The 57,671-nt window shown below is 69.4% G+C and carries 49 protein-coding genes (1 of these 49 running past the window's edge); 35 read left to right on the forward strand and 14 right to left on the reverse strand.

Annotated features, from left to right (window positions below):
* The 5 genes from AB4Z01_RS18720 to AB4Z01_RS18740 all read left to right on the forward strand — a co-directional run.
* Nucleotides 1-841 (forward strand): bacteriophage T4 gp5 trimerisation domain-containing protein (locus tag AB4Z01_RS18720; RefSeq protein WP_441696057.1); only part of this gene is annotated, 841 nt, incomplete at its 5' end.
* Nucleotides 842-851: 10 nt separating this feature from the next.
* Nucleotides 852-1,931 carry a DUF2169 family type VI secretion system accessory protein gene (locus AB4Z01_RS18725; protein ID WP_441696058.1) on the forward strand — a complete coding sequence of 360 codons (1,080 nt, stop codon included), beginning with the start codon at nt 852-854 and terminating at the stop codon, nt 1,929-1,931.
* Nucleotides 1,924-3,528: a PAAR-like domain-containing protein gene (locus AB4Z01_RS18730; protein WP_441696059.1), complete on the forward strand. Its 1,605-nt coding sequence runs from the start codon at nt 1,924-1,926 to the stop codon at nt 3,526-3,528. Before AB4Z01_RS18725 ends, AB4Z01_RS18730 begins: the two co-directional genes overlap by 8 nt.
* A 15-nt stretch (nt 3,529-3,543) precedes the next feature.
* The gene (locus AB4Z01_RS18735) at nt 3,544-4,017 is read left to right on the forward strand and encodes an SMI1/KNR4 family protein (RefSeq protein ID WP_441696060.1); all 474 of its coding nucleotides are present in this window, start codon (nt 3,544-3,546) and stop codon (nt 4,015-4,017) included.
* Nucleotides 4,018-4,148: 131 nt separating this feature from the next.
* On the forward strand, nt 4,149-4,832 hold the full coding sequence (locus tag AB4Z01_RS18740) for a GAD-like domain-containing protein (RefSeq protein ID WP_441696061.1): 684 nt from the start codon (nt 4,149-4,151) through the stop codon (nt 4,830-4,832).
* Nucleotides 4,833-5,003: 171 nt separating this feature from the next.
* On the opposite strand, the gene AB4Z01_RS18745 is transcribed toward AB4Z01_RS18740, so the two are convergent.
* The 3 genes from AB4Z01_RS18745 to AB4Z01_RS18755 all read right to left on the reverse strand — a co-directional run bounded on the left by AB4Z01_RS18745 (nt 5,004) and on the right by AB4Z01_RS18755 (nt 6,898).
* Nucleotides 5,004-5,519, reverse strand: a complete 516-nt coding sequence (locus AB4Z01_RS18745) for a hypothetical protein (RefSeq protein WP_441696062.1) — start codon at nt 5,517-5,519, stop codon at nt 5,004-5,006.
* A gap of 11 nt (nt 5,520-5,530) precedes the next feature.
* Nucleotides 5,531-6,346 carry a hypothetical protein gene (locus tag AB4Z01_RS18750; RefSeq protein ID WP_441696063.1) on the reverse strand — a complete coding sequence of 272 codons (816 nt, stop codon included), beginning with the start codon at nt 6,344-6,346 and terminating at the stop codon, nt 5,531-5,533.
* Nucleotides 6,347-6,421: 75 nt separating this feature from the next.
* Nucleotides 6,422-6,898, reverse strand: coding sequence for an Hcp family type VI secretion system effector (locus AB4Z01_RS18755; protein ID WP_342238667.1), 477 nt, complete (start codon nt 6,896-6,898; stop codon nt 6,422-6,424).
* Nucleotides 6,899-7,274: 376 nt separating this feature from the next.
* Here AB4Z01_RS18755 and AB4Z01_RS18760 point away from each other — a divergent pair, with 376 nt between their 5' ends.
* The 25 genes from AB4Z01_RS18760 to AB4Z01_RS18880 all read left to right on the forward strand — a co-directional run bounded on the left by AB4Z01_RS18760 (nt 7,275) and on the right by AB4Z01_RS18880 (nt 39,931).
* Complete coding sequence (locus AB4Z01_RS18760) at nt 7,275-7,757, forward strand: hypothetical protein (protein ID WP_441696064.1); 483 nt, start codon at nt 7,275-7,277, stop codon at nt 7,755-7,757.
* Nucleotides 7,758-7,900: 143 nt separating this feature from the next.
* Nucleotides 7,901-9,031 (forward strand): type VI secretion system protein TssA, encoded by a 1,131-nt coding sequence (gene tssA / locus AB4Z01_RS18765; RefSeq protein WP_441696065.1) that lies wholly within the window; start codon nt 7,901-7,903, stop codon nt 9,029-9,031.
* Between the two features lie 54 nt (nt 9,032-9,085).
* Nucleotides 9,086-9,619: a type VI secretion system contractile sheath small subunit gene (gene tssB, locus AB4Z01_RS18770; protein WP_441696066.1), complete on the forward strand. Its 534-nt coding sequence runs from the start codon at nt 9,086-9,088 to the stop codon at nt 9,617-9,619.
* A gap of 5 nt (nt 9,620-9,624) precedes the next feature.
* Entirely contained in the window at nt 9,625-11,124 is a 1,500-nt protein-coding gene (tssC, locus tag AB4Z01_RS18775; RefSeq protein ID WP_441696067.1) for a type VI secretion system contractile sheath large subunit, read from the forward strand.
* A 9-nt stretch (nt 11,125-11,133) separates the two neighbouring features.
* A complete protein-coding gene (gene tssC / locus AB4Z01_RS18780) occupies nt 11,134-12,687 on the forward strand; it encodes a type VI secretion system contractile sheath large subunit (RefSeq protein WP_441696068.1) in 1,554 nt (517 codons plus the stop codon).
* A 40-nt stretch (nt 12,688-12,727) separates the two neighbouring features.
* On the forward strand, nt 12,728-13,552 hold the full coding sequence (locus tag AB4Z01_RS18785; protein WP_441696069.1) for a type VI secretion system accessory protein TagJ: 825 nt from the start codon (nt 12,728-12,730) through the stop codon (nt 13,550-13,552).
* Entirely contained in the window at nt 13,539-14,033 is a 495-nt protein-coding gene (gene tssE / locus AB4Z01_RS18790) for a type VI secretion system baseplate subunit TssE (protein WP_441696070.1), read from the forward strand. The genes AB4Z01_RS18785 and tssE overlap by 14 nt, the downstream gene beginning before the upstream one ends.
* Entirely contained in the window at nt 14,026-15,837 is a 1,812-nt protein-coding gene (tssF, locus tag AB4Z01_RS18795) for a type VI secretion system baseplate subunit TssF (protein ID WP_441696071.1), read from the forward strand. Before tssE ends, tssF begins: the two co-directional genes overlap by 8 nt.
* Nucleotides 15,834-16,868: a type VI secretion system baseplate subunit TssG gene (gene tssG, locus AB4Z01_RS18800; protein WP_441696072.1), complete on the forward strand. Its 1,035-nt coding sequence runs from the start codon at nt 15,834-15,836 to the stop codon at nt 16,866-16,868. Before tssF ends, tssG begins: the two co-directional genes overlap by 4 nt.
* 28 nt (nt 16,869-16,896) lie before the next feature.
* Nucleotides 16,897-19,557, forward strand: a complete 2,661-nt coding sequence (tssH, locus tag AB4Z01_RS18805) for a type VI secretion system ATPase TssH (protein ID WP_441696073.1) — start codon at nt 16,897-16,899, stop codon at nt 19,555-19,557.
* A 48-nt stretch (nt 19,558-19,605) separates the two neighbouring features.
* On the forward strand, nt 19,606-20,949 hold the full coding sequence (gene tagH / locus AB4Z01_RS18810; protein WP_441696074.1) for a type VI secretion system-associated FHA domain protein TagH: 1,344 nt from the start codon (nt 19,606-19,608) through the stop codon (nt 20,947-20,949).
* Between the two features lie 176 nt (nt 20,950-21,125).
* Nucleotides 21,126-21,614, forward strand: a complete 489-nt coding sequence (gene tssJ, locus AB4Z01_RS18815; RefSeq protein WP_441696075.1) for a type VI secretion system lipoprotein TssJ — start codon at nt 21,126-21,128, stop codon at nt 21,612-21,614.
* A complete protein-coding gene (gene tssK / locus AB4Z01_RS18820) occupies nt 21,615-22,955 on the forward strand; it encodes a type VI secretion system baseplate subunit TssK (RefSeq protein WP_441696076.1) in 1,341 nt (446 codons plus the stop codon).
* Between the two features lie 3 nt (nt 22,956-22,958).
* Nucleotides 22,959-24,368: a type IVB secretion system protein IcmH/DotU gene (gene icmH / locus AB4Z01_RS18825; protein WP_441696077.1), complete on the forward strand. Its 1,410-nt coding sequence runs from the start codon at nt 22,959-22,961 to the stop codon at nt 24,366-24,368.
* Nucleotides 24,369-24,375: 7 nt separating this feature from the next.
* On the forward strand, nt 24,376-28,020 hold the full coding sequence (tssM, locus tag AB4Z01_RS18830) for a type VI secretion system membrane subunit TssM (protein ID WP_441696108.1): 3,645 nt from the start codon (nt 24,376-24,378) through the stop codon (nt 28,018-28,020).
* Nucleotides 28,002-28,688, forward strand: coding sequence for a type VI secretion system-associated protein TagF (gene tagF / locus AB4Z01_RS18835; RefSeq protein ID WP_441696078.1), 687 nt, complete (start codon nt 28,002-28,004; stop codon nt 28,686-28,688). The genes tssM and tagF overlap by 19 nt, the downstream gene beginning before the upstream one ends.
* Nucleotides 28,685-29,452, forward strand: coding sequence for a PP2C family protein-serine/threonine phosphatase (locus AB4Z01_RS18840; RefSeq protein WP_441696079.1), 768 nt, complete (start codon nt 28,685-28,687; stop codon nt 29,450-29,452). Before tagF ends, AB4Z01_RS18840 begins: the two co-directional genes overlap by 4 nt.
* Entirely contained in the window at nt 29,449-30,963 is a 1,515-nt protein-coding gene (locus AB4Z01_RS18845; RefSeq protein ID WP_441696080.1) for a protein kinase domain-containing protein, read from the forward strand. The genes AB4Z01_RS18840 and AB4Z01_RS18845 overlap by 4 nt, the downstream gene beginning before the upstream one ends.
* Nucleotides 30,960-32,987, forward strand: a complete 2,028-nt coding sequence (locus AB4Z01_RS18850; protein ID WP_441696081.1) for a vWA domain-containing protein — start codon at nt 30,960-30,962, stop codon at nt 32,985-32,987. Before AB4Z01_RS18845 ends, AB4Z01_RS18850 begins: the two co-directional genes overlap by 4 nt.
* Complete coding sequence (locus AB4Z01_RS18855) at nt 32,984-33,718, forward strand: ABC transporter ATP-binding protein (protein WP_441696082.1); 735 nt, start codon at nt 32,984-32,986, stop codon at nt 33,716-33,718. The genes AB4Z01_RS18850 and AB4Z01_RS18855 overlap by 4 nt, the downstream gene beginning before the upstream one ends.
* Nucleotides 33,719-33,725: 7 nt before the next feature.
* Nucleotides 33,726-34,940, forward strand: coding sequence for an ABC transporter permease (locus AB4Z01_RS18860; RefSeq protein WP_441696083.1), 1,215 nt, complete (start codon nt 33,726-33,728; stop codon nt 34,938-34,940).
* Entirely contained in the window at nt 34,933-36,564 is a 1,632-nt protein-coding gene (locus tag AB4Z01_RS18865) for a formylglycine-generating enzyme family protein (RefSeq protein ID WP_441696084.1), read from the forward strand. The genes AB4Z01_RS18860 and AB4Z01_RS18865 overlap by 8 nt, the downstream gene beginning before the upstream one ends.
* Nucleotides 36,565-36,581: 17 nt before the next feature.
* Nucleotides 36,582-37,859 (forward strand): ImcF-related family protein, encoded by a 1,278-nt coding sequence (locus AB4Z01_RS18870; protein ID WP_441696085.1) that lies wholly within the window; start codon nt 36,582-36,584, stop codon nt 37,857-37,859.
* A complete protein-coding gene (locus AB4Z01_RS18875) occupies nt 37,859-39,352 on the forward strand; it encodes a M23 family metallopeptidase (protein WP_441696086.1) in 1,494 nt (497 codons plus the stop codon). The genes AB4Z01_RS18870 and AB4Z01_RS18875 overlap by 1 nt, the downstream gene beginning before the upstream one ends.
* A gap of 189 nt (nt 39,353-39,541) precedes the next feature.
* Entirely contained in the window at nt 39,542-39,931 is a 390-nt protein-coding gene (locus tag AB4Z01_RS18880) for a DUF3060 domain-containing protein (protein ID WP_441696087.1), read from the forward strand.
* A gap of 200 nt (nt 39,932-40,131) precedes the next feature.
* Here AB4Z01_RS18880 and AB4Z01_RS18885 read toward each other — a convergent pair whose 3' ends face one another.
* Complete coding sequence (locus AB4Z01_RS18885; protein ID WP_441696088.1) at nt 40,132-40,836, reverse strand: SDR family oxidoreductase; 705 nt, start codon at nt 40,834-40,836, stop codon at nt 40,132-40,134.
* 122 nt (nt 40,837-40,958) lie between these two features.
* Here AB4Z01_RS18885 and AB4Z01_RS18890 point away from each other — a divergent pair, with 122 nt between their 5' ends.
* Both AB4Z01_RS18890 and AB4Z01_RS18895 read left to right on the forward strand, forming a co-directional pair.
* Nucleotides 40,959-41,870 carry a LysR substrate-binding domain-containing protein gene (locus AB4Z01_RS18890; RefSeq protein WP_441696089.1) on the forward strand — a complete coding sequence of 304 codons (912 nt, stop codon included), beginning with the start codon at nt 40,959-40,961 and terminating at the stop codon, nt 41,868-41,870.
* Between the two features lie 144 nt (nt 41,871-42,014).
* Nucleotides 42,015-42,911, forward strand: a complete 897-nt coding sequence (locus AB4Z01_RS18895) for a LysR substrate-binding domain-containing protein (protein ID WP_441696090.1) — start codon at nt 42,015-42,017, stop codon at nt 42,909-42,911.
* On the opposite strand, the gene AB4Z01_RS18900 is transcribed toward AB4Z01_RS18895, so the two are convergent.
* The 9 genes from AB4Z01_RS18900 to AB4Z01_RS18940 all read right to left on the reverse strand — a co-directional run bounded on the left by AB4Z01_RS18900 (nt 42,912) and on the right by AB4Z01_RS18940 (nt 53,375).
* Nucleotides 42,912-44,378 carry an amidase gene (locus tag AB4Z01_RS18900; RefSeq protein WP_441696091.1) on the reverse strand — a complete coding sequence of 489 codons (1,467 nt, stop codon included), beginning with the start codon at nt 44,376-44,378 and terminating at the stop codon, nt 42,912-42,914.
* Nucleotides 44,378-45,181: an FAD binding domain-containing protein gene (locus AB4Z01_RS18905; RefSeq protein WP_441696092.1), complete on the reverse strand. Its 804-nt coding sequence runs from the start codon at nt 45,179-45,181 to the stop codon at nt 44,378-44,380. Before AB4Z01_RS18905 ends, AB4Z01_RS18900 begins: the two co-directional genes overlap by 1 nt.
* Before the next feature lie 12 nt (nt 45,182-45,193).
* Complete coding sequence (locus tag AB4Z01_RS18910; RefSeq protein ID WP_441696093.1) at nt 45,194-47,581, reverse strand: xanthine dehydrogenase family protein molybdopterin-binding subunit; 2,388 nt, start codon at nt 47,579-47,581, stop codon at nt 45,194-45,196.
* 2 nt (nt 47,582-47,583) lie between these two features.
* Entirely contained in the window at nt 47,584-47,997 is a 414-nt protein-coding gene (locus tag AB4Z01_RS18915) for a (2Fe-2S)-binding protein (protein ID WP_441696094.1), read from the reverse strand.
* Between the two features lie 85 nt (nt 47,998-48,082).
* Nucleotides 48,083-49,186, reverse strand: coding sequence for an ABC transporter ATP-binding protein (locus AB4Z01_RS18920; RefSeq protein ID WP_441696095.1), 1,104 nt, complete (start codon nt 49,184-49,186; stop codon nt 48,083-48,085).
* On the reverse strand, nt 49,183-50,052 hold the full coding sequence (locus tag AB4Z01_RS18925) for an ABC transporter permease (RefSeq protein WP_441696096.1): 870 nt from the start codon (nt 50,050-50,052) through the stop codon (nt 49,183-49,185). The genes AB4Z01_RS18920 and AB4Z01_RS18925 overlap by 4 nt, the downstream gene beginning before the upstream one ends.
* Nucleotides 50,049-50,921 (reverse strand): ABC transporter permease, encoded by an 873-nt coding sequence (locus tag AB4Z01_RS18930; protein ID WP_441696097.1) that lies wholly within the window; start codon nt 50,919-50,921, stop codon nt 50,049-50,051. The genes AB4Z01_RS18925 and AB4Z01_RS18930 overlap by 4 nt, the downstream gene beginning before the upstream one ends.
* A 47-nt stretch (nt 50,922-50,968) precedes the next feature.
* Nucleotides 50,969-52,300, reverse strand: coding sequence for an ABC transporter substrate-binding protein (locus AB4Z01_RS18935; RefSeq protein WP_441696098.1), 1,332 nt, complete (start codon nt 52,298-52,300; stop codon nt 50,969-50,971).
* Between the two features lie 250 nt (nt 52,301-52,550).
* Entirely contained in the window at nt 52,551-53,375 is an 825-nt protein-coding gene (locus AB4Z01_RS18940) for an alpha/beta fold hydrolase (RefSeq protein WP_441696099.1), read from the reverse strand.
* Between the two features lie 211 nt (nt 53,376-53,586).
* On the opposite strand from AB4Z01_RS18940, the gene AB4Z01_RS18945 reads away from it, so the two are divergent.
* Entirely contained in the window at nt 53,587-54,528 is a 942-nt protein-coding gene (locus tag AB4Z01_RS18945; protein WP_441696100.1) for a GlxA family transcriptional regulator, read from the forward strand.
* A 10-nt stretch (nt 54,529-54,538) separates the two neighbouring features.
* Here AB4Z01_RS18945 and AB4Z01_RS18950 read toward each other — a convergent pair whose 3' ends face one another.
* The gene (locus AB4Z01_RS18950; RefSeq protein ID WP_441696101.1) at nt 54,539-55,258 is read right to left on the reverse strand and encodes a hypothetical protein; all 720 of its coding nucleotides are present in this window, start codon (nt 55,256-55,258) and stop codon (nt 54,539-54,541) included.
* Between the two features lie 395 nt (nt 55,259-55,653).
* Between AB4Z01_RS18950 and AB4Z01_RS18955 the strand changes: the two genes are divergently transcribed.
* A complete protein-coding gene (locus tag AB4Z01_RS18955; RefSeq protein WP_441696102.1) occupies nt 55,654-57,234 on the forward strand; it encodes an aldehyde dehydrogenase (NADP(+)) in 1,581 nt (526 codons plus the stop codon).
* 411 nt (nt 57,235-57,645) lie between these two features.
* Nucleotides 57,646-57,671, forward strand: the beginning of a protein-coding gene (locus AB4Z01_RS18960) for an SDR family oxidoreductase (RefSeq protein WP_441696103.1). Its footprint extends 736 nt past the window's final position; 26 of the gene's 762 nt are visible here — the first part of the coding sequence; it begins with the start codon at nt 57,646-57,648; the stop codon falls past the right edge of the window.

Raw genomic sequence — 57,671 nt, forward strand, 5'->3', positions numbered from 1 at the left:
GGCCGGGAGAACCTGTTCCTCCACGGGCCGGGAGAACCTGTTCCTCCACGCCCAGAAGGACCACACGGTCAAGGTCCGCAACAACCATGTGAAGCGGGTCGACAACGACAAGGTCGAGAGCATCGGCGCCAGCAAGGCGATCAATGTCGCCGCCAACCACAAGGAGGAGATCGGCGGCAGCATGAACCTGACAGTGGGCGGCGCCGGCGGGGGTGCCCCTGGCCTCCTGGCCAATGTCGCCGGGCTCTCCGGCTCCTCGGCCGGGCTGATCGCCCAGGCCACCAGCATCGCCCAGCGCGGCGGCGCCTTCTCGGGCGGTGGCGGCGCGGCGCCCACCGGCGCCTCGGATGGAGGGGGCATCGCCGGCAGTCTCGCCGCCGGCGCGCTGGCTGCGACCCCGGCGCTGATGCAGAGCTTCGCCGGGCAGATCGGCGGCTCGGYGCTCGGCTTCCTCGCCGGSCCGGCYCTCAACGCGCTCTCGGGGCTCGTGGCCGGCCCCAGCACSCGCCAGGACGCCGGCGCCGCGCTGCAGGCCTCSGGCACCGGCCTGGGGTCTTCGGTCAACCAGCTGTTCTCCCTGCCCGGAATGATGAACACCGTGGTCGGCAGCTTCAAATCCGACACCGTCGGCGTCGCCCGCCACGAACAGGTCGGCGTCGCCAAGACCGTCAATGTCGGACAGGCCTATGTCGTCCAGGTGGGCGAGGAATTCGTCCTCGAGGTCGGCAAGTCGAAGATGACCCTCCGAGCCGACGGATCGATCCGCATCCTCGGCGACAACCTGAACATCACCATGAGCGGACCGGTTCAGATCAACGGCAAGACGATCGACCTGAACTGAGCGCCGGCACATGGAACTCCGCAACCATACGCCGTTCCCCGGCCTGGCGTTCAAGCAGTACAATGCGCGTTCGGAGCTGAATGGCGTCCTGGCGCTCCGAGGCACCTTCGACATCCGCCCAGGCGAGGCGCTGGCGCCGTCCACCCGCCAGACGCCGTTCCTGCTCAAGGACGAGTACGCGGGTGAAGGCCAGCGCGCCCATCTGCTGCGCCAGGCGGACTTCATCCCGTTCAAGCCCGGCACCGACGTGACGGTGCTGGCCCGCGCCCATGCTCCGTTCGGCCAGCCGCAGCCCTCATGGCTGGCCGGGATCAAAGTCGGAGACCGGCAGAAGCTGCTCCGGGTCCACGGCGCTCGCCACTGGCAGCCCGACGGCGACGGCTGGCGCATGGGTGACGCAGCCCCGGCGTCGGAGGTGCCGCTCAGCTACTATCTCGCCCATGGCGGTCCCATCCCCAAGGCGGCCGAGGAGGACGAGCCGCAGGACTGCGACCGCTTCAATCCGCTTGGTCCCGGGCGGCTGGACCCGAAGCTGAGCCTGAGGGACCGCCCCCTGCCTGCACCGCAGATCGAGGCAGCGCACGAGCCGATCACGGAATGGCAGAGAGCCTATCAGCCCGAGGGCCTGGCCCCGATCGCACCGTGGTGGCGCTTCCGGGAGCAGTACACCGGCACCTATGACGAGACCTGGCTGGCGACGCGGCACCCGTTCCTGCCGCCGGATTTCGACTATCGCTTCTACAACTGCGCCCATCCCGACCTGATCTTCACGCCGTGGCTGCGCGGCGATGAGAGGATTCGCCTGGCCAATCTCCGCCCCGAATCGCCGCTCCTGGCCTTTTCCCTGCCGGGGCTGCGGCTGGTTTGCGCGGTACACCGCAAAACCGGCGACACCGACATCCTCGCCATGCCGCTCGATGGCGTTCATATCGACGTGATCCGCCCCCCGTTGCAGGCCGTGCTGACATGGCGGATAGGCTTCGCGTGGCGGGAAGGTGTACGGGCCGTCGAGGCGCATCTGCTGGTGCCGGCGGAACCGGTATCCGCAACCAGCCGGCGGCCGCTTCCGGCGGAGGCGGGCCATGATTGATGGCCGCGGGTCGTATCCGGTCGACACCGGGAGCATGCCGCCGGATGTCGCGGCCCGGTACGGTTCGTTGATCGATCGGTTCCAGGCACTGTCTCAGGCCAAGGACTGGACCCCCGCCATCAGCGCCCTATCGGAGGCGGACGAGCTCGGCAAACCGTATCGGGTGGGGGCGGCGAAGACGGAGGAGTCTCCGCCGCAGGCCCAGTGGACGACGACACCGAAGGAGGCGATCCGCGATTCGTCGAAGCCGATCGTCCTGTCGCTGACACCGGATGTCTGCAAGACCCCGGTCGGCTCCTCGATCCCGCCGATCCCCTATTCGGTCTACGCCATTCCGGGCGAGGACGAGAAGACGACACCGACCGTGTTCTTCACCGGCGAGCGCGCCTTCGTGCTGCGCTCGAACACCACCTGCACCCATGGTGACGAGCCGGGATCGGCCAAGGGCATCAAGTCGGGCACGGTCGGGGACATCGCCGAGCCGTTGGACCATTCGAGGACGGTGCGGGCGGAGGGGATTCCGGTCATCCGGCACGAGGACCGGTTCTACATGAACCGCGGGAACACCTTCGGCGAAGTCCGGATGGCGGGAGACACGACGACCCAAGGCGGCGGCGACGGGACCGACACGCGCGGCGCCGGCGAGCGGTTCGCCGACGGCTTCAGCGAGAATGCGAGCGAGACCTGGGAGGGGGCGAAGAAGGTCGGGTCGGATGCCTTGGAGGGGGCAAAGAGCATCGCGTCCGATCTGTGGAACGATCCGCTGGGGACGCTGGGTTCGGCCGGGGAGAGCGTGGCGGGCGGTGTCACCGGGGCGGCCCAGTGGACCGGCGAGGTCGGCCAGAATCTGTGGAACGACCCGGGCGGCACTCTGGGCCGCGGCTGGGAGAACACGCAGAACACCGCCGGCACGGTCTGGCACGGCGTCTCCGACCCCTATGTCCAGGCCTATCGGGAAGGCGGGGTGGCACAGGCGCTGGGCCATGGCACCTTCGACGTGGTCAGGCTCGGGGTCGAGGCCCTGGCGACCAAGGGCGCGATCACCGTGGCCGGCAAGGCCGCCACCGTGGCGGGCGTCGCCCGCAAGATCGGCGCGGCCGAGGGCGCGGCCGCCGGCGTGGCCGAGGACGTGGTGCCGGCCGCCCGAAAGGCGGAGCAGACGGCGGAGGAGATCGAGCGGGCGACGCCGGATGAGAATGTCAGGGTGACGCGAACAAAAAGATGGGTTGCAAAGGACGTCAATGGAAGAAAAGTATATCAGAGGGACGATCTGATTGATCCGGATAGGCGAGATGCCGAAGGGCGGACAAATCGCGAGCGGATGGCAGATGGTGATGCTCCGATAGGCCCGGACGGAGAAGAGGTAAATCTTCATCATCTAACCCAGGATGAGCCAGGCTCGATGGCCGAGATCTCACAGAGCATGCATCAAGAATACAATCGAGAGCTACATATGTACAATAATCAATATGACAAATCCTACGTCGACCCGGATGGAATTCGTCATCGTTATAGCAGCGCGCCACCCTCCATGAACCGAGGACCATTTAATACGTGGAAACGAGGATACTGGAAGACCAGAGCCAACGACTTCTGACCGAAAGAGGGCAAGATGTCTACGAGAGATGTCGACACTGCTATTAAAATGATTCTCGATTCCAGAGAACCGTATCGTCAAGGAAACGGTGCTGCGGATGACATACTCTCCGCATTTGAGAGCAGATTGGGCGTGAAATTCTCACCCTCCTACAGATATTTCCTTGCAAAGATGGGAACGCTCAGCTTCATGGGCCACCAGTTCTACGGGGTCACAAGGAGTGGTCTTAACGCAGAGTCGATTCCCTGCGTCCTATGGGCTACCGAGCGCTCTCGTGAGAAGGGTCACATCACGGACTCAATGTTGCGCATCGAGATGTCCGGTTACGGCCCGTTCTATGTGATCGATCTATCACAGACAAATGCTGAAGGAGAAGGCGCCGTCTTGGAATTGCCAGTTCAAGGAATATCCGGTGGATCGGAAAAGATTGCTGACGATTTCGGAAGCTTCCTTCTCGCCGAGATCACCTCTGCCTTGTCAGGCGGCTAGGCTGGAATGCCCATTCACGTCGGGTGCCGCCCGCATCATTGCGACGGGAGAGCCGCTTCGCCTCGTCTGCGCGAGGATTGCGTCGCTGAAAGGATGAGTGCCGAGTTAAACGGCTGCAGATTGGGACCGAAATGAGTCTCTTACACAAAGACATCATTTACTCCATCAAAGAGCTTGGTCCGGCACGTCAAATTCGGGCCGCCACAAGCAACGAACTCCAGAGGGCACGCAAGATTTTACCTTCGCCTCTGGTGGATATGTTTGAAGAGATCGGATTCTGCAGCTTTGCGGACGGACTGTTCTACACATGCCATCCCGACGAAATGAGATCGATTATATCTCTGGTTTTTGGCATCGATCCGAATTTTTCTTACAATGACTGCCACGTAATTGGTTATTCAGCCTTTGGAGATTTTTACATTTGGTCAGATAAATACTACAACTTCAATATAGATTTGGCAGAGGGATTTGTATTTTGCCGGGCCCTCACTGTTAGGGATTGGAAACCCATTGCAACACCGGAACATATGGCGGCGGGCTTTTTTCCAGACATAGAGATGATCGACTTCGTTGATCAATATGGCGTTCCGCTTTACCGGCGCTGCCAGGAGAAATACGGCCGGCTCGAGCCTGGTGAGTGCTACGGCTTTTTCCCGGCGCTGGCGATCTCCGGCATTTTCGGGCCGCACCGGACGATCGAGTACATCCGCCGCGTGAAGGCGATGGAGCACTTCGCCATCCTCGCCCAACTGGACGCGTTCCAACTCGCGCGAATCGGGGTCGATGGAGCCGAGCCAGTGCGCCCCATCGGCTGAGGCCAACCTGCGGCAGAGCTTCGTATGGCACGACGGTGTCTCGGCCGCAGTGCGGACACAAGCCGGTCCCGCCCGCCCTAGACGACGCGACCGCACAAGAGGGCCGCATCTCCAGGGCGTGTCGTCGATCAAGGCCGGACCGGCGACTCGGCCGGCCTGTCCGTGGTCCGGTCAGGCGGCCGCCGCGCGGTCTTCCTCGCGCAGCGTCACGGCGATCACGGCGAGGGCCGCCAGCAGGCGGGCACCGGCCGGCCGCGACTCGGCCGAATCGGCCGGGCTGCGCCCCGGACGGCCGCCGCCGAGGGTGACGGACCGGATCTCCGCCCCGTCGATGCCGGGAATCAGCCGCGCCAGGGCGGCGTCGAACAGGCGCGACGGCCGCAGCGCCCCGCCGCCCTCCTCCGCCCCGGCCAGCCGGTCGCGGGCGATGCGGCAGGCCTGGGCCGCCAGCGCCTCGTCCTGCGCCGGCGCGGCCGCCCCCGAGGGGAGCCGCCAGGCGAGCCGGCTGCGGAAGCCGGGCAGCGACGGCCCGAGCTCGGAGACGGCCGATTCCAGCACCATGGCCTGGCGCTGGCGCCGCAGCGTCGCCGCCGCCGTGCCGGCGGCCTCGGCCGCGGAGCGGGAGTCCGGACCGTCGAGCTCGCGCAGGGTCGCCCGGACCAAGTCCAACATCTGATCAGCGCGCATGATCGTCTCCCTCAGCTCACAGGGATGGAAGGCGCCGGGGCGGGGTTCGGCACCGCCGGCGCCGGCATCGGGTTCGGCGCGGCGCCCGGGGTCTCCTGGGCCAGCGGCCGCGACGCCCGGATCCGGCTCGCATCGATATCCGGCGACAGCCCGATGACGGGCGCCGGGGCGGGGCTCGACGCCGCCGGCGCCGGAATCGGGCTCGGCGCCGCCGGTGCCGGAACCTGATTCGGCGCGGCGCCCGCGGGGGTCTCCGTCAGCGGCCGCGACGCCCGGATCCGGCTGAGGTCGACATCCGGCGACAGCCCGGCGCGCGCCTGCAGCGTCGGCGCCGCCACCGGCTCGCCCTCACCGATGGTGTGGACCAGGCCGGAGACCGAGACGATCAGGCCGCTCAGATCATTGATGGTCGAGGCCTGCTCGGGCACCGTGGCGGCGTTCCGGCTGGTCGACACGCGGGTCCGGCCGAGGGCCAGGCTGACCTGGCGTTCGGCCTTCTGCAGCTCGGCATACTGGTCCGGATTCACCCGGCGGCCGCCCTGGTCGTCCAGGTTGGACCTCGTCTCGACGATCTGCTGCTTCAACTGCGTCAGCCGCTGCCGCATGGTCTCGACCGTGCGGTCGAGCGTGAGGCGCGAGGTTTCCGTCTTGCGGGCCAGGGCCTCGGCCGACAGCGGCGTCTCGGCAACCAGCGTCGCTGCCGGCGCCGCGGGTTCCGGCCCCTTGGCGTAGCCCGGAAACGCCTTCTGATCGGGGATCTCCTGGCCGCAGGCCGCCGCCAGCAGGGACAGGGCCAAGGCGGCGACCGGAGGCTTGATCGACATCATCGGCATCACCTTTCGCGAATGGGGAACGGGCCGGGACCCGCGGGTCCCGGCCGGCCAATCACCCTCGCAATCCGCTCACCCGCGCAGCGTGGTGCCGACGTCGTAGCTCGCCACCTGGTTGCTCACGGGCTTATGGTTCTCGTCATAGGTGGTGTACTTCAGATCCACCTTGGTGAAGTTCAGCGTGACCTCCTCGACCGGGCGGTCGCCCGTGGTGTTGATCTGATAGCCGCTGACCAGCGCGTTGGTCAGCTTGTACTCCATATAGGTGCTGCCCGGGCTGCCGGTGGTGACCAGATGGATGGTCACGGCCTTGCCCTGGTTGCCGGTCGCGGCGGCCTCGAACAGCTTCAGCGACGCCCCGTCCATCGCCTTGGTCAGGCGGATCTCGCCGATCACCGGCTCGGAGGCCTCGCGGTTCTGGGAGGAGCCGGACGGCGTCGAGACGGCGCGGTGCACGCCCCAGTTCAACGACGCCACATCCATCCACTTCTTGTGGTTCTCCTGGGTGGCATCGCCCTGGATGCCGTCGATCTGAACATAGATCGCCATGGTCCCTCAGTCTCCTTCTTAGGAAATAAAATGATAACAGCTCATCCGATGCAGGGGTCCGGCTTCAACACGAGGGCTCCAGCAATCCAGAACACCTCGGACCATGAACTTCCCTGGAATCACTTCCCAAATTGCAGATGATCTCTGTTGCGCCCGGCCGCTGCCCACCCAAACCGCCTATAATCTTCGCAGCGGCCCTGACACATCAGCGTCACATTTCAGTCCAGATCCCCTTGGGGTGACTCAAGCTCGCTCGAGACAGAAGCATCTATACACAGGATTAAGGATTCTGGAAGGCGAAAGGCATTTAGCGCATAATCGATACTCGCATGCTCGAAGGAGGTCCCTGGTGCGGTTTTGTCGGACAATTCTCGCCGTGGTGGCGAGCGCAGCCCTGCCGTTCGGCCTCGTTTTGGCCCAGCAGCCCGAGTCGCCGCTGCCGCCGCCCAATCCGGAGGCGCCGCCCTACTATAAAACCCTCGCTCTTGAGGGCGATTTCAAAACAGATCCTTTTCCCATCGGCGTCGTCGCCGGCGGGCAATACTCCGTCTCCCGCATGGGCCGGGACTGCATCGGCAACATCACCGCCGAGCGCCCCGACGTGACGGTCGAGTTCAAGGACGGGAAGCGCCCCCTCACCCTCTATGCCGCCGCCGGATCGGACACCGCGCTTCTCGTCCACACCCCGGGCGGACAGTGGCTGTGCGCGGACGACACCACCGATGGCGGCATGAACCCGGCGCTGACCTTCGACCGGCCGGAGAACGGCAGCTACGCCGTCTGGGTGGCGTCGGTCGATACCTCCAGCCGTCCGGTCCCGGCCGTTCTGGCGATCAGCGAGTTTCCCCCTTCCTGGTGATGGCATGGCGGACGGATCATTTACCTATGTGAGCTGGGCGTCGCTTCGCCGTTCCCGACCACTAGGATATGTCGCTATGCTCAAGGGAATCCGACCTATTATAGACAGGTCTGTGGTGCGATCGGCATTAAGCGAGCAGCCCGGTGCAAACTCCTGAGGTCCTGAACATCCAGGCGCTGCTGGCGCCGGTTCCGGGGGCGAGCCCGGCCGGCGTGGATCCGCGCTCGGACGCCTCGTCGGCCGCGCCGTTCCAGCGCCTGCGGGATCTGCGGGCGCAGGCGCGCACACAGGAGCGCGCGGCCGATGCCGAGGACGACGCGGCCCAGCCGACGGCGGAGTGGCGCCAGATCGTCGCCGCCGCGGCTGAGATCCTGGCAGGGCAGTCGAAGGATCTCGAGGTCGCCGCCATGATGGTCGAAGGCCTGACGCGGCTGCACGGCTATGCCGGGCTGCGCGACGGCTTCCGGCTGCTGCATGCCCTGCTCGAGCGGCACTGGGACGGCCTGCACCCGGCGCCCGACGAGGACGGCCTGGCGACGCGCCTGCGCCCGATCACCGGGCTGAACGGCGAGGGCGCCGAGGGCACGCTGATCCGGCCGATCCGGAAGATCCCCCTGATTCGCGGGCAGCAGGGCGACTATGCGCTGTGGCAGATCATCCAGGCGGGCGAGGTCGCCGCGCTGGACGACGACCGGCGGCAGCAGCGCCTGGCGGCCGGAGCCCAGGATCTCGACGCGGTCACCGCCGCGGCCCAGGCGATGGATGCGACGGAGGTGTCGACGATGCTGGCCGACATCGTCGGTGCCCAGGACGCCTTCCTGCAGCTGTGCCACGCCCTGGACCAGCGGTGCGGCGCGGCATCGCCGCCGAGCTCGAACATCCGCAACGTGCTGGAGGCGGCCCGCGACGCCCTGTTCCTGGCCCTCGGCGATCGCGGCCAGTCGCTGCGCCAGGCGATCGGCGCGCCGCCCAGTGCCGCCGCGGCCGTGCCACCCGCGCCACGTCCACAGTCCGATGCGACCGGAGCCGACGCGCCCACCGCGGCAGCGCCGGCCGGCGGGATCCGCGACCGCGAGGATGCCTTTCGCCTGATCGAGCAGGCCGCCGCCTGGTTCCGCCGGATGGAGCCGCAGGCGCCGATCTCATACACGCTGCAGGAGGCGGTGCGGCGGGCCCGCCTGCCGCTGCCCGATCTGATCGACGAGTTGATCCGGGACGATGCCGCCCGGGGGGATTTTCTGGTGGTCGCCGGCATCAGGTCCCGCGGCGGGTGATGCCGCGGGCGAACGTCTCGGGAGCAACGCATTGAACAAGACGAGGTCGAGGTGATGATGTCCAGCATTCACGACAAGCTCGAGCGTGTCCGCAAGCCGCGCGTCCACATCACCTACCAGGTCGAGACCGAAGGCGCGGTCATCGAGAAGGAGCTGCCCTTCGTGGTCGGTGTGCTCGGCGATTTTTCCGGGGACCCGACCCAGCCGCTGGCGCCACTGCGCGAGCGCAAATTCGTGCAGATCGACCGCGACAACTTCAACGACGTCATGGCGCGGATCGCGCCGGGCCTCAATCTCCGGGTCGAGAACACGCTGAAGGATGACGGCACCGAGTTCTCCGTCAACCTGGCCTTCAAGYCGCTCGACGACTTCGAGCCGGCCGCGGTCGTCCACCAGGTCGAGCCGCTGCGCAAGCTGCTGGAGACCCGGAACCGGCTGCGCGATCTGATGACCAAGATCGACCGCTCCGAGGATCTCGAGGCCCTGCTCGAGCAGGTGCTGCAGAACAAGGAGCAGCTGTCCCGGCTCTCGCATGAGCTCGGCACCCAGGATGCGCCCCAAGCGGGCGGCGGCGGAACGAAGGAGTAAGGGCCATGGCCGTGGAGAAGTCCCAGTCCCAGACCGCCGCCCCGGTCGTCGAGACGACGACCACGCTGCTCGACCAGGCGATCTCGGCGACGCGGCAGACCGAGCCCGAGCGCGCGCAGGAGCTGCTGCGCACCCTGACGGAAGAGGCGCTCAAGGGCACCGTCACCTACGACCGCAATCTGACCGCGACGCTGAACCAGGCGATCAAGGTCATCGACGAGCAGTTGTCCCGCCAGCTGGCGGCGATCATGCATCACGAGAAGTTCCGGCAGCTCGAAGGCTCCTGGCGCGGACTGCACCACCTGATCAGCAACACGGAGACGAGCGCCATGCTCAAGATCCGTGTCATGAACGTCTCGAAGCGCGAGCTGCATCGCGATCTGAACAAGGCGGTGGAGTTCGACCAGAGCCAGATCTTCAAGAAGATCTACGAGAGCGAGTTCGGCACCCCCGGCGGCGAGCCCTATGGCGCGCTGATCGGCGACTACGAGTTCTCCAACCACCCGGAGGATGCCGAGCTGCTGCAGCACATCAGCCAGGTCTCGGCGGCGGCCTTCGCCCCCTTCGTCTCGGCAGCGGGCCCGGCCCTGTTCGGCTTCAATGACTACACCGAGCTGTCGCGGCCGCGCGACCTGGAGAAGATCTTCGAGGCCCAGGAATACGCGAAGTGGCGCAGCTTCCGCGACAGCGAGGACAGCCGCTTCGTGACCCTGACCATGCCCCGGGTCCTGGCCCGGCTGCCCTATGGCGACAGCACCCGCCGGATCGACGAGTTCGATTACGAGGAAGCGCCGATCGACGCCCAAGGCGTCCGCCGGGCGATGCAGCACGACCATTACTGCTGGATGAATGCGGCCTATGTGATGGGGACGCGGCTGACCGACGCCTTTGCCCAGTACGGCTGGTGCACCGCCATCCGCGGCGCCGAGGGCGGCGGCAAGGTCGAGGACCTGCCATTCCACACCTTCGTCAGCGACGACGGCGATCCGGACCACAAATGCCCGACCGAGATCGGCATCACCGACCGGCGCGAGGCCGAGCTGTCGCGCCTCGGCTTCCTGCCGCTCTGCCACTACAAGAACACCGACTATGCGGTGTTCTTCGGGGCCCAGAGCACGCAGAAGCCGAAGAAGTACGACCGGCCCGAGGCGACGTCGAACGCCGCCATCTCGGCCCGCCTGCCCTACATGATGGCCACGTCGCGCTTCGCCCACTACCTCAAGGTCATGGCCCGGGACAAGGTCGGCTCCTTCCTCGAGGCGGAGGATTGCGAGGCTTGGCTGAACCGCTGGATCATGAATTACGTCAACAACAACAAAGATGCGAGCCAGGACATGAAGGCTCGCTATCCCCTGGCGGAGGCCAAGATCTCGGTCAAGGAGATCCCGGGCTCGCCCGGCGCCTACAACGCGGTCGCCTGGCTGCGGCCCTGGCTGCAGATGGAGGAGCTGACCACCTCGCTGCGCATGGTGGCGCGGATTCCGAACGCCGGCGGCAACGGCTGATCCCGGCCGATGCCGGAAGAGGCAGCGGCGCGCACCCAGCCGTCCGGTGATAGCCGGACGGGCCTGGGGCCGGACCTGATCGACCGCATCTTCGCCGGCGGGGGCCGGGACGCCGCCGACGGGGCCGGTCCCGTCGTCGCGTTCCTGGCCGAGCCACGCCGGGCGCAGGCGCTCGTCCTCTGGTTCGGGCGGGCGGAGGCTGCGCGCCTGCTGCGCGACCGCCGGGCGCTGCTGGCGGCGATCGACCGGGAGATCGCCCGGATCGACGCCATGATCTCGGCGCAGCTCGACGCCATCCTGCACGCGCCCAGGCTGCAGCAGCTCGAAGCGAACTGGCGCGGCGTCGCCTATCTGGTCGACGGCGCCGCCGGCACCGCCGCCAAGATCCGCCTGCTGGATATCGGCTGGGCGGAGGTCTGCCGCGATCTCGAACGGGCGATCGAATTCGACCAGAGCCAGCTGTTCCAGAAGGTCTATGAGCAGGAATTCGGCACGCCCGGCGGCGAGCCGTTCGGTGTCCTGGTCGGCGCCTACGAGATGCGGCACAAGCCGGCGCCCGGCCACCCGACCGACGATGTCGCGGGGCTGCGGGGCATGGCGCAGATCGCCGCGGCCGCCTTCGCCCCGTTCATCGCCGGGGCGCATCCAACCCTGCTGGGCGTCACCAGCTTCGCCGAGCTGGGCCAGCCGATCGACCTCGCGCCCGGCTTCCGCTCCCCCGATTACGTCCGCTGGCACGGGCTGCGGGAGATCGAGGAGGCCCGGTTCCTCGGCCTCACCGCCCCGCGGGTCCTGATGCGGCTGCCCTGGGCCGATGACGGCCGCCGGGCCGACGGCTTTCGCTATCGCGAGGACGCCTCCGCCCCCGATCTCTCCGGCTATTGCTGGGCTCCCGCCGTCTTCGCCTTCGCCGGCACGCTGATCCGCGCCTTCGACCAGTTCGGCTGGTTCGCCGAGATCCGCGGCGCCGCCGCGCAGGGCGGCAGCGGCGGGCTGGTCACCGACCTGCCCAGCATGTCGTTCGGCACCGACCGGCCGGGCATCGGCTATAAGATCGCCCTCGATGTCGAGCTGACCGACGCGATCGAGAAGGACCTGACGGATCTCGGCATCATCGCGCTGTCCCGGGCGCGGGATACGCCGCATGCGGTGTTCCACGGCAACCCGTCGCTGCAGCGGCCGAAGGGCGACAGCCGACAGCCGGCGGCGGCGGCCAACGCCCGGCTGTCCGCCATGCTGCAGTACATCTTCTGCATCAGCCGCTTCGCCCATTACGTGAAGGTGATCGGCCGCGACCGCATCGGCGCCTTCCACACCGTCGAGGACTGCCAGGAATTCCTGCGCCGCTGGCTGCTCGGCTACTCGATCGCCAGCGACACCGCCACTAGCGAGCAGCGCGCCCGCTATCCGCTGCGTGAGGTCGACGTCTCGGTGCGCGAGTTGCCCGGGCGGCCGGGCCTGTATGGCTGCGTCATCCATCTGCGGCCGCATTTCCAGCTGGACCAGGTGGCGTCGAGCTTCCGCCTGGTCACCGAAATCGCCCATGCCGGCCAGGCCGCATGATGCTGCCGACCGAGTCGAGGAAACGAGTCGAGGATCCGACATGACCTCTGCGACCGAGCATTTCCAGGCCGGCCGCCTGGCCGAGGCCCTCGCCGCCGCCCTGGCCGAGGTGAAGGCCGCGCCCGGCGTCACGGCGAAGCGGGTCTTCCTGGCCGAGCTGCTGTGCTTCGCCGGCGACTTCGAACGGGCCGACCGCCAGCTCGACATCGTCGCCGACCAGGATCCCGGGGCGGCGCTGGGCCTGGCCCTGTTCCGCCAGCTGATCCGCGCCGCCCAGGCCAGGGCCGAGCATTTCTCCGCCGGGCGGCTGCCGGAGTTCCTGGACCCGCCGGCGCCGCATCTGCAGCGCCTGCTCGAGGCTGGGCTTGCCCTGCGCGATGGACAGGGGGCGGAGGCCGGCCGCCTCTCCGCCGAGGCGGAAGCCCTGCGGCCGCCCTGCCCCGGCCGCCTGGACGATGCCGAGATCGACGACCTGCGGGACATCGACGACCTCGTGGCGCCGGTCTTCGAGGTGCTGACCAGCACCGGGAAATATTACTGGGTGCCGATGGAGCGCGTCGCCGCGATCGAGTTCCACGCTCCGGAGCGGCGGCGGGACCTGCTGTGGCGGCGCGCCTCGATCACCGTCACGGACGGCCCAGAAGGCGATGTCTACCTGCCGGTGCTGTATGCCGGGGCCGCGGAGGGCGCCGATGACGGCGCCAGGCTGGGCCGGATCACGGAATGGCAGGGCGGGACCGGCACCCCGGCCCTCGGAATCGGGCAGCGCTGCTGGCTGGCGGGCGAGGCGGCGGTGCCGATCCTGCAGGCCGGCCGGTTCGAAGCCCGCGCGCCAGACGCCGGAGCGGCCCATGGCGAAGGATGACGGTGCCCTCCTGCTCTCGGTGCTCGACCGCCTGCTGGCGGACGAGGCGGAGCCGGCCATGCGCGGCGGCGTGCAACGCGGGGTCCGGTCCCTGGCGGAGATCCGCAACGGGGTCAGGCGCGACCTGGAGAGCCTGCTGAACACCCGGGCGCGGCCGATCGCCTGGCCCGACGCGTGGGACGAGCTCCGCTCCGCCCTGACCGGCTACGGCCTGCCGGACTTCACCGCTTTGTCCATGACCTCCGCCGAGGACCGCGAGCGCTTCCGCGCCGTGATCGAGGCCACCATCCGCCGGTTTGAGCCGCGGTTCCGCTCCGTCGCGGTCCGCCTGCTCGACAACACCGAGGGCCTGGACCGCACGCTGCGGCTGCGGATCGACGCGCTGATGCATGCCGAACCGTCGCCGGAGCCGATGACCTTCGATTCGGTGCTCGAACCGGTGAGCCGCAGCTTCTCGGTGACCTCGCGCAGCCATGGCTGAAGACCTTCTCGCCCATTATCAGCGCGAGCTGACCTATATCCGCCGCCTGGCCGGCGAGTTCGCCGACGCGCATCCGAAGATCGCCGGACGGCTGCGGCTGAGCGGCGAGGCCACCGACGATCCCTTCGTCGCCCGGCTGATCGAGGCCTTCGCCTATCTGAACGCGCGGATCCGGACCAAGCTCGACGACGACTTCCCGGAGCTGACGGACGCGCTGATCGGGGTGCTGTACCCGCATTACGCGGCGCCGATCCCGTCGATGGCGATCGCGCGGTTCGACTGCCGGGCGGATATGCGCGGCGCCTATCGCGTCCCGCCGGGGACCGAGGTCGGCACCGAAACCGTGGACGGCGAGGCCTGCCAGTTTCGGACGGGATACCCGCTGACCCTCTGGCCGATCGCGATCGACACGGTCGCCTTCGGCGCCAGGCCGATGGCGGCGCCGCCCAATCCGCGGGCCGCCGGCGCGACCGCCATCCTACGCGTCGGCCTGCGCTGCCTGAACGAGGCGACGACCTTCTCCTCGCTCGGCGTCGAGACCCTGCGCTTCCACCTGTCCGGCCCGGCGCTGCAGGCGCTGCCGCTATACGAGCTGATCCACAATGACTGCCTGTCGATCGCGGTGGCCGACGGCCCGACCGATCCTAGCCCGGCGATCCTGCCGGCCGCGGCGATCAAGCCGGTCGGCTTCGGCCCCGACGAGGGGCTGCTGCCGTACCCGGCCCGGTCGCATCTCGGCTATCGACTGCTGACCGAATATTTCGCCTTCCCCGAGAAGTTCCTGTTCTTCGACCTCGAGGGGCTGGAGGCCAAGACGCTGCTCGCTGCCGGCCGGCGGATCGAGATCTTCTTCTATCTGCGCCGCGGATCGGCCGATCTGGAGCGCAGCATCGGGGCGGATTCCCTGGCCCTCGGCTGCACCCCGATCGTCAACCTGTTCCCGCTGCGGGCGGAGCCGATCACGGTCAGCCAGGCAACCACCGACTATCGCGTCGTCCCCGACTCCCGGCGGCCCATGGCGACCGAGGTCTATTCGATCGACCAGGTCGAGAGCTCGGACGAACGCGGCCAGGTGACCGCCTTCGAGCCGTTCTATGCGCTTCGGCATGCCGGCGCCCGGCGCGCCTATTGGCACGCGGCGCGCCGGCCCGGCGGGCAGGGCGAGCGCGGGACGGAGGTCTTCCTGTCCCTGGTTGACGAGGCCTTCGACCCGGTGTCCTCGTCCAAGACGACGCTCTCGGTCGACCTCCTGTGCCTGAACCGGGACCTGCCGAGCCGCCTGCCCTTCGGCGGCGGCCATCCGCATCTGAGCGCGGCGGATTCATCCCCGGCGATCGACCGGGTCCTCTGCCTGACGCCGCCAACGCCGACGCTGCGCCCGGCCCTGGGCAAGCGCGGCCGCTGGCGGCTGGTCTCGCATCTCGCGCTCAACCACCTGTCGCTGACCGACGACACGGACGGCATCGAGGCGCTGCGCGAGATCCTGAAGCTCTACGATTTCCGGGATTCGCCCGACACGCGGGCCGTGATCGACAGCCTGCTGAAGGTCTCCGGCCGCCGCGGTTCGGCGCGCCTGCCGGGCGACGTGCTCGGCGGCTTCGCCCGGGGCGTCGACATCACCGTCGAGTTCGACGGCGAACGCTTCACGGCCGCCGGCCTCTACCTCTTCGCCTCGGTGCTGGAGCGCTTCCTCGGCCTGTATTGCAGCATCAATTCCTTCTCGCGGCTGACCGCATTCATCCGCGGCCGCTCGCAGCCGCTGCGGCGGTGGCCGCCGCGGGCGGGGGAGACGGTGCTGCTGTGATCGACCGCCTGACCAAGAAGCCCTGGAGCATCGAGGCCTTTCAGGCCATCCGCCTGCTCGAGACCGCGGCCCGGAAGCGGGACCCGGGCCAGGACGGCCGCGGCCGCCCGATCGGCGAGGATCTGCCGCCCGCCGGCGAGGCCGTGCGGCTGACGGGCACCACCTCCCTCGCCTTTCCGGCCGGCTCGGTCGCCCGGTTCGACCCGCCTGCCCCGGACGAAAGCGGGCCGCCCCGGCTGGCCGTCACCCTGTTCGGGCTGACCGGCCCGTCCGGCGTCCTGCCCAGCCACCTGACGGCCGAGGTCAACCGCGCGGCCCGCCAGAAGCGGCCGGGGCTGAAGGCGTTCCTCGACCTGTTCCAGCATCGGCTCGCCTCGTTCTTCTATCGCGCCTGGGCGAAATACCGCCTGCCGATCGCCTATGAGCGCGCGGGCGGCGCCGAGGACGGGATCTCCGACGCCCTGCGCGCCCTCGTCGGCCTGGGCACGCCGCATCTGCAGCGGCGCCTGGCGGTCGATGACGAGGCGATCATCCACTACGCCGGGCACTTCGCCCGCTGGCCCCGGTCCGCGGTCGCGCTGGAGGCCATGCTGGGCGATTATCTCGGCCTCCCCGTGGCGGTGAAGCCGTTCGAGGGCAACTGGCTCACCCTCCCACCGGAGGAGCGCAGCGTCCTGCCGACCGCCGCCTCGCCGGACGGCAATTTTTGCCGGCTCGGAATCGACGCGGTCGCCGGCGACAGGGTGTGGGACCGCCGCGGCAAGTTCCAGATCCAGGTCGGCCCCGTGTCCTGGGCACGCTTCCGGACCCTGCTGCCAGGATCGGACGAGGTCCGCCGCCTGGCCGAGCTGACCCGGCTGTATGTCGGGCCCGGCCTCAGCTTCAATCTCCGCGTCGTGCTCGACCGCAGGGAGGTGCCGGAGCCGCGGCTAGGCCCCGAGGCGTCAAGGCTCGGCTGGACCAGCTGGGCGGTGTCGCAGCCGCCGCTGGCCGACCTGTCCGACGCCGTCTTCGAACTCGACGACATCTGATCACAGCCGCACGCAACAAGAGCCCCGCATGGCCGCCATCGATCTGAAATCCCTCGTCGGCAAGCTGAACGCGCCGTGCCGCCGCGCGCTCGAAGGCGCTGCCGGCCTGACCCTGTCGCGATCCCAGTTCAACGTCGAGATCGAGCACTGGCTGGTGAAGCTTCTCGAGGATGAGCGGTCCGACGTCGCCGCCTGCCTGCGCCACTATGAGATCGCGGCCGAGCGGGTCGCGGCCGAGCTGGCCCGCAGCCTCGACCGGCTGAAGACCGGGAATGCCCATCCTCCCGCCCTGTCGCCCTCGCTGGTCTCGCTCGGGCGTGAAGCCTGGCTCCTGGCCACGCTGGAATATGGCGACGGGCAGATTCGCTCCGGGCACCTGCTCGTGGCGCTGCTGTCCGACGAGACGCTCGGCCAGCATGCCCGCGCGGCGTCGCCCTCCCTCGCCCGCATCCCGCCCGACGAGCTGCGCCGCAGGCTGGCCGCCATCGCCGCCGCCTCGGCCGAGGCCGAGACCGTCGAAACGACGGCGCGAACCGACGGCGCCGGCCCGCGGCCGGCCGGCACGGGGCGGACCGAGGCGCTGGACCGCTACACCATCGACCTGACCGAGCGCGCCCGCGCCGGCCGGCTCGACCCGGTGCTCGGCCGCGACGGCGAGATCCGGCAGGTCATCGACATCCTGACGCGGCGGCGTCAGAACAATCCGATCCTCACCGGTGAGGCCGGGGTGGGCAAGACCGCCGTGGTCGAAGGCTTCGCCCTGCGGATCGCCGCCGGCGACGTCCCGGAGGATCTGCGCAACGTCTCGCTGCGCACGCTCGACCTCGGCCTGCTGCAGGCCGGCGCCGGGGTGAAGGGCGAGTTCGAGAACCGCCTGAAATCGGTGATCGAGGAGGTGCAGGCCAGCCCGCGGCCGATCATCCTGTTCATCGACGAGGCGCACAGCCTGATCGGCGCCGGCGGCCAGGCCGGGCAAAGCGATGCCGCCAACCTGCTGAAGCCGGCCCTGGCGCGAGGCGAGTTGCGGACCGTCGCCGCGACGACCTGGTCCGAGTACAAGAAGTACTTCGAGAAGGACGCGGCCCTGACCCGCCGCTTCCAGGTGGTGAAGGTCGACGAGCCGGGCGAGGCGGCCGCGATCGACATGATGCGCGGCGTCGTGCCGATGCTGGAGGCGCATCACGGCGTCCGGATCCTGGACGAGGCGGTCGAAGACTGCGTCCGGCTGTCCCACCGCTACGTCGCCGGCCGGCAGCTGCCCGACAAGTCGATGAGCCTGCTCGACACCGCCTGCGCCCGGGTGGCGATGGCCCAGGCGGCCACGCCCGAGGCGATCGAGGACCGCCGGCGCCGGATCGAGCGGCTGGAGGGCGAGATCACCATCCTGCGGCGCGAGGAAGCGACGGGCGGGGAAACGGGCCGGATCGCCGAGCTGCAGTCCCGGCGCGACCAGGCCGCGGCCGAGCACGAGGCGCTGCAGAACCGCTGGGAGGAGGAGCGCGGCCTCGTCGACCGGATCCGCGGGCTGCGCGACCGGATCGAGGCGGCCCAGGGCCTCGGCCCCGAGACGGACACCTCGTCCGAGGACGTCGAGGACGTCGCGGCGCTGCGTGCCGAATACGCCGAGGCCCGCCAGGCACTGGCCGAGTTGCAGGGTGAGGCGCCGCTGATTCCGGTCGAGGTCGACGCCCAGGGGGTCGCCGCGGTCGTCGCCAACTGGACGGGCATCCCGGTCGGCCGCATGGTGTCCGACGAGATCCGGTCGATCCTGGCCTTGGAGGACCGCCTGCGCGAGCGGGTGGTGGGCCAGAACCATGCGCTGGAGGCGGTGGCCCGGGCCATCCGCACCGCCCGGGCCAAGCTGACCGACCCGCGCAAGCCGATCGGCGTGTTCCTGTTCCTCGGCCCGTCCGGCGTCGGCAAGACCGAGACCGCCCTGGCCCTGGCCGATCTGCTGTATGGCGGCGAGCAGAACCTGACGGTCATCAACATGTCGGAGTTCAAGGAGGAGCATAAGGTCTCGCTCCTGCTCGGGTCGCCGCCCGGCTATGTCGGCTACGGCGAGGGCGGGGTGCTGACCGAGGCGGTGCGGCGGCGCCCCTACTCCGTCGTGCTGCTGGACGAGTTGGAGAAGGCGCATCCGGGCGTCCAGGACATATTCTACCAGGTGTTCGACAAGGGCATGTTGCGGGACGGCGAAGGCCGTGACATCGACTTCAAGAACACCGTGATCATCCTGACCTCGAATGTCGGCACCGACCTCGTCGCCAAGCTCTGCGCCGATCCCGACACGGCCCCCGCCCCCGCCGACCTCGCCGCGGCGCTTCGCCCGGGGTTGCTGAAGGCCTTCAAGCCGGCCTTCCTCGGCCGCCTGTCGGTGATCCCCTTCCTGCCGCTGGACGACGACACGATGCGCGGCATCGCCCGGCTGCAACTCGACCGGATCCGCCGGCGCATCGAGGAGGCCTATGGCGCGCGCTTCAGCTACGACGACAGCCTGATCGACGAGCTTCTGGCCCGCGCGACCGAGAGCGAAATCGGCGCCCGGGCCATCGAGCAGATCCTGGCGAACACGGTTCTGCCCGAGTTGGCCGCCGAGTGTCTCGCCCGCATGGCGGATTCCGCTCCTGTCCAGGCGGTGTCCGTATCCGTCGACTCCCACGGCGCGATCCAATATCGTGTCTCATAGCGCGGTCAGGACTGTGCTCCCTCGCACCTTCTCCCGAGCTCCTCGGCCATGAAGCTGACCCTTGACCTCACCGCCGGCGGTTCCGGCCCCTATGGGGGCGACGCCACCCGGACCCTCGATCGCTGTGGCCTGACCCTGGGGCGCGGCCAGGACAATGACTGGGTGCTGGAGGATGGCTCGCGGTTCGTCTCGAAGAACCATTGCCTGATCGACTATGTCGACGGCCGATACGTGCTGTTCGACCTGTCGACCAACGGCACTTTCGTCAATGGCGGGACGACGCCCGTCGGCCGCGCCGGCAGCCTCGTGCTGTCCGACGGCGACCGGATCGCGGTCGGCGACTACCATTTCCTGGTCCGCCTGTCCGGCGCGGACGCACCGGCCGCCAGCCATTCGATCGACATCGACGATCCCATGGCCATGCCCTTCGGCGTCGACACGGCGGGCGGCGCGAAGCTGCCCCCGCATCGGCCGGAGGCGACGGGATGGCCGCCGGTGCCGACACAGGCCCGCCGCTCCCCCTTCGAGGCCGCGTCCGACGAAGGCTGGGCCCGCGCGGCCGAGCCCGACCATACCCCGGCGCATCATGTGGCCATCCGGACTTCGGCGCCGCAGTTCCGGGAGATTCCGGAGGATTGGGCCGAGGACAACCCGGCCCCGGCGGAGAGGCCCGTACCGATCCGGCCGATCCCGCGGGACTGGCACGACACGCCGACGCCGCAATCTCCGCCGCAACCGACCCCCGCGCCCCCTGCCCCCCAGGCGGTGCCGCCCGCGCCCGAGGCAGCGCCGCCAGCACTCGGCCCCGATCCGCTGCGCCTCATCCTCGAGGCGGCCGGCCTGGATCCCGCCCAGTTTCCGGCGGAGCGCGGCGAGGAGCTGGCGCGCATGATCGGCCAGATCCTGCGCAGCAGCGTGCAGGGGCTGCTCGAAGCGCTCGACGCCCGATCTTCCTTGAAGACGGAGTTCCGGATCGAACGGACGGCGATCCAGCCGCGCAACAACAACCCGCTGAAATTCGCGACCTCGGTGGAGGAGGCGATCACCGCCATCCTGTCGCCGCCGCTGCCGGCCTTCGCCAAGGGAGCGGATGCGATGGAAGAGGGGTTCCGCGATCTTCGCCGGCATCAGATCGGCACCATCGGCGGCATGGAGGCGGCGCTGCGACATCTGCTCGACCGGCTGTCGCCGGACGCGGTGGCGGAATCTGCGGGCGGCGCCTCCGGCGGGCTGGGCGCGGTCCTGCCGGCGGCCCGCAAGGCCCGGCTCTGGGATGCCTATGCCGCCCTGCATCGGCAGATGTCCGACCGGGCTTCCGAAAACGTGCGGGACCTGTTCGGCAAATCCTTTGCCGAAGGATACGAACGTCTGCGCGATCCGGTTCAGAAGTAATCGTCGGAAAGTCGAACAGTCATAATAACAGCGTAGATTTCGCACCCGTAATGAGGATGTAACGCATGCCGGCTATGGACAGAAGGACGGGCTTTTTCCTCGCAGTCTGGCCTCAGGACAAAACGCCTGCTAAACAGGACGACAATGCTACCGGCCGAGCGAAATAGGAGATGCGATTGCAGCAGTTGATCGCAGTGGTGGTCGCGGCCGGGCTGCTGGCGGGGTGCAGCACCGTCGGGGCGATCAGCGACATGGTCGATCGGACGCTCGGCTTCAAGCCGGGGGACACGACGATCACCGTGGACGCCGCGCCCGGCGTCAATCCCGACGCCTCGAGCCGCCCGTCGCCGATCCTGGTCCGGATCTATCAGCTCAAATCGGGGGCGGCGCTGGAACAGGCCGACTATTTCAAGCTGACCGAGAACCCCCAGGCGGCGCTCGGGGACACGCTGATCAGCAGCGAGCAGATGCTGCTGACGCCGGGCAAGACCCGGACGCTCTCGGTGCAGTTCGACCCTGCCGCCCATCAGATCGGGGTGGTAGCCGGCTTCCGCGACATCGACCGCGCCAAGTGGCGCGCCGTCGAAAGCGTCGATCCCGGCGATGTCGACGCGGTGGCGATCCATGTCGGCGCCGCCGACATCTCGATCAAGGTCGAGGATTAGATGGGCTGGGACAACAAGGTCGTCTGGGCGGAGGGCATGTTCCTCCGCACCCACCACTTCCAGCAGTTCGACCGCTATGTCGAGAAGCTGGTCCGCGCCCGCGTCGCCGGCCTGCTGCCCTATGGCTGGGGCATCCGTGAGCTGCACATCAATCGCGACCTGCTCGGCACTGGAAAGTTTGCCGTTTCGGGGGTGTCGGGGGTGCTGGACGACGGCACGCCGTTTTCCGTGCCGGAGGATGCCGACCATCCCCCGCCCCTGACGGTGCCGGAGAACACCAGGAATGCCATCGTCTATCTGGCGGTGCCGGTCCGGCAGCCGGGCAATCCGGACATCGACCACAACGAGGCCAATGCGACGGCGCGCTATGCCACCACGGAGTTCGAGGCGACGGATGCGAACGCATTCTCCCCGGCGGTGGCCGCCATGCAGGTGGCCCGGCTGAAGCTGCGCTATCTGCTCGAGACCGACGACCGGTCGGGCTATGTCTGCCTCGGCCTCGCGCGCATCGTCGAGGTCCGGGCCGACCGCTCGATCGTCCTCGACGACAGGTACATCCCGCCCTGCCTGGCGCATGACGCCTCGGCCAGCCTGTCCGGCTACGTCTCCGAGCTGGTCGGGCTGCTGCATCATCGCGGCGAGGCCCTGGCCGGCCGGGTCAACGCCTCCGACGCGCGCGGCGTGGCCGAGGTGGCGGATTTCCTGCTGCTACAGCTGGTTAACCGTGCCGAACCCCTCTTCGCCCATATCGCCGCCGCCTCCGGCATCCATCCCGAGCGGCTCTATGCCGCCATGCTCGAGCTGGCGGGGGAGATCTCGACCTTCACCGGCCGGGACAAGCGGCCGGTCGCCTTCCCGCCCTACCGCCACGACGATCTGCAGCACTGCTTCCAGGCGGTGATGATCGAGCTGCGCCAGGCACTGTCCGCGGTGCTCGAGCAGAGCGCCGTCCCGATCCCGCTCGAGGAGCGACGCTACGGCATCCGCGTCGCCGAGATCCATGACCGGACGCTGCTCGACCAGGCCGCCTTCATCCTCGCGGTCCGCGCCGACGTGCCGGCCGAGGCGGTGCGCCGGCATTTCCCGACGCAGATCAAGATCGGACCGGTGGAGCAGATCCGGAACCTGGTCAACGCGGCGCTGCCGGGCGTCACCATCCGGCCGCTGCCGGTGGCACCCCGCCAGTTGCCCTACCATCCGGGCGTGATCTATTTCGAGCTGGACCGGAACAGCCGCCATTGGACCGATCTCAAATCGTCCGGCGGCATGGCGGTGCATGTCGCGGGCGAGTTCCCGAACCTGCAGCTCGAATGCTGGGCCATCAAGGCGCAACGGGGATAGCCGATGGTCGATGACGATCCGTTCGCCGACCCGCAGGATACCGACCGCACCGTGATCCGGCCGCGGCCCGGCGGGGCGCGCCCGGCGGCGGTGGTTACCGGCGGCATTCCGGCCGGGGACGGAGAGAAGACGCTGGTGCCGCACGCGGCCCCGCAGCCCCGCCCCCGCCTCGCGGCCGGCGTGGCGATGCCGGATCTCGGCGGGGCGGCACCGATCGCGCCGACCGGGGTGAACAAGGTCATTCAGGCGGCGACGCCCCTGTTCGCGCTCGCGGTGCGGCTGAAGAACCGTGCCGTTCATCGCGACGTGCCGCTGCTGCGCGAACGCGTCATCGCCGAGATCCGCGCCTTCGAGCGCAACGCCCTGGCCACGGGCGCCACGGCCGACGCGATCCGGGCCGCCCGCTACGGGCTGTGCGCCACCATCGACGACCTCGTCCTGAACACGCCCTGGGGCAGCCAGAGCGTGTGGACGAAGCAATCGATGGTCTCGACCTTCTACAACGAGACCTGGGGCGGCGAGCGCTTCTTCGACATCCTCGACCACCTGATGAAGGATCCGGAGCGGACGCTCGACATCCTCGAGCTGTTCTACGTCTGCCTGGCGCTGGGCTTCGAGGGCCGCTACCGGATCGATCCTCGCGGGCCAGCCCGGCTGTCGGAAATCAAGGGTTCCCTCTACAGCGCGATCCGGCGGCGGCGAGACCATCGCGAGCGCGCCCTGTCGCCGCACTGGGTCGGCGTCGCCCCGACCGGGCGGCGGCTGTCGCGTCTGGTCCCGCTCTGGGTCGTCGGCGCCGCGGCCGGCGCGATCCTGCTGGGGGCCTTCTTCGCCTATCAATGGCTTCTGGACGGGACGCTGCAGCCGGTGATGGCCGCCGCCGCCCAGGTGCCGCCGGTCGGCCCGGTGGTGATCGAGCGGCCGGCGCCGGTCGAACCGCCGCCAGCGCCCCAGATCGTCGAGGAGACCTCGGGCAGCCGCCTCAAGCGTTTCCTCGAGCCGGAGATCCGCGAAGGCCTGGTCACGGTCGTCGAGGACCAGCAGACCACCCGGGTCCGGATCAACGGCAACGGGCTGTTCGCCTCGGCCAGCGACACGGTGACGGACGACCGCAAACCGATCCTGGTTCGCATCGGCGACGCGCTGAAAACGGAGCCGGGCCAGGTGGTGGTCGAGGGCCACACCGACAACCAGCCGATCCGGAACCTGCGCTTCCCGTCGAACTGGCAGCTTTCGCTGGCCCGGGCGGAGTCGGTCCGCCGGATGCTGGCGGACCGGGTCCAGGACGACGCCCGCTTTTCCGTCGAAGCGAAGGCGGACACGGTGCCGCTGGTCCCGAACGACACCGCCGACGGCCGGGCCCAGAACCGCCGGATCGAGGTGGTCCTCCTCAAGCCCACGAAGGGCGGCTGACCCCGTGATGCGCAAGATCGTCTCCATCCTGACGGCCCGCTGGTTCGTCTCCCTGGTCGGCGTGCTGCTGCTGTCGACGATCATCTGGTTCGTCGGCCCGCTGATCGCGGTGGCGGAGGTGCGGCCGCTCGAGGACGCCCTGGTCCGCGTCGTCATCATCGCCGCGATGCTGGTGCTGTGGGCGCTGGCGATCGCCTGGTCGGCCATGCGCAGCCAGCGGGCCAATGCGAAGCTGGTCGACGCGGTCGCGGCCGAGCAATCCGCCGCCCCGGCCGACGCGGCGGATGAGGAGATCGAGACGATCCGCGCCCGGCTGGCCGAAGCTCTCGCGGTGCTGCGCAAGACGCGCCTCGGCGGCAAGGGGCGCCGCCGCTGGCTGTACGAGCTGCCCTGGTACGTCCTGATCGGCCCGCCCGGCGCCGGCAAGACCACGGCGCTGCTGAACGCGGGCATCGATTTCCCGCTCGCCGACCGCACCGGCCAGGGCCAGGACGCGATCCGCGGCATCGGCGGCACCCGGAACTGCGACTGGTGGTTCACCAACGAGGCGGTGCTGATCGACACTGCCGGCCGATACACCACCCAGGACAGCCATGCCGCGCGCGACGCCGCGGCCTGGAAGGGCTTTCTGGGCCTGCTCAAGCGCAACCGCCCGCGCCAGCCGATCAACGGCGCCATCGTCTGCGTCAGCATCTCCGATGTCGCGCTGATGCCGGACAGCGAGCGCCTGGCCCATGCCCGCGCCGTCCGCCAGCGGCTGCAGGAGCTGACGGACGAGCTCGGCGTCCGCTTCCCGATCTATGTCCTGTTCACCAAGGCCGACCTCCTGGCCGGCTTCTCGGAATTCTTCGACAATCTCGGCCGCGAGGAGCGCGAGCAGGTCTGGGGCGTCACCTTCGCCCTCGACGAGGGCAAGGGCGAGACCGGCGTCGTCCCGGACTTCCTGCGCGAGTTCGACCTGCTGGTCGACCGGCTCAACGACCGCGTGGTCGAGCGGCTGCACCAGGAGCCGGACATCCAGCACCGCAGCCTGGTCTACGGCTTCCCGGCCCAGGTCGCGTCGATGCGCGACGCGCTGCACGAGTTCCTGACCGAGGCGTTCCGCCCCAGCCGGTACGACGCCAGGCCCTTGCTGCGGGGCGTCTACCTCACCAGCGGCACCCAGGAGGGGACGCCCTTCGACCGGCTGATGGGGGCGATGGCGCGGTCCTTCGGCCTGGATCGCCAGCAGATGACGGCCGCGCATGGCCGGGGCCGCAGCTACTTCCTGACCGACCTGCTGCGCAAGGTGGTCTTCGCCGAAGCCGGTATCGTCTCGACCAATCCGCGGCTCGAGCGCCGCCTGCGCTGGGTCCGCTGGGGCGTGACGGCCGTCGCCGCCGTGGTCGTGGTCGGCCTGGTCGCCGCCTGGACCGTCAGCTATCTCGGCAACCAGACCCTGATCGCCTCGGCGCAGGACGGCCTCGACGACTATGCCGCGAAGCTGGGCGACGTCAAAGGACCGGTCCGTGACGCCGACCTCGGTCCCGTCCTGCCTGCTCTCGACGCCCTGCGCATGGCGCCGACCGGCTATGAGCGGCAGAACGATCCCGCACCATGGGAGCTGCGATTCGGCCTGTGGCAGGGCGACACCCTGTCCCAGGGTACTGTCCAGGCCTATCGGCATGCCCTGAACACCGTCCTGCTGCCGCGTCTGGTGCTCCGGCTGGAGGATATGCTGCGCAGCGTGCAGCAGCCCTCCGACCTCGCCCATGTCGCGCTGAAGAGCTACCTGATGCTCGGCGGCAAGGCGCCGGAGGTGGATGCCGCCACCATCCTGGAATGGCTGCGCATCGACCTCGCGCAGCGCTATCCCGGCGAGCAGAACGCCGCCCTTCGCCGGTCCGTCGAAGCCCACACCGCCGCCCTGCTCGAGCGGCCCCTGGCCGGGATCGGGATCGACGGCCGGCTGGTCGAGCGGGTCCGCGGCATCATCGCCGCCACGCCCCCGGCGCAGCGCGCCTACGCGCTGGTCGCCGCCGGCCCCGATGCCGCCGCCCTGCCGGTCTGGAATGTGAGCGACCACGGCGGGCCCGAGACCCCGCGCGCCCTGGTCCGGGCCTCGAACAAGAGCCTCGGCGAGGGCGTGCCGGGGATCTTCACCTATCGCGGCTTCCACGACGTGGTCCTGTCGGAGGTCGAGGATGCCGCGCGCCTGGTGGCCTCGGACCGCTGGGTGACCGATCCGCAGGCAGCGGCGGAGGAGCCGGACGACGCGACCGTGGCTCGGATCGCCAGCGACGCGCTGCAGCTCTACTACAACGACTACATCTCGGCCTGGAACGCGCTCCTGGCCGACATCCGCGTGGTCCCGTTCGAAAGCCGGGCCCATGCGATCGAGGTGCTGAACATCCTGTCCGGCCCGGGCTCGCCCCTGGCCGCGGTCCTGCGAGGGGCGGCGCAGGAGACGGCACTGACCAAGGAAGCCCCGGCCGCCGCGGGACAGGCCGCGCCGGAGCTGAGCGCCGGGCAGAAGCAGGTGGCCAATGTCGCCGCCGCCCAGGCCGAGACGATGGCACAGAACCGCTTCGGCATGAGCGGCCGGATCGCCTCGCTGCTCGCCCAGGACTATGCCCGGACGCGCCTCGGCGCCGCCGCCTCGCCGTCGGATTCCGCGCCGCTGCCGGGCGCCTATGTGGAGGAACGGTTCCGCGACCTGCACACCTTCGTCGAAGGTCCGAACGGGGCCGCGGCGCCGCTCGACGACATGATCCGGACGCTGGCCGACATCTATCGCCAGATGAACCGCAGCGCCATGACGCCGGGCGCCGCCGGGGCTGCGGCCAATGCCGAGCTCGGGGCCTTGGCGCAGCAGCTCATCGCGTCGGCCGGCCGGGCGCCGGAGGCGATGCGCGGCTGGGCCGAGCAGATCGCCCAGGCCACCTCCAACGTCACCATCGGCGGGGCGCGGCAGACGCTGAATGCCGACTGGAACACCACCGGCCGGCCGCTGTGCCAGACGGCGCTGGCCGGGCGCTATCCGCTCGCCCGCGGCGCCAGGCAGGATGTGAAGCTGGACGATTTCGGCCGACTGTTCGCCCCCGGCGGGCTGATCGACGGCTTCTTCTCCAGCAACCTCGCCCAATATGCCGACACCTCGCGCAACCCCTGGCGCTGGGCCCGGCTGAACAATGTCGATCTCGGCATCGCCGACAGTACGCTGGCGCAGTTCGAGAGGGCGGCCAGGATCCGCGACGCGTTCTTCCCGCAAGGCGGCACGGCGCCCAGCATCGGCTTCGAGATCGAGCCCGTCGACCTGTCGCCCGAGGCGGCGAGCGTGACGCTCGACATCAACGGCCAGACCGTCTCCTACGATCACGGTCCGGTCCGCCCGGTGTCGATGCGCTGGCCGGGCACCGGGGCCGGCCAAGTCCGCGTCTCCTTCACCGCCGTCGATGGCTCGCCGAGCGGCGGCATCACCTTGGACGGGCCCTGGGCCCTGTTCCGGCTGGTCGACCGCTCCCGCATCGCCGGCGCTTCGGCCAGCGATCGGTTCCGTCTCACCATCAGCGAAGGCAAGGACAACGCCACCTTCGAGATCCGCACCGCCAGCGTCCTCAACCCCTTCACGCTGCCGCAGCTGAGGGAGTTCCAATGTCCGCAGGCCTTCTGATCCCGGCGGCCGAGAGCCCCGGCATCTTCGGCAAGCTGCCCTGGCTCGGGGACTTCGTCACCCGCCGGTTGCCGCACAGCTTCGTCGAGCCCTGGGACGACTGGCTGCAGCGCGGCATGGCGGCGACGCGCGAGGCGCTCGGCGACGGCTGGCTGGACAGCTTCCTGACGGCGCCGGTCTGGCGTTTTCTGCTGCCGGCGGGCAGCGCGGGTCCGGCGATGGCGGGGGTTCTGATGCCCAGCGTGGACCGGGTCGGACGCTATTTTCCCCTTACTCTCGCCTCGCCGCTCGAAGCGGATCCAGGCCCGGAGGCGCCGCTGCTCGCCGCCGGGTGGTTCGATGCGCTGGAACGGACAGCGCTCGCCGCGCTCGACGACACCACGGCGCCGGAGGCGTGGGAAGCCGCGGTCGAGAATCTTGGTCCCCCGCTGATGGATGAGGACCGGCCGCCAGCCGAGATCGGCGAGGGCTGGCGGGGCGCGCCGCTGTCCTCATCCGACGGGCTGGGCATCGCCGCGCTGCGCCTTGGCGCGACGACGGCTTCGGCGCGGTTCTGGACCGGCCCGGCTTCGGAGGGCTGGTACCTCGCCGGCGACGGGCTGCCGCCGCCCATGGTTTGGCCGCGGGCGTTCATGCCGGCACGCCTCGCCGCGGAGCCCGCTCGGTGAAGCGCTTTCAGTTCCGATCCGCCGGTCGCACCGATGCGGGCGCGGTGCGGCATCACAACGAGGACGCATTCCTGTCCAAGCCGGAGATCGGCCTGTGGGCGGTGGCCGACGGCATGGGCGGCCACCGGCGCGGCGACCAGGCCAGCCGGATGATCGTCGAGGCCCTGGACCGGGTGCAGGTCCCCGACTCCGGCGCCGCCTTCATGGGCGATGTGCATGCCCGGCTGTCCGAAGTCCACGACGCTCTGCGGCAGGAGGCGACGCGGGCCGGCGGGACGATCGGGTCGACCGCCATCGTGCTGCTGATCCACGCCGGCCGCTTCGTCTGCCTTTGGGCCGGCGACAGCCGCCTGTACCTGCTGCGCGACCGGCAGCTCTGGCAGATCACGCGGGATCATTCCTATGTGCAGGAGCTGGTCGACAGCGGCGCGCTGTCGCCGGAAGCGGCCCTTCACCATCCCCAGTCCAACGTCATCACCCGGGCGGTCGGCGCGACGGACACGCTGGAGCTGGAGATGGAGCGGAGCGTCGTGCTGCCGGGCGACGTCTTCCTGCTGTGCAGCGACGGCCTGACCCGCGTCGTCTCGGAGGGCGAGATCGCCAATCTGCTCGACGCCATGCCGCCGGATCAGGCGGCGACCGGGCTGGTCGACCTGGCGCTGGGCCGCGGGGCGCCGGACAACGTCACCGTCGTGATCCTGGCCTGCGAGGACGACGAGGAGCGCACCATACCGCCGCGCCGGCCGAACGGAGGCCAGTCGTGACCGCCGGGCCCGAGCGCCGGTCCGAGGATGCATTGCCGAGAATCCCGGAACCGCCGAGGGGGCCGAAGCCTGCGACCGAGCTGTCGCCCGGCGAGACCGTCCTGTTCACCTACCGCATCGTGCGGCTGATCAGCCGCGGCGGCATGGGCGAGATCTACGAAGCCGAGCACATCGACCAGCGGACGCGCCACGCCATTAAGATCATCCTGCCCGAGCTGATGGGCGACGAGGCGATCGTCGCCCTGTTCCTGCGCGAGGCCGACTCCCTGCGCAAGATCCGGCATGCCGCCATCGTCAGCTACGACGGGCTGTTCCGCGACGAGTCGAGGCGCCTTCACCTCGTCATGGAGTATGTCGACGGCCCGTCCCTGAGCGAGCGGCTGCGCGACGGCCCGCTGACGCCGGAGGAGGTCGTCGCGCTGCGCGACCGTCTGGCCTCCGGGCTCGCCGAGGCGCATGACATCGGCATCTGCCACCGCGACCTGTCCCCCGACAACATCCTGCTCGAGCACGGCCGGCTCGGCGGCGCCAAGCTGATCGACTTCGGCATCGCCAAGCTCTCCGACCCGGACGCCCAGACCGTGGTCGGCAGCGCCTTCGCCGGCAAGTTCTCCTGGGCGTCGCCGGAGCAGGTCGGGCTGTTCGGCGCGCAGGTCGACTCCCGGTCCGACATCTACAGCCTCGGGCTCGTGCTCGCCGCAGCCGCCCGCGGCCGGCCGCTCGATATGGGCCGGTCAATGATGGCGGTGGTCAACGCCCGCCGGACCGTTCCGCGGCTCGACGGCGTGCCGCCCAGCCTCGCCCCGCAGATCGCGAGAATGCTCGCGCCCGATCCGCTCGACCGGCCGCAATCGATGCGGGAGCTCGTCACCGCCACCTCCGGACAGCGGCCGGCGCCCTCGGCCGGGACGCCGTGGCGCTGGGTCGCCGCGATCGCCACCCTCCTTTGTCTCGTCCTAGTCGCTGCAGGGGGCGGCCTCTGGTGGCAATGGCGCCCGACCAGCCCCCCGCCGCCTTCGCCAACGCGGCAACAGCCGTCGGCAGCAGCATCCAGGCCCGCCATCGAAGTGCTGCGCCCGGAGCCGGCGCCCGCCGAACCGGCGCAGCCGGAGCCCGCGCAATCGAAAGTGGAGCAGCCGAAAGCGGAGGCCTCAGCCGAGGCTGGAACTGCGATCCCCCAAGACCCGCCCCTGGACCGGCAGCAACTGCCCCGGCTCCTGGACCTGCCGCCGCACGACCTGTACCTGGCCGGGCAGCGCTTCCTGCAGGAGAAGCGCGACGCCGACACCGCGCTGGTCCTGTGGGAGGAGGCCGCACGGCGCGGCAGCGGCGAGGCCGCGCTCGGCATCGCCCGCTTCTACGATCCGGCCTCCTGGGACCAGGGGGCCCACCCCTTCACCGCGCCGAACCCGGCCAAGGCCCGGGAGTTCTATTCGACCGCCCTGGAACGGGGGATGGAGGATGCACGGCCGCGTCTTCAGGCCCTCGGCAACGCAGGTTCCGAACCATGATCCGAGTGCCTCCCCTCGCCCGTTTCCTCGCCATGGGCCTCGTGGTCGGGCTGTCGGCGGCGATCCTTCCCGGCACGGCGGCGGCGCAGACCCCGTCCGCACCGGCCGAAGCCCGGACGCCGCTGCTGATGCCGGGGACGACGAGCCTGTGGCAGCGCGTGCTGACCCGCCCCGGCGCCAAGGCCGCGACGGAGCCGGGCGGGGCTTCGGCAGGCCCGGAGATCCCGGCCTTGTCGATGCTCTTCGTCTACGGCCGGGCGAAGAGCGGCGACGCCGACTGGATCGAGGTCGGCACGACCCCGGGCGGCCGGACGCTGGGGTGGATCCCGGCGGCGGAGGCGATCGACTGGAAGCAGACCATGATCGTCCTCTTCACCAACCCGGTGAATCGCGACCGCGCCCTGTTCTTCAAGGAGTCCGATCCGCTTCTCACCTTGATGGAATCGCCCGACGCCGCCGCCCGGGCCGCGACGCTGCGCCAGGCCGCCGAAACCCGCGCTTTACCCCCGGACAGTCCGGTGACGGCGATCGAGCCGCCGAGCTGGATCGATCCGGCCAAGACCTTCTATCTGCTGCCGATCCTGAACTGGACCGATGGCTACTTCGCCAGCGGCTTCTCGGGGCTGGCGCTCGAGGTCGCGGCGACATCGCTGCAGGACAAGCCTGACCAGCCTGACCAGCCCGACCCGGCCAAGCCCGATCCCGAGGAGGCGGCCAAGCTGCTGGAAGGGTATCGCGCCGGCGTCGTTTTCGTCGTCGACACCACCATATCGATGGAGCCCTATGTCGCCCGCACCCGCGCCACCATCGAGGCGCTGACGGCCAAGCTCGCGGCGTCCGAGGAGGGCGATCGGGTCAGCTTCGGCCTGGTCGGCTTCCGCGATGTGATGCCCGACGGCACGCCGGACGGCTACATCGCCAAAGTGTTCGCGACCCTGGCCGACGGGCACGACCGGGCGTCGCTTCTCGGGCGCCTCGACGCCGCATCGGCCTCGACGGCGGATAATCTCGATTTCCGCGAGGATGCGCTGGCCGGGGTGAAGTCCGCGCTCGACGACATCGACTGGACCGGCGTCGCCGGCCGCTTCGTCGTGCTGGTCACCGACGCCAGCCCGCGCCGAGCCAGCGATCCCAACTCCTCGACCCATCTCGACCCGGACCAGCTTCGCCTCCTGGCCCAGTCCAAGGGCGCGGCGCTGATGGTGATCCATCTGAAGACGCCGGCCGGCAAGGTGGACCACGCGGCCGCCGAGGACGCCTACACGCCGATGACCGCCTACCCGAACATCGGCAGCCTCTACTTCCCGGTCGAGGGCGGCGACGTCCCGAGCTTCGGCACGGTGATCGACCGGATCTCGGAGACGATCCTCCAGCAGATGGATACGGTGCCCCAGGCCGGGGTTGCGGACGCGCCACCCGCCGCGGCGCCATCCCCGGCGAAACCGGTGGCCGAGAATGCCTTCGCCCGTGCCGGCCTGGTCGGTCGCGCGATGCAACTCGCCTATCTCGGCCGGATGGAGGGGAACCAGCCGCCCCGCCTGTTCTCGGCCTGGGTGTCCGACCGGGACATCGCCAACCCGGCGCGCAAGACGCTCGACGTCCGGGTCCTGATCAGCCGGAACCAGCTCTCGGATCTGCAGGCGACGCTGAAGGCGATCATCGACGCCGGCGAGTCGACGCGCGTCGCCCCGAACGACTTCTTTCGTCAGCTGCGCAGCGCCGCCGCGACCATGACCCGGCGACCCGAGGGCGTCGGCGGCGAGAATGCCCGCCGGCTGGCCGATCTCGGCCTGATCGGCGAATACCTCGAAGGCCTGCCCTATCGCAGCCGGATCATGGAGCTGAGCGAGGACGACTGGCTGTCCTGGAGCTTCGGCCAGCAACGCCAGTTCCTCGACGACCTCGAGGCCAAGGTCACGCTGTACCGGCAGATTTACGACAACACCGATCTGTGGATCGCGCTCGACGGCGACCGCAGCGGCGGCGATGCCGTCTCTCCGATCCCGCTCGACGCCTTGCCATGAACGTGCTGGCGCCCCCGCCGGTCTATGCCCTGCGCGACGTGACGCTGCGCCGCGGCGGCCGCAGCGCCGCCTTCGAGCTGCATGTCAGCAACCTCGTCGTCCAGCGCGGCGAGATCTGGTTCCTGACCGGCCAGTCCGGCTCCGGCAAGTCGACCCTGCTGGACCTGCTGGGCGGCACCCTGGCCCCCGACAGCGCCGGCGCCTTTCATCTGGCCGGCGGCAAGGGCTCGCCCGTCGACCTGGCCCTGCTCTGGCGTCGCCGGCGGCACGACGCCCTCGCGGCGCTGCGGGCCAACAGCATCGGCTATGTGCTGCAGACCGGAGGGCTGCTGCCCTATCTGACGGTCGGCGAGAACATCGCCCTGACCGCCCGCGTCGCCGGGCGGCACGACCCGAAGCATCTGGGAACGCTGGCGCGCCGGCTCGGTCTCGCGCGGCTGCTCGACGTCCAGCCGCGCCGCCTGTCGGTCGGCGAGCGCCAGCGGGTGGCCATCGCCCGCGMCCTCGCCCACCGGCCCGACATCCTGCTGGCCGACGAGCCCACGGCGTCGCTCGATCCGCCCACGGCGGAGCAGGTGTTCGGCCTGCTGATCGAGACCGTGCAGCAGTTGAAGACCACGGCCATCATCGCCTCGCACGACTGGGCCAGGGCCGAGGCCGGCGGATACCGGACCTTCGGCCATGCCCTGCGGCGCGAGCAGGATGCCGTGCGCGCCTATTTCTGGACCTGAGCCGGTCATGCGACGAATTGCGCTCGCGGCGCGCCTCGCCGCCAGGGATTTCGGCCATGATTGGCGGATCGTGCTGTGCCAGGTGCTCGGCCTCACCGCAGTGCTGGCGCCGCTGCTGGTCCTGTTCGGGATGCGCTTCGGCCTGATCGACACTCTGGCCCAGCGGCTGATCGAGGATCCGCGCAACCGCGAGATCGTGCCAGCCGGCAGCGGCCGCTTCGACGCGGCGTTCTTCCGCGACCTGGCCGGGCAGGATGGAATCGCCTTCGTCGTTCCTGCGACCCGCTCGATCGCCGCCAGCTTCACCCGGCTGCGCAAGGCGGATGGCGGCGGCCGTCCCCTCTCCGGCGTCGCGCTGCTGCCGTCCGGGCTGGGCGATCCGCTGCTCGCCGGCAACGCGCCGCCGGCCGGGGATGCGGTCGTGCTCGGCCGCCGGCTCGCCGACAGCCTCGGCGCGGCCGCGGGCGACCGGCTCACCGCCGAGATCACTCGGCAGCGCGACGGCCGCCTCGAGGCGCAGCGCCTGACCCTCGCCGTCTCCGGCGTCACCGACGCGCCGATCGCGCCGGCCGACGCCCTGCTGGCGCCGCTCGACCTCCTTACCGCCACCGAGGATTGGCGGGACGGCTTCGCCGTCGCCGTTCGGGGCTGGACCGGCGCCCCGCCGCCGACCACCGATCGCGTGTTCGCACGCTTCCGCCTCTATGCCCGCTCGATCTACGACGTCGGCGCGATCGAGGCGCGGCTCAAGGAGCAGGGCGTGGAGGTCCGCACCGCTTCGGCCGAGATCGCGCAGATGCAGCTGCTGGACCGCAATCTCGGCATCGCCTTCTGGCTGATCGCCGGCTGCGGCGCGTTCGGTTATCTGGTCTCCCTCGCCGCCAGCCTGCGCGGCCATGTCGAGCGCAAGCGGCGGGATCTGGCGATGCTGCGGCTGATCGGGCTGCCGACGCGGTCCCTGGTGGCTTTCCCGGTGGTGCAGGCGGTGCTGATCGCCGTGCTCGGCGTCGCCCTCGCCGGCCTCGTCTTCCAGGGCGCGGCCACCGCGCTGAACACCATTTTCGCCGGCAGCCTGCAGCCCGGCGAGCGCATCTGCCGGCTGCTGCTGGTGCATTTCGGCATCGCCGCGGCGGCGACGATCCTGGCCGCGCTGCTGTCGGCGAGCTGGGGCGGCCTGCTGGCCGCCCGCATCCAACCGTCCGAGGGACTTCGTGATGTCTGACCGACCCGCCGCCCGGCCCTTGCGCGCCGCGCTCCTGGGACTCGCGGCCTGGCTGGCGATCACCGTCCCGGGCCGGGCGGCCGAGCCCATCACCTGGCCCGAGGAGTCCTACAACCCGTCGCCGGCGCCCGGCGATGTCGTGCTGCCCCTGCCCTGCGGCGGCGCCATGACCTTCCGGCGCATCGACCTGCCCTCCGCCGGCATCCTCGACGACGTCCGGGTCCAGCTCGGCGACGCCCAGCCGGAGCTGGGCTTCCTCAGCGACCGCCGCTTCGAGGTCGTCGCCGGTTCCTTCACCGACACGGCGACGCCGGGCGTCCGCTACTTCCTGATGGGCAAGTACGAGGTCACCCGCGCGCAGTGGGATGCGCTGGCCGGCGGCGAGTGCCCGAACCCGACGATGCGGACGCGGGTGCCGCAGACCGAGGTCTCCTGGTTCGATGCCGTGGCCTTCGGCCAACGCTATTCCGAATGGCTGATCACCCATGCCCGCGACGTGCTGCCCTCGGAATCGGGAACCCCCGGCTTCGTCCGCCTGCCGACGGAGGACGAATGGGAATACGCCGCCCGCGGCGGCATGGCGGTCTCCTCGGAGACGTTCCTGGCGTCGCGCTTCCCGATGCCCAGCGGCGTTCCGGCCGAGTATCTCTGGTACCAGGGCACCGGCTCGGCGGAAGGCAAGCTGCATCCGATCGGCCTGCTCAAGCCCAACCCGCTCGACCTGCACGACATCCTGGGCAATGCGTCGGAAATGATGTTCGAGCCGTTCCGGCTGAACCGGCGGGGCCGGCTGCACGGCCAGGCCGGCGGCTTCATCGTCCGCGGCGGCGACTTCACCATGCCGCTCGACCAGATCCGATCCGGCATGCGCGTCGAGATGCCCTACTACGCCGGCAGCAGCGGCAAGGCGACCGAGACCCGCCAGCTCGGGCTCCGCCTGGCGGTGGCCGCGCCGGTCATCACCTCGCCCGAGCGGCTGGCGGAGATCGAACGCGAATGGCGCGCCATGCCGTCGTCGAGCGAGAGCCCGGCGAACGCCCGGCGCGAGGACGCGGCCCTGAGCACGCTGGACCGCCTGGCCGACGAGGCCGGCGACGACGCCATCAGATCCGAGCTGCGCGGCGTCGGGCAATCGATCCGGGAGGCGCTGGTCGACCGGAACGACGCCCGGAACCGGACGGTGCGGTCGTTGGTGAATGTCGGCGCGCTGCTCGGCAACAAGCTGCGCACCGATCAGCAACGCCTGCTGGCCGTGGGCCAGGCGATCGAGCAGGTGGCGCGCCCCGCCCTGCGGCAGCTGCAGTCGCGGCGCCAGGATGCCCAGACCCGCAAGGCGCTCGGCGATGCCGAGGCGCAGATGCAGCAGATGGAAAAGCAGCGTTCCGGGCTGGAGGACACGGTGCGCACCTCGCGCGAGATCTATGTCGACACCGTGCTGAGCACCGCCGGAGACTATTCGGACGAGGTGGTCCAGGCGCAGGTGCCGACGCTGAAGGCGGAGCTGCACGCCCGCGGCTCCGACGCGCTGCTGCCCTATGTCGACATCTTCGTGCTGCACATGCAGCGGATGCGCGACAACGGCGCCGCCGATCCCCAGAGCCTTGTCGACGACCTGACCCGATGACCCGGCGGCGGACATGGATGGCGGTGCTGGCGGGCGGGCTCGCCGTCGCCGCCGCTCTCCTCGCCGCCATCCATGTCGCCAATGTGCGGCTCGCCGGGGAGGCGCGGTCGGCGATCGCGGAGGCCCGCGCCGCCGAGCCCGATCCCGCCGCGTCGCCGGACGATCCGGCCGTCGCCCTCGCCGCGCTCGACCGCCTCTCCGCCTCCCCGCTGGCCGGCGCGCCGCCTGCCTGGTGGCGAAGGGCCGGCCTGAACGCCAGTGACCTCGACGAACTGTGGACGGAAACCCAGCGGCTGGACCGAAACCTGCTGCGCGACGGGCTTCTCCGGCGGCTGGCGGGCCGCATCCTCGAGCGGATCGACCGCTCCGACGTCGCGCCCGAGCTCGCCTTCGAAGGGCTGAAGGCGGTCCTCGCCCTCGGCGACGCGAATGCCCCGCGACAGGACGATCTGGTCCGCCTCTGGGCTGCGATCGACTGGTCCGTGACCATGCCCGCCCCCGACCGGCGCGAGCGGCTGGCGCAGCACCTGGACCGGGCCCTGGCCGCGGAGCCGCGCCTCATGCCCCAGGTGGACGCCGGGGCGATCGACCGGGTCCGGGCCCGCCTCCAGCAGACGCCGCTTGCGGTCCAGGCCTACGCCGCGATCCGAAGCTCCGAGGCGGCGCAGGCACTGCCGCCGTTCCGCGCCGATCTCGTACTCGGCGCCGATGGCTGGCCGCTGGCCCGCCGGTCCGGCGCCTCCCTCGCCACGCCGATCCCGGGCCTGCTCACCGCCGACGGCTTCCATCGGGTGATGGCGCCGGCGCTGGCCGATCTCTCCGGCGCGCTGCAGGCCGATGCCTGGGTGCTGCGCCAGAGCGAACGGCGCGAGAGCGTCGGACGCACCCTCGCCGCGACCGTGCTCGGGCTGTATCTCGACGATACCGCCAGGGCCTGGGACAGCCTTCTGGACGATATCGAGATCCTGCCGGCCCGGACCGACGGCGCGGGCCAGGTCATCGACGCCCTGACCCGATCGCCCGGACCGCTCCTGCGCCTCGCAGTCGCCGCGCGTCAGGCCACGCTGTTCGACCGGGCAAGCGATGCGGATGCGGCGCGGCTTTCGGCTCTGGCCGAGGCCGTCGGCGGCACCAGGCCATGGTCGGCGATCGACCGCCGCTATGCCTGGCTCCTCGCAGGCGACGGCGTGGATCTGCCCGGCTTCGCGGCGCTGATCGACGCGGCGCGCCCGCTCGTCGATTCGGCCGGCGGGCTGCCGGGCGATGCGCCACCATCGACCTCGCCGCTCGACTGATGCCGGAGGTCGCCCCCCGGCCGGGCGCGGCTCCACGCGCCGCCTGCGACGCCGGCATCGCCGGGGCGTCCTACGCGCTCAGCCGGCCGGAGATCGGTCTCTGGGCCCTGGCCGTGCCGGGGAGCGAGGTGCCGGATCTTCGCGACGAAGCCGCCGCCGTGCTGCGGGATCTCGCAGCGCTCCCGGCCGGGCTCAGCCGGGCGGAGCTGGCCAGGGCGGTTCGTCGGCGGATCGAGCGGGACGCGCTTCGGTCCACTCACCGGCAGCAGTCCCGCGGGAGATCCGAGGGCGTGTCCATCCTGGCCGCGATCGTCAGCCTGCCGCATGTGATGTGCGTCCGGACCGGCGAAATCGGCCTCTACCGCCTCGGCCCGAAAGGTCTCGCGGCCATCGCCTTCGACGGGCGGTCCCCATCCGAGAAGACGTCCTCCCGAACGGAGGCGACGCGCATCCAGCTGGAAACCGGAGAGCGGCTGGTCCTGGCCTCCTGTGATCTGACGATCGATATGGCGCGGCCTGTCGATGCGTCCCTCCTCCGCGAGCCGCCCGATGCCGTGGCCCGGCGGCTGGCCGCGTGCGCCGCCGCACCGGACGCGCGTGAGCCGGCGGTGCTCGTCCTGGCGGCGCGGACCGCCCCGCATGATGGCGTATCGCAGCCGGCATCGCAGTCGCGCGATCGATCGCCCCGACGCACTCGTCTCGCCGGACGGGCTCCGCTTCCGCTCCTCCTGGGCGTCGGGGCATTGGCCGTGCTCACGGTCCTGGCGGTCGCTCTGGCACTGTCGTACCAGCCCCGGTCGCCGGAGACGGAGCCGCCCGCCCCGGTCGACGCGGCCGGCCCGGACCTTGCAGCGCTCGGCCTCTCATCGGCCGATGTCGCGGCCACCGACCGGCGCCTGGCGCAGACCGTGCGCCTGGCCGTGGCGGTCGCGGCGGTCGACCGCGCCCTGGACCGGCTCGACCTGCCGCCGCCGGCCGGCCCCGCCCTGAACGCGGACCCGTTCTCACCCGCCGCGCTCGACGCCCATGCCCGCCTTCTCGCAGCTCGCCTGCCGGAGCTGCCACTGGCGCCGCCTCTGCGTGTCGCGTATCAGAAGTCGAGCCCTTTCGGCGTGCGCGTCCATCCGATCACCGGCCTGACGATCATGCACACGGGCGTCGATCTCGTCGCCCCGGCGGGAACGTCGATCTTCGCCACCGGTGCGGGCCGGGTTTTGCGGTCGGGCATCGCCGGCGGCTATGGCAACATGGTGGAGATCCAGCATGCCGACGGGCTGGTCACCCGATACGCGCATATGCAGTCCCTCGCGGTTGGCGTGGGCGACCCGGTCATGGCCGGGACCGTCGTCGGCGCGCTCGGCTCCACGGGCGAATCGACCGGGCCTCATCTGCACTACGAGATCCGGCGCGGAGACGTCGCGGTCGACCCGATGCCCTTTCTCGAGACCGGCCAGGCCCTGAAGGACGTCCTGCTCATCGCGTTCCGGAAATGAAGGTTTGGGGCCCGCGATGGAAAAACACGCGGCCGTGCGCATCCGGCGGCATGATCGCATTCGGACAATGTTCATCCGGTCCCACGACATGCACAGTATCCTTACAGGAATCTGTTGGGAACTGCCGCAGATCAGGTCGGATCGGACCGACCGTGGAGTTCACCGGCAATGAAGGAAGGAGAAGAGCCGATGACCGCGATCAAGAGTCGACGGATGACCCGGGTGATCCCCGGCATCGCAGCCGGGCTCGGGTTTTTGATTGTTCCCGGCGCTCCATCGCAGGCGGAGATCCTGATTCTGCAGGCTGCGGCCGAACGCCAGCCCATCGCCTGCGCCGACCGCGACGTCGTCATTCGCGCCGACGACCAGCGTTACACCCTCGCGGGCAAGTGCCGTTCGCTCATCCTCGAAGGCGACCGCAACATGGTCTCGATCGGGCTGGCCGCAGGCGCCACGCTGACCGTGTCCGGATCGCAGAACCAAGTCTATTGGACGAAGAAGTCCGAGGCGCCTTCGATCGTCGACGCGGGCAGCGGCAACCGTATCGCACCGCTCGACGGCGAACAGCCCCGGCGCTGATCCTGCCGACGGCTCGGGAGGCGCAGGTGCTCGATCGCGCGGGCACCACCGACCCCGCCCGCGACGAGGGCGAATCCTCAACTGGGCAAGAATACAAAGACTTATGGCGTCTTTCTCACTCAAAGACGCCATATGAGATAATCCCGCTTCGTATATTTTACGCAGGAGGACGAAAGCGATAGAGACGAGCCTCCGCGAGATCACACCGACCGGGTCAGGCCGCCATCGACCTTGAGATTCTGGCCGGTGATGTAGCCCGCCCCTGCCGACGCCAGGAAGGCGACGGTCGCGGCGATTTCGGCGCTTGTGCCGTAGCGCTTCATCGGCACGCCGACGCGGCGCTCATCCGTCTCCGGCAGGCTGTCGATCCAGCCGGGCAGGACGTTGTTCATGCGAATATTGTCCGCGGCATAGGTGTCGGCGAAGATCTTGGTATAGGCGGCAAGCCCCGCCCGGAACACAGCCGATGTCGGGAACATGGCCGACGGTTCGAAGGCCCAGGCCGTGGAGATGTTGATGATCGCGCCGGACTTCTGCTTCTGCATGATGGGAGCGACGAGCCGGACCGGACGGATGACGTTCATCAGGTAGACGTCCAATCCCGTGTGCCACTGTTCGTCGGTGATCTCGACGATCGGAGCGCGCGGACCATGGCCGGCGCTGTTCACCAGGACATCGACGCGGCCCCATGTCCCCATCGTCGCATCGACCAGGCGTCTGAGATCGTCGACGGATTGGTTCGTGCCCGTGACGCCGATGCCGCCGAGTTCGGCGGCGAGCGCTTCACCCTTACCCGAAGACGACAGGATGGCCACCTTGTATCCGTCGGCGGCAAGACGTCTCGCGCTTTCCGCGCCCATGCCGCTGCCACCAGCCGTGATGATTGCCACTTTTTCTACTGACATCGTCCGATCCTTCCATTCGGGCCTGACCCGGGGATTTGCTTATTCCTGCCTCTTAAAATAGCATCTCTCTCGGGCAGCGACGAAGCAGTTCCGCTCTCACACGACAGTAGAAAAACTATCGAATGGGCAACTCTCCCGGACAGCTTCCCTCCCTCAATGCCCTCAAGGCCTTCGAGGTCGCCTCCCGCCATCTGAACTTCAGGCTGGCGGCCGAGGAACTCGGTGTCACTCAAGGAGCGGTCGCGCAGCAGGTCCGGGGACTGGAAGCCGAACTCGGCGTGAAGCTGTTCGAGCGGCTACCGCGAACGCTGGCGATGACCGGCGAAGGGCGAGGCTATATCGCGGATATCCGGCGCGCCTTCGAAATCATTGCAAGAGCAACGAACGAGCTGAGACCGCAGCCGGTCAGGCTCACGATCAGCACCACCCCGACATTCGCGTCCAAATGGCTGATCCCGCGCCTGCCGGACTTTACGGCGCGCTATCCGGACCTTGACCTGCATGTCCTCGCCACCGAACGCATGTCCGGTTTCCAGGCGGACGGCGTCGACCTGGCCGTCCGGTATGGACGGCCGCCATTCGGGCCGGGTTTGGCGACCGAGCTGTTGTTCGAGGAAGAGATCATCGCCGTCGGCAGCCCCATGCTGCTGGCCGCGCGGCAGTCGCCGACGACATCGGAGGAACTTGCGGGCTACACGCTGCTTCACGATGCCCATAACTTCTGGCCGGAATTCATTGAGAAGCATCTCGGACTGCGCGAGCGGACTTCGTTCAAGGGAATCAGCTTCAGCCAGACGTCACACGCGATCGAGGCCGCGATCGCGGGACAAGGCGTCGTTCTCGCGAACCGGGATTTCGTCGCGCGGGATATGGCCGAAAGCCGCCTGACCCGCATCCTGGACGGATCGCTTCTGGGTCCATCGAGCTTTTACCTGGTATGGCCTCGGCATCGCAAATCGTCCGCCCGAGATATGGTGATCGAGTGGATGGTCGATGAAGCAAAGAAGCAATGTTCATGGCCGACGCCTCGTTGACCCTAACCAGCGCCGGAGGAGCGGCGCCGCATCAACGGCCGCCGCATCGCCGAGGCATGAAAATTGCTTCGGCACAGGCGCCGCATCATCCGGGTGGCTGGGAGGCTCGGGATTGCCTTGAATTTGATCAGTCTCGACATCCGCGTGCTTCGGTCTCTGATTTCCGTCGTCGACACCGGCAGCGTCACGGAGACCGCGCGCCGGCTCGGCCGCACCCAGCCGGCGATCTCGCTGCAGCTGCAGCGGCTGGAAGACCTCACCGGACGGGTGCTGTTCAACTATGACGGCCGGCGCATGGCGCTGACGGCGGACGGCGATCTGATCCTCAACTATGCCAAGTCGATCGTCCGACTGCATGACGAGCTGCTGTCGCGGCTGTCCTCCCCGGACATCGAGGGGCATGTCATCCTCGGCACGCCCGATCTCTATGCCGCCCACATGCTTCCTGCGATCCTCGGCGTGTTCAGGCTCGCCTTTCCGCGCATCCAGGTGGAGCTGCGCTGCGCGCTGTCGACGCCGCTCGTCGACCTGGTGCGCCGCGGCGAGGTGAACGTCGCGCTGGTGACGCGCATGAACGACTTCACCGGCGGCCAGGTGGTGCGGCAGGAGCAGCTCGTCTGGGTCAGCGGCGACCAGTCGGGCGCCCACCGGGAAACCCCGGTGCCTCTGGCTTTGCTGCCGCCCGGCAACATCTATCGCGACCACGCCATCGATTGCCTCGAGGCAGCAGGCCGGGTGTGGCGCATCGCCTGCGTGAGCGAGAGCATGGGCGGGCTGCAGGCGGCGATCTTCGCCGGCATGGCGGTCAGCGTCCTCGGCCGCAGCGCCCTGGTTCCGCGGATGCGCGGCCTCGGTCCGGAAGACGGCTTCCCGCCGCTGCCGAAGGTCGATCTCCTGCTCTACAAGGCGCCCGGCACGACCTCGCCGGCAGCCCTCGCCCTGCACGACTATCTCGCCCATTATCTGGGCCTGGATCAGGAGGCGGCCGCTTCCGACCGGCCTGCCACCGACGCCGCCGACAGGACCGGATCGAACGCGTGATCAGCCCGGCGCCGGCAGCGCCGGCCAGCGGTCGCGCCAGGGCCGGGCCGCCTCGAACGCCGCCGCCACCCGGAAGATGGCGCCCTCCTCCAGCCATGGGGCGACGATCTGGAGCCCGATCGGCAGGCCGTCTGCGTCGAAGCCGCAAGGGATGGTGGCGGCCGGCAACCCCGCCAGGTTGATCGGCCAGGTGAACGGGGACCAGCCGAGATGGGGGTCGACCTCGCGCCCGTCGATGGTGTCGACACCGATGGTGCCCGCGGCGAAGGCGGTGACCGCGGCGGTCGGGGTGACCAGAAGGTCGGCGCGGCGGAAGAGATCGAGAAACTGCCCGCGGACCGCGCCGCGCCGGTATGTCGCTGCGATGTACTCGGTGCCGCGATAGGCCCGCCCGCGGGCGACGACATCGAGATACTCCGCCTCCGACCCGGCGAGCTCGTCCGACGAACGATGTGCCACCGCCGCCGCCTGCTCGGTGAAGGCGATCGGCTGCAGCACGCCCTCGAGCATGTCGGTGTCGAGCGCTGGTCCGCCGGCCGCCACGTCGGCGCCCAGATCGGCCAGGGTATCGAGCGCCCGGCGAAACGCGGCCCGCACCTGCGGGTCGACCGCGGCAAAGCCGAGATCCTCGCTGGCGGCGATCCGGAGCCCGTCCAGCCGTCCCGCCGTGACATCGAACCGGCGCGCGCCGATCGGCAGGCTGGCGCCGTCGCGCGGGTCATGGCCCGCGATCACCTCGAGCAGGAGCGCGGCATCGGCAACCGTGCGGGCGATCGACCCGGTGTGCGCCAGCGATGCCCAGGACGGCGGCGAGAAGCCGGGCGATCGCGGCACCAGGCCGAAGGTCGGCTTGATCCCGAAGACACCGCAAAAGGCGGAAGGGACGCGGATCGACCCGACGCCGTCGGTGCCCACCGCGAGCGGCCCGCAACCGGCCGCGACGGCCGCGGCCGCCCCGCCGCTCGACCCGCCGCTGGTCCGGTCGAGCCGCCAGGGATTGCGGGTGATGCCGGATACCGGGCTGTCGGCGGTGAGCTTGTAGCCCGACTCGCAGGTCGTGGTCTTGGCGGTGATGATCGCACCCGCCGCCTTGAGCGAGGCGACCGCCGCGGCATCCACGTCGGGGACGAAGCCCTGCATCGCCGGCGCCCCGGCGGAAGCGGGAACCCCGGCGACGAAGATCAGGTCCTTGACCGTCACCGGGACGCCGGCCAGCCGCCCCTCGGCCGTCCCCGCCGCCCAGGCCGCGCCCGCGGCATCGGCGGCGGCGCGCGCCGCCTCGTAGATCGGGGTCACCACGACGTTGCACAGCGCGTCGGTGTGCTCCAGCGCGGCGATCACATCCTCCAGCACCTCGCGCGGCGTGAAGCGCCGATGGCGGTAGCCCTCCAGCAGCTCGCCGGCGGACAGCCGAGCGAACCCCTCCGGCGCAGACCCCGCGCCGCCCTTCATCGATGCCGTTTCCATCATGCCCCCCGGGCGAATTCCTTGGCGCGGGCGACCGCGCGCTTGGCCATGACGGAGATCAGATGCGCCCGGTAGTCGGCCTCGGCGTGCAGGTCCGCGTTGAGACCGCGCGGATCGACCGGGATGCCGTTCAGGGCGTTCGCATCGAACTCCGCCTCGAGCGCTCGTTCGAATGCCGCCTGGCGGAAGACGCAGGGACCGGCGCCGGTGACCGCGACCCGGACGCCTGACGCCGTCTGCGCCACGAAGACGCCGACAAGCGCGAAACGGGACGCGGGGCTTTCGAACTTGGCGTATCCGGCGGCGGCGGGGATCGGGAAGCGCACCGCGACGATGATCTCGGCCGGGTCCAGCGCCGTCTCGAACAGGCCGCGGAAGAAGTCGTCGGCCGGGATCTCCCGCCGGTCGGTGACGATGGTGGCGCCGAGGCCGAGGACGGCGGCGGGATAATCCGCGGCCGGATCGCTGTTGGCGATCGAGCCGCCGATGGTGCCGCGGTTGCGCACCGCCTGGTCGCCGATGCCGCCCGCCAGCGCCGCGAGGGCAGGCAGGACGGCGACAAGCCCTGTCGCCACCTCGACATGCCGCGTCATGGCGCCGATGGTCAGGCTGTCGGCTCCGCAGGTGATGCCGGCGATCGCCGCGATGGCGGACAGGTCGACCAGGCGGTCGGGGTCGGCCAGACGCTGCTTCAGGACCGGCAGCAGCGTCATGCCGCCGGCGAGGAGGCGGCTCTCGCCCGAGGCGAGCAACGCCGATGCCTCGGCGAGCGAGGCCGGCCTCGCATAGTCGAACGGTTTCATCCCTCCCCTCCCCTATTCGGCCGCGCGCGGCAGGGTGGCGTTCTGGATGATCCGCCAGATGCGGTTCGGGCTGGCGGGCATGTCCACATGGGTGACTCCGAGATGGCCGAGCGCGTCGACGACCGCATTGATCACGGCGGCCGGCGACCCGATGGTGCCGACCTCACCGCAGCCCTTCACCCCCATCGGGGTGTGGGTGCACAAGGTCGAGTGGGTTCTGATCGTCATCGCCGGTAGGTGGTCGGCGCGCGGCATGCAGTAGTCCATGAAGGAGCCGGAGAGGAGCTGGCCCGAAGCGTCGTCATAGACGCAGGTCTCGTAGAGCGCCTGGCCCACCCCTTGCGCGATGCCGCCATGCAGCTGGCCCTCGACGATCATCGGGTTGATCACGGTGCCGACATCGTCGACGGCGGTGTAGCGCAGCAGCGACACCACCCCGGTTTCCGGGTCGATCTCGACCTCGCAGATATGGGCCCCGCCCGGATAGGTGAAGTTGACCGGATCGTAATAGGCCTGCTCCTCCAGCCCCGGCTCCAGCACCTCGAGCGGATAGTCGTGCGGGACATAGGCGGCCAGCGCGATGTCTTCGAAGCTCTTCTTCCGGTCGGTGCCGACGAGGGAGAAGGCGCCGAGCTCGAAGACGATATCCTGCTCGCCCGCCTCCAGCAGATGGGCCGCGATCTTCCGGCCCTTGGCGATCACCTTGTCGCTGGCCTTGCACAGCGCGGCCCCGCCGACGACCAGCGAGCGCGAGCCATAGGTGCCCATGCCGAACTGCACCTTGTCGGTGTCGCCGAAGACGATGTCGACATCCTCGAAGGCGACGCCGAGCTTCTCTGACACGATCTGGGCGAAGGTCGTCTCATGGCCCTGGCCGTGGCTGTGGGTGCCGATCAGGACCGTCACCTGCCCGGTCGGGTGGACCCGCACGGTGGCGCTCTCATACAGCCCGCCGCGGGCACCGAGCCGCCCGGCGAGGCGCGACGGCGCCAAGCCGCAGGCCTCGACATAGGTCGAGACCCCGAGCCCGCGCAGCTTGCCGGACGAGGCGGAGGCCGCCTTGCGGCCGGCGAAGCCGGCGTGGTCGGCTTCCACCAGCACCCGGTCGAGGCAGCCGAGCGGATCGCCCGAATCGTACTCCACCAGCACCGGCGTCTGGTACGGATAGGCCTCCGTCGGGATCATGTTGCGGCGCCGGATCTCGATCCGGTCGATCCCCATCTCCGCCGCCGCGACATCGACCAGCCGCTCGACCACGAAGGTCGCCTCCGGCCGCCCCGCCCCGCGATAGGCGTCGACCGGCACGGTGTTGGTGAAGACGACCTGCACCCGGCAGTGGATCGCGGCGATCCGGTAGACGCCGGACAGCAGCGGCCCGTAGAGGTTGGTCGGGATATTGGGGCCGAAGGTCGAGAGATAGCCGCCCATATTGGCCAGCGTCGACACCCGCAGCCCGAGGAACATGCCGTTCTCGTCGAGCGCCAGCTCGGCTTCGGTGACGTGGTCGCGGCCGTGGCGGTCGGACATGAAGCCTTCGGAGCGCTCCGCCACCCATTTCACCGGCCGGCCGACCCTGGCGGCCGCCCAGGTGACGACGGCCTCCTCGCCATAGTGGAACTGCTTGGTGCCGAAACCGCCGCCGACATCCGGCGCCACCACCCGCAGCTTGTGCTGCGGGATACCGAGCACGAAGCTGCCCATCAGCAGCCGCACGACATGCGGGAACTGGCTGGTGGTCCACAGCGTGTGCTGGCTGGTAGCGGCATTGTATTCGGCGACTGCGGCACGCGGCTCCATCGGGTTGCCGATCAGGCGGTTGTTCACCAGGCTGATATGGGCGACATGGGCTGCCGCGGCGAAGGCCGCTTCGGTCGCGGCCGCATCGCCCAGCGCCCAGTCGCAGCAGAGGTTGCCCGGCACGTCGTCGAACAGCTGCGGCGCGCCCGGCTTCACCGCGTCGAGCACGCCGGCGACGGCCGGAAGCGTGTCGTAGTCGACCGCGATCGCCTCGGCGCCGGCGCAGGCCTGCTCGACCGTCTCCGCCACGACGAACGCCACCATGTCGCCGACGAAGCGGACCCTGCCATCGGCGAGCAGCGGGAATGGCGGCTCCTTCATCGGCTTGCCGTCCTGGCCGGTGATGCCCCAGCCGCAGGGCAGCGAGCCGACGCCGGCCGCCCGGAGGTCCGCCGCGGTGTAGACGCCGAGAACACCGGGCGAGGCGGACGCCGCCGAGACGTCGATGCTCCTGATGATCGCGTGGGCATGCGGCGATCGCAGAAACACGCCGGCCGTCATTCCCGGCAGCTTGATGTCGGCCACGTACCGGCCCTTGCCGGTGATGAAGCGCTGGTCTTCCTTGCGCAGCGGCGCGGCCCCGATCCCGATGACCTTGCCCATGCTCACTCTCCTGCCGGCGCCGGGTGCATCGCCGCGGCGCCGGCGATGACGGAGGCGACGATGTTCTGGTAGCCGGTGCAGCGGCAGATGTTGCCGACCAGCCAGGCCCGCACCTGGCCTTCCGTCGGCGCCGGATGGCGACGGGCGAGGTCGACCGCGCTCATGATCATGCCGGGCGTGCAGAAGCCGCATTGCAGGCCGTGGTGCTCATGGAAGGCGCGCTGCATCGGGTGCAGGCCCTCCGGTCCCGCCAGCCCCTCGATGGTGACCAGGTCGGCGCCGTCCGCGGAGACCGCGAGGACGGTGCAGCTCTTCACCGAGGCGCCGTTCAGATGGATCATGCAGGCGCCGCACTGGCTGGTGTCGCAGCCGATATGGGTTCCGGTCAGGCCGAGCCGTTCGCGCAGCAGCTCCACAGGAGGAGATGCGGCTCGACCTCGATATCGAGCGGCCGGCCGTTGAGGGTGAAGCGGATCTGCATCGGCGTCTCCATGGCAGGCGTCACGACAGAAGGCGGGCGCGCTCGACGCGCCAGGTGGCGAGCACGACCTCGCCGACATCGACCGGGTTCTCGAAGAAGCGCCGCTCCGGCACATAGGCGACGAATTCGGTGCCGCCGGCGGCATCGAGCATGACCTTGACGAAGGAACCCTGATACTCGACGGCGCAGACCCGGCTGGCCAGTGCCGTGACGTCCGCGGGCAGCGGGGTTCCCGGCCGGACCAGCTCGATGTCGTCGCGCCGCACGGCCACGTCGATCCGCTCGCCGGCCGCGACCCGCCGCCCGGCCGACAGCGGCACCTCGATCTCCGACGCGTCCAGGGCCGCGACCCGCATCTTGCTGCCGTTCACCGTCTGCACGCGCCCCGACAGCACGTTCTGCCCGCCGAGGAATTCCGCGACATAGCGGTCGGTCGGGGCGGCATAGACCTCCCGCGCGGCGCCGGCCTGCTTGATGCGCCCCTTCTCCATCACCACCACGACATCGGCGAGCGCGATGGCCTCGAGCTGGGTGTGGGTCACATGGACGAAGGTGATGCCGAGTTCGCGCTGCATCCGCCGCAGCTCCTGCCGCATCTGCACGCGCAGCTGCTCGTCGAGGGCCGAGAGCGGCTCGTCGAGCAGCAGGACCCTCGGCTCGGTGATCGCGGCACGGGCGAGCGCCACGCGCTGCTGCTGGCCGCCGGAAAGCTGCGCCGGCAGCCGGTCGGCCAGCTCGCCGAGCCGCACCTTCTCGATCATGGCCTCGGCGGCGTCACGGCGGGCCGCCCGCGACAGGCCCCGCACCCTGAGGGCAAAGGCGATGTTGTCGCGCACGTTCAGATGGGGGAACAGCGCGTAGGACTGGAACATCATCGCCGTGCGCCGCGCGATCGGCGGCAGCCCGACGACATTCTCGCCCCCGATCAGGATCTCGCCATCCGTCGGTTCCTCATGGCCGGCGATCATCCGCAGGATGGTCGTCTTGCCGCAGCCGGACGGCCCGAGAAAGCAGCAATAGGCGCCATCGGGGATCTTCAGGTTGACGCCGTCGACCGCCAATGTGCCGCCGTCGAAGGACTTGCACACGCCGGCAAGCTCGATATGTCCACGCCCGACGATCATGCGTCCGTCCTTCCGCGGCTGGGTGGCATCCGCCGCCTCTGGATCAGGGCGATCGCGGTCAGGCCCGCGCCGATGATCAGGAAGGAGACGATCGTGGTGACCGTGCCGAGCGCGTAGAGCGACGGCGAGGTCACGTTGAGCGTCATGCTCCAGATCTCGAGCGGCAGGGTGTTGAGGGTGCCGGCCGTCTGCAGGGTACGGGCGAACTCGTCATAGGACAGCGTGAAGCCGAACAGCGCGACCGCGACCAGCCCGGGGGCGAGGATCGGCACGATGACGAGGCGGATGGTCTGCAGCGGCGATGCGCCGAGGTCGCGCGCCGCCTCTTCCCAGGCCCGGTCGAAGCGCGACATGACCGCGAACATCACCAGCACGCCGAAGGGCAGCGTCCAGGACAGCTGCGCCCCGAGCGCGGCGGTGTACCAGGTCGCCTCGATGCCCAGGAGGGTGAAGATCAGGCCGGTGCCGATGCCGAGCACGAGGCCGGGCGCGACCAGGCTGCCGATCATCAGATAGAACACCGCCGTGTCGCCCGCGAAGCGGCGGCGGAACGCCAGGCCGGCGAGGAACGAGACCACGACCGTGATCGCGGTGACGAGCGCGGCAAGCCGGATCGACCGGTCGAAGGCGCCCTTGACGTCCCCCGTGCGGGCCTGCGTGAACAGGTCGATGAACCAGTACAGCGACACGCCCCGCATCGGGAAGACCAGGCCGCCGCGGACGTCCTGGAACGACAGGATGTAGATGCACAGCATCGGCCCGTAGAGCGCCGCGACGTAGAAGGCGAAGACGCCGGCCAGGACCCAGAAGGTCCACGGCCTGCCGCCGCCGCGGCCCATGGCCCTGCCCGATGCGGCGGCGCTCATCGGGTGATCTCCCGGCGGATGTCGACCGTCCGCAGGATCAGCCCGATCACCGCGACGAGCACCACGGTGAGCAGCACCGCGGCGGCCGCGGCGGACGGGTATTGCAGCACCGATATGTCCTCGTAGAACGCCCCGACCACCGAGGCCGAGCCGCCGCCGGACATCACCTTCACCACGAAGAAGTCGCCCATCACGATCGAGACGACGAAGATCGAGCCGAGGGCGATGCCGCTCTTCGACATCGGCACAATCACCAGTCGCATGATGTCGAAACGGCTCGCCCCGGCGTCCAGGGCGGCTTCGAGCACCCGGCGGTCGATCCGCGCCATGGCGTTGAAGATCGGCACGATCATGAAGATCGTGAGCTGATGGACATAGGCCACGACCACGGCGAAGCCCGAGAACAGCAGGAATTCGAGCGGCTGATCGACGATCCCGGCGCGCATCAGGACCATGTTGACGAGCCCTTCCTTCCCGAGCAGCGGGATCCAGGAGATCATGCGGATGATGTTGGACGTCCAGAACGGCACCGTGCAGAGCAGGAACAGGCCGATGGCCAGCAGCTTGCTGCGGATGTGGAAGGCCAGGAAATAGGCCACGGAGAAGCCGAGGAGCAGCGAGAAGAACCAGGTGAGGACGGTGAACTTCACCGTCTCGTAGTAGAGGTTGAAGGTGAGCCCGGACGACAGCTGGTCGGCATAGTTCGAAAGGGTGAAGCCCGGCAGGATGCCGCCGAAGCCGTCGGTCTCGAACACGCTCGCCGCCAGCACCATCAGGATCGGCGCCACGAAGAACGGCACCAGCACCAGGACCAGCGGGGCGACGAGCAGCCAGCCGGTCAGGCTGCGCGCGGCAGCGGAAGGCATCATGGGACCTCCGGCAATGAGGGAGACCGGCACCGGCCGGCCGGACGGGCTCAGGCGACCTTGAAGTCGTTCCAGCGCTTGTTCATGTAGCCGGCCTCGTCCATCAGCGTGTTCCAGCAGGAGATGTTGGTCACACGGTCGAGGAACGAGCCGCCGTCCCGTCTGACGCCGGGCTGCTCCATCGGAATGCCATAGGGATCCTTGATCACCTCGGGGGCCGGCTTGCCCTCGTACCAGTACTGCCATTCGGCGTCGCTGAGGAACGTCTTCGCCGTCGACGGGACCGGGCTGTAATAGCCGTAGCGAGCCACGAAGCCGCCCTGCCAGCCGGACAGGTACCAGTTGAGATATTCGTAGGCCGCGTCGAGCTTCTTGCCCGAGAGGTGCTTCATCAGCGCCATGCCGTTGCACCAGCCGCGATACCCTTCCTTGCCGTCCTTCACATTGACGGGTGCATAGACGCAGGGGATGTCCTTGACCCGGACCGCGGCGACGGCCGGCGACCACATCGACTGGATGATCACCTCGCCGGCGGCCATCAGCTGCACCGACTGGTCGAAGGTCGTCCAGGTGGCCCGGAAATGGCCGGCCCGCTTCAGCTCGATCAGCTTGTCGATCGTGAAGTCGATCTCAGCCTTGGTCATGTTCCCCTTGTTGCCATAGGCGATCAGCCCGGCGCTCTCGAAGCACAGCGCGGCGTCCATGATGCCGATGGCGGGGACGTCCAGGATGGCCGCCTTGCCCTTGAACTTCGGGTCGATGAGGTCCCGCCACGCGGTGACCTCGTGGCCGACGAGGTCCGGCCGATAGCCGATCGAATCCGCGTTGTACACCTGGGGCAGGAAGGTCGCCCATTCGGTGACGCCCTCATGCAGCTCGGTCGCCGCCGGCGTCTCGATATACATCGCCTCGTATGGCGAAATGCCCTGGCGCGGGATCTTGTGCCCTTCGATCCCGCCCTTGGTGAAGATCGGCAGGATGTTGCTGAACTCCTTGATCTTCTTGACCTCGATGCCCTGGGTCACGCCCCGCCTGGTCGCGAGCTTGGCCTGCCAGCCCTCGACGTCGGCGATGTCGACCGTGTTCGGCTGGGTGATGAAGCGGTTGATCGCGGCGGAGGTGTCGAGATTCTGCATCGTCACCTTGAAGCCGAGATCCTTCGCCGCCTGATCGCCGATCGCCTTGACCACCGAGTAGGACACGCCGACATGGCGCAGTTCGATGTCCTTGATCTCCTGCGCCCAGATCGTCGGGAAGCCCCGGACCGCGCCGGACCCGACCGCGGCTCCGGCGGCCGCCGCGCCGGCCTTCAGGAGCGAGCGCAGCGACAGCCCGTTCGCCGCCGGCTTCCGCTCCTTGTGATCCCTGCCATTCCCGGACATCTCGGCCCCTCCGTCATAGATCTGCGCTGATCAGTCGCCAATCGCACCGCATGCTTCAATCTGATCAACACAGTAGTGGCCGGACAATTATTGGCAAATTTGTAGTTTAAATATTGCTCATAAGTCCGCCTTATGCCGCGACGGCTGACACGGCTGGCATTCGGGGCGCCGAGGCCATCGGGCCGCCATGGGCCTCGATCACCCGCTGTCGAAGATCGTTCATCTTGCTCGGTTCAATCCGTATCTTCGGTCAGCTGTCCAGGAACGTGCGGCAATGCGCGACGAACAGCTCCGGATACTGGAACAGCGCGCCGTGACCGGAGTCCGGATAGAGGATGAGATGCGCCCGCTTCATCGCCTTGAACATGGTGTAGGCGTTGATGCTGGGGAACATCGTGTCGTCGCTGCCGTGGACGATCAGCGTGGGCTGCCCGATGGCGCGGAGGGTCCGGTCGCCTTCGTCCTGGCGGGCGCACCAGCCGATGATCGCCTTGGCCTGGGGCTGGCTGACATCGTCCCCGCTGTCCGGATCCCGGTCCTGCGAGCGCGCCGCGGCCCGCGCGACGAAGGCCTTCCCGGCGCTCTGGCTGGCCTCGGACGGCGTGAAGAACAGCGGCAGCCGGACATCCGCCGCGCCGCGGGAGAATGCATCCTCCACGACCGCCAGCAGATGCTCCTCCCCGCCCCGGGGCGCCGCCCCGGCGACGATGATCTTTCGGACCAGGCCGGGGCGTTCGGCCGCGAGGATCTGTGCAAGCATGCCGCCCAGGGAGAAGCCGAGAAGATCGGCTTGCTCGAGCCCGAGGGCATTGATGAAGCTTTCCGCATCCGCCGCCATCTGCTCGACGCTGTCCGGTGTGACACCCGTCGACGAGCCAACGCCGGCATTGTTGAAGACGATGACCGGCCGCATCTCCGCCAGCCCGTTCACCACCGCCGGATCCCAGGACTCGATGGTGCCGGTGAAATGCTGCAGGAAGACGAGGGGCGTTCCCCTTGCCGGGCCGAGGCGCCTGAAGCCGAAGCGAATGCCGCCGGCTTCGACGAACTCGGTCTTCACCGTTTCGAGTGACATAGGATTTCCCTTTGAACTGTGTGGAACGGCGCCATATGGGCCGGCCGTTCGGGCCGCGGCGGCACGACGCGGAAGCACGCGGTCTGGATGACCGAGACGTACCAGTCGACAATCGGGGCAGACAGGACGTAGATGCCATCATTCCGGCCATGGGATTGGCGAGGGGGGAGCGCGCAACCAGATACGGCGGGCGTCGTGTCCAGGAGGAATCATGAGAGTTGGCTTGGTTCTGTGCCCGAGCTTCCAGGCCGTCTGCTTCGGCGCGGTCGCGGCCTTCGACGTGGCCAACAAGCATGCGGGAGAGAAGGTCTACGACGTCCGCGTGCTGTCGGAGGATGGCGGGCTCGTCGCCTCCTCCTCCGGGATCCAGGTCATGACGGAGCCGTTCGACCAGAGCCCCTTGGACACGCTCATCGTCGCTGCCGGGCTCGAGATCCCGACCTCGTCGCCGGGGCTGGTCCGGCTTCTCCGCGCCGCCGCCGGGGATGCGCGTCGCGTCGCGTCGATCTGCCTGGGCTCCTTCGTTCTCGGGGATGCCGGGCTGCTGAACCGGCGACGGGCGACGACGCATTGGCGCTATGCGGCGGAGCTGCAGGTCCGGTTTCCGGACTGCCGGGTCGACATGGACAAGATCTTCGTCGCGGACGGCCAGATCTGGACCTCGGCCGGCATGAGCGCCGGAATGGACCTGGTCGTCGGGATGATCGAGCGGGACCTGGGGCCGGAGCCGGCCCGCGCCGTCGCCAAAGGCATGGTCATGTACCACCGGCGGTCCGGCGGACAGTCGCAGCATTCCGCCCTGCTGGATCTCGGCGTCAGCGAGGACAGGATTCAGCGGGCGCTGACCTATGCCAGGCAGAATCTGCGCGAGAGCCTGAGCACGGAGGATCTGGCGCGTGCGGCTTGCCTGAGCCCAAGACAGTTCGCGCGCTTGTTCCGCTCGCAGACCGGAACGACCCCGGCGAAGGCGGTCGAGGCCCTGCGGATCGAGGCCGCGAAGCTGATGCTGGAGCAGAGCCGGCTGCCCATCGAGGTCGTCGCGCAGCAGTCGGGCTTCGCCAACCGCGAGCGCATGCGCCAGGCCTTCATCCGGGCGCATGGCGAGGTGCCCAGGGCGATCCGAAACGAAGCGGGCACCCTCGCCGTGCTTTAGGGACCGGGCGTCAGCTCAGCCGGATATCGGACAGATCGATCGACACCACCAGGGGCTCTTCGCTGAAGCTGCCGTCGGGCTGGCGGGCGAAGATGCGCCTCTTGGTCGGAACCCTGATGCCCGAGACATCCACATAGTCGTCGACGAGGTGGGCGCCCGGCGTGTTGCCGGCGATCTCCACGTCATAGTCGTGGCGCCTCAGCAGCCCCTCGGCATCGAAGTGCAGCGTCTGCACCGCGCTGTGCGTCGCGATGTCAGCCGGGAAGCGGACGGCGAGACGGCGCCAGAGCCCCCTGCTCGTCCGCAACGGTTCGATCTCCTCGGTCTCGACCTCCGGCCAGGCGAGCAGGAAGGGCGTGTTGAGATATGTCCACATGGCGCAGCCGGCGAAGTAGGCCAGCTGAAGCTCCGTCCACGGCGTCTGCAGCGTGTGGCCCGCGAAGCTCCTGCGAGGATCCCGAAGCTCCTCCAGCAGCGTCCCGTCCGCGGTTTCCAAAGCCACCCGCCCGGGCTCGAATACGGAATGGCGGTGCCCGGCGCCGAACGGGGCATGGGAGGCCCATTCCTTGCGCAGGTCGACCGTGACCGTGGTGCGCTCGAGGGTCTGCGGCTGCCCCTTCAACGGCCACAGCACCCCGCCCTGTTCGAGATCGGCCGTGAGCCGTTCGAATTGCCGCCAGCGCTGCAATCCGCCATGGGCTTCGATCGCGAAATCCCTGAGCCCCGTCATGACATGTTCCTCCTGCGGTGGGCCGCGACATACGACCGTACGACGTGGAGACTATGGGCTCATCGAGCGGGTGCGAACGTCGCAGATGCCTTGTTTCCGGCCAGAAGCCGCAGGGCCGCTTCGCCCTGATCGACGGATTGCACCCGATAGCGGACATCGCAGACCGGTGGCATCAAAGGGGTCCGTCACTGCGCCTCGGCTATGCTCGCCCGACAGTTGTCCGAGGCTCCAGCGGTGCCATCTACGTCCTTACCAATGCGTTCAAGGCGTCTGCCGGTTCGAGCCGGAGCGCGGCCAACTCTCGGTCCGCGCTCTCTGCGTTTGATCCGGGGCGAGGCGGAAGCACCCGCCACCCTTCGAATGCGACCAGCAAGGCCCCAACCCGGATCAGCACCATGGTATCGAACACGATCACCGGCGACATCTTGATCGGCTCAGCCTCGATCAACCCGGCCGAGCGGCCCTTGCGGGCAGTGAATCCCGCCACGGGAGACACCCTCGATCCGGCCTTCGCCTTCGCCGGCGAAGCCGAGGTCGCCCGCGCCTGCGAGCTCGCCTGGTCCGCCTTCCATGCCTACCGCCTGACCGGCCTGGAGGAGCGAGCCGGGTTCCTGGAGGCGATCGCTCGCAACATCCTCGAGCTCGGCGACACGCTGGTCGACCGGGCCGCGGCCGAGACCGGGCTGCCGAGACCCCGCATCGAGGGCGAGCGGGCGCGCACGGTGGGACAGCTGCGTCTCTTCGCCCAGGTCGTGCGAAGCGGAGAATGGCTGGACCTGCGCGTCGACCCGGCGCAGCCGGAGCGGACGCCACTGCCGCGCGCCGATCTGAGACTGCGGCAGATACCCATCGGCCCGGTCGCGGTGTTCGGGGCCAGCAACTTCCCGCTGGCCTTTTCCGTGGCGGGCGGCGACACCGCATCGGCGCTGGCGGCGGGCTGCCCCGTGGTGGTGAAGGGGCATCCGGCGCATCCCGGCACCAGCGAACTGGTCGGCCGCGCCATCCAGGCGGCGGCGAGCGAATGCGGCATGCCGGAGGGGGTGTTCTCGCTGCTCCCCGGTGCCGTCGAGACCGGCACGGCCCTGGTCAGGCACCCACACATCAAGGCGGTCGGCTTCACCGGCTCACGCGGCGGCGGGCTGGCGCTGGTCGCGGCCGCGGCGCAGCGGGCGGAGCCGATCCCGGTCTATGCCGAGATGAGCAGCGTCAATCCGGTGTTCCTCCTGCCCGCCGCCCTCGATGCGCGAGCCGAAGGAATCGCGGCCGGCTTCGTCGACTCGCTGACGCTCGGCGCCGGCCAGTTCTGCACCAACCCGGGCTTGATCTTCGCGGTCGAGGGCGCGGGTCTCGACCGCTTCCTTGCGGCGGCCGGCGCGGCACTGGGGACCCGGGAACCGGCACCGATGCTGACCGAGGGAATCCACAAGGCCTATGCCGCAGGCGTGCAGGCGCTCGAAACCAATCCTGCGGTGCGTGCCGTGGCGCGGAGCGCTTCCGGCAGCGGCGTCAACCGCAGCCCAAGTGCGCTGTTCAGCACGGATGCGCCGAGCTTCGCCGCGGATGAACGCCTGGCGCACGAGGTGTTCGGCGCCGCCGCCCTGGTCGTGCGCTGCGAGACGGCCGAGGAGATGGCGAGCGCCGCCGAGCGGCTGGAAGGCCAACTCACGGTGACGCTGCAGCTGGAGCGCGAGGACGTCGAACTGGCCCGCCGGCTGGTTCCGATCCTGGAGCAGAAGGCCGGCCGCATCCTCGCAAATGGGTGGCCCACGGGCGTTGAGGTCGGACATGCCATGGTTCATGGCGGCCCGTTCCCCGCCACCTCGGACAGCCGCACCACCTCGGTCGGAACCCTGGCCATCCGGCGCTTCCTGCGGCCGGTCTGTTACCAGGATCTTCCGCAGGAGTTGCTGCCGCCGGAACTGCGGCCGGAGATCCTGGCAACGCTGCCCCACCTCGTCGACGGCACTCGCGGATAAGACGGGTCCGCTATCTCTGGAAACGTCTGCAAGGATCAGACTCGGCTGGTTGGATTATCCGGGCGGCGGGACGCTGGCAGCTCCGCTGCCGGAGGTCGACGAGCTGGCAGAGAGCGGGGACGGCGGCGGCAGGCAAGGCGCCGCGATGTGGGACGCCATGCCGGCACGCCGCGGCCTGGCCGCGCAGAAAGGCCAGGACCTGTGCCTGCTTGCGTTGTGCTCTGGGACTTGGCAGCCCGACCTGTGCCAAGGTCGAGGTTCGCCCATCCTTCGGCGTGCCGGACTACCGGTCGGCACAATGGTGAGCCACCCCGGGATCCGCGATTCTTCCTCTCGTTTCCAGGCGCTGGCCGCCAGGCAAAGGGGCTCGGCTGACACAGCACCGCTGCCCCGTTCGCGAGAGGTGAACCCATGAAGATCGTCGTCATAGGCGGAAC

Source organism: Inquilinus sp. YAF38 (genome assembly GCF_052113205.1).
In the GTDB taxonomy this organism is placed as follows: domain Bacteria; phylum Pseudomonadota; class Alphaproteobacteria; order DSM-16000; family Inquilinaceae; genus Inquilinus.

Bases quoted from the DNA above. Each gene is read 5' to 3' on its own strand.
- AB4Z01_RS18945 (WP_441696100.1), top strand. From the start codon at position 53,587: ATGAGAGTTGGCTTGGTTCTGTGCCCGAGCTTCCAGGCCGTCTGCTTC.
- AB4Z01_RS18930 (WP_441696097.1), bottom strand. From the start codon at position 50,921: ATGATGCCTTCCGCTGCCGCGCGCAGCCTGACCGGCTGGCTGCTCGTC.
- AB4Z01_RS18725 (WP_441696058.1), top strand. From the start codon at position 852: ATGGAACTCCGCAACCATACGCCGTTCCCCGGCCTGGCGTTCAAGCAG.
- AB4Z01_RS18870 (WP_441696085.1), top strand. From the start codon at position 36,582: ATGGCGGTGCTGGCGGGCGGGCTCGCCGTCGCCGCCGCTCTCCTCGCC.
- tssK (WP_441696076.1), top strand. From the start codon at position 21,615: ATGGGCTGGGACAACAAGGTCGTCTGGGCGGAGGGCATGTTCCTCCGC.
- AB4Z01_RS18940 (WP_441696099.1), bottom strand. From the start codon at position 53,375: ATGTCACTCGAAACGGTGAAGACCGAGTTCGTCGAAGCCGGCGGCATT.
- AB4Z01_RS18785 (WP_441696069.1), top strand. From the start codon at position 12,728: ATGACCTCTGCGACCGAGCATTTCCAGGCCGGCCGCCTGGCCGAGGCC.
- AB4Z01_RS18750 (WP_441696063.1), bottom strand. From the start codon at position 6,346: ATGATGTCGATCAAGCCTCCGGTCGCCGCCTTGGCCCTGTCCCTGCTG.
- AB4Z01_RS18860 (WP_441696083.1), top strand. From the start codon at position 33,726: ATGCGACGAATTGCGCTCGCGGCGCGCCTCGCCGCCAGGGATTTCGGC.
- tssC (WP_441696067.1), top strand. From the start codon at position 9,625: ATGGCCGTGGAGAAGTCCCAGTCCCAGACCGCCGCCCCGGTCGTCGAG.
- tagH (WP_441696074.1), top strand. From the start codon at position 19,606: ATGAAGCTGACCCTTGACCTCACCGCCGGCGGTTCCGGCCCCTATGGG.
- AB4Z01_RS18755 (WP_342238667.1), bottom strand. From the start codon at position 6,898: ATGGCGATCTATGTTCAGATCGACGGCATCCAGGGCGATGCCACCCAG.
- AB4Z01_RS18905 (WP_441696092.1), bottom strand. From the start codon at position 45,181: ATGAAACCGTTCGACTATGCGAGGCCGGCCTCGCTCGCCGAGGCATCG.
- AB4Z01_RS18950 (WP_441696101.1), bottom strand. From the start codon at position 55,258: ATGACGGGGCTCAGGGATTTCGCGATCGAAGCCCATGGCGGATTGCAG.
- tssF (WP_441696071.1), top strand. From the start codon at position 14,026: ATGGCTGAAGACCTTCTCGCCCATTATCAGCGCGAGCTGACCTATATC.
- AB4Z01_RS18880 (WP_441696087.1), top strand. From the start codon at position 39,542: ATGACCGCGATCAAGAGTCGACGGATGACCCGGGTGATCCCCGGCATC.
- AB4Z01_RS18745 (WP_441696062.1), bottom strand. From the start codon at position 5,519: ATGCGCGCTGATCAGATGTTGGACTTGGTCCGGGCGACCCTGCGCGAG.
- AB4Z01_RS18850 (WP_441696081.1), top strand. From the start codon at position 30,960: ATGATCCGAGTGCCTCCCCTCGCCCGTTTCCTCGCCATGGGCCTCGTG.
- AB4Z01_RS18955 (WP_441696102.1), top strand. From the start codon at position 55,654: ATGGTATCGAACACGATCACCGGCGACATCTTGATCGGCTCAGCCTCG.
- AB4Z01_RS18885 (WP_441696088.1), bottom strand. From the start codon at position 40,836: ATGTCAGTAGAAAAAGTGGCAATCATCACGGCTGGTGGCAGCGGCATG.
- tssM (WP_441696108.1), top strand. From the start codon at position 24,376: ATGCGCAAGATCGTCTCCATCCTGACGGCCCGCTGGTTCGTCTCCCTG.
- AB4Z01_RS18920 (WP_441696095.1), bottom strand. From the start codon at position 49,186: ATGATCGTCGGGCGTGGACATATCGAGCTTGCCGGCGTGTGCAAGTCC.
- AB4Z01_RS18730 (WP_441696059.1), top strand. From the start codon at position 1,924: ATGATTGATGGCCGCGGGTCGTATCCGGTCGACACCGGGAGCATGCCG.
- tagF (WP_441696078.1), top strand. From the start codon at position 28,002: ATGTCCGCAGGCCTTCTGATCCCGGCGGCCGAGAGCCCCGGCATCTTC.
- AB4Z01_RS18900 (WP_441696091.1), bottom strand. From the start codon at position 44,378: ATGGAAACGGCATCGATGAAGGGCGGCGCGGGGTCTGCGCCGGAGGGG.
- AB4Z01_RS18910 (WP_441696093.1), bottom strand. From the start codon at position 47,581: ATGGGCAAGGTCATCGGGATCGGGGCCGCGCCGCTGCGCAAGGAAGAC.
- AB4Z01_RS18890 (WP_441696089.1), top strand. From the start codon at position 40,959: ATGGGCAACTCTCCCGGACAGCTTCCCTCCCTCAATGCCCTCAAGGCC.
- AB4Z01_RS18865 (WP_441696084.1), top strand. From the start codon at position 34,933: ATGTCTGACCGACCCGCCGCCCGGCCCTTGCGCGCCGCGCTCCTGGGA.
- AB4Z01_RS18740 (WP_441696061.1), top strand. From the start codon at position 4,149: ATGAGTCTCTTACACAAAGACATCATTTACTCCATCAAAGAGCTTGGT.
- tssE (WP_441696070.1), top strand. From the start codon at position 13,539: ATGGCGAAGGATGACGGTGCCCTCCTGCTCTCGGTGCTCGACCGCCTG.
- icmH (WP_441696077.1), top strand. From the start codon at position 22,959: ATGGTCGATGACGATCCGTTCGCCGACCCGCAGGATACCGACCGCACC.
- AB4Z01_RS18735 (WP_441696060.1), top strand. From the start codon at position 3,544: ATGTCTACGAGAGATGTCGACACTGCTATTAAAATGATTCTCGATTCC.
- tssC (WP_441696068.1), top strand. From the start codon at position 11,134: ATGCCGGAAGAGGCAGCGGCGCGCACCCAGCCGTCCGGTGATAGCCGG.
- AB4Z01_RS18925 (WP_441696096.1), bottom strand. From the start codon at position 50,052: ATGAGCGCCGCCGCATCGGGCAGGGCCATGGGCCGCGGCGGCGGCAGG.
- tssH (WP_441696073.1), top strand. From the start codon at position 16,897: ATGGCCGCCATCGATCTGAAATCCCTCGTCGGCAAGCTGAACGCGCCG.
- AB4Z01_RS18875 (WP_441696086.1), top strand. From the start codon at position 37,859: ATGCCGGAGGTCGCCCCCCGGCCGGGCGCGGCTCCACGCGCCGCCTGC.
- AB4Z01_RS18935 (WP_441696098.1), bottom strand. From the start codon at position 52,300: ATGTCCGGGAATGGCAGGGATCACAAGGAGCGGAAGCCGGCGGCGAAC.